53 protein-coding genes, 1 tRNA gene and 1 riboswitch (2 of these 55 cut by a window edge) are annotated in these 55983 nt (G+C 64.5%); of the genes, 33 read left to right on the top strand and 21 right to left on the bottom strand.

All coding sequences use genetic code 11. The annotated features are described in order from the left end of the window. Together cysD and cysC are read left to right on the top strand one after the other, a co-directional pair. A protein-coding gene (gene cysD, locus A3AS_RS0143080) for a sulfate adenylyltransferase subunit CysD (protein WP_026202955.1) crosses the window boundary here: on the top strand, positions 1 to 694 show its 3' portion. It extends 269 nt beyond the left edge of the window; the window shows 694 of its 963 coding nt (coding positions 270–963); its start codon lies off the left edge, out of view; its stop codon occupies positions 692 to 694. After that, complete coding sequence (gene cysC, locus A3AS_RS0143075) at positions 694 to 2589, top strand: adenylyl-sulfate kinase (RefSeq protein WP_018323593.1); 1896 nt, start codon at positions 694 to 696, stop codon at positions 2587 to 2589. Before cysD ends, cysC begins: the two co-directional genes overlap by 1 nt. Positions 2590 to 2654: 65 nt before the next feature. On the opposite strand, the gene A3AS_RS0143070 is transcribed toward cysC, so the two are convergent. Next, entirely contained in the window at positions 2655 to 2864 is a 210-nt protein-coding gene (locus A3AS_RS0143070) for a DUF1674 domain-containing protein (RefSeq protein ID WP_018323592.1), read from the bottom strand. Between the two features lie 189 nt (positions 2865 to 3053). Between A3AS_RS0143070 and A3AS_RS0143065 the strand changes: the two genes are divergently transcribed. The 3 genes from A3AS_RS0143065 (at position 3054) to purH (ending at position 8034) form a co-directional block, all read left to right on the top strand. Beyond that, on the top strand, positions 3054 to 4400 hold the full coding sequence (locus tag A3AS_RS0143065; protein WP_018323591.1) for an RsmB/NOP family class I SAM-dependent RNA methyltransferase: 1347 nt from the start codon (positions 3054 to 3056) through the stop codon (positions 4398 to 4400). A gap of 157 nt (positions 4401 to 4557) precedes the next feature. Further along, complete coding sequence (locus tag A3AS_RS0143060; protein WP_026202954.1) at positions 4558 to 6276, top strand: heparinase II/III family protein; 1719 nt, start codon at positions 4558 to 4560, stop codon at positions 6274 to 6276. Between the two features lie 58 nt (positions 6277 to 6334). Beyond that, positions 6335 to 6416, top strand: a riboswitch (ZMP/ZTP riboswitch). 25 nt (positions 6417 to 6441) lie between these two features. Continuing rightward, positions 6442 to 8034: a bifunctional phosphoribosylaminoimidazolecarboxamide formyltransferase/IMP cyclohydrolase gene (gene purH, locus A3AS_RS0143055; protein WP_018323589.1), complete on the top strand. Its 1593-nt coding sequence runs from the start codon at positions 6442 to 6444 to the stop codon at positions 8032 to 8034. A 115-nt stretch (positions 8035 to 8149) separates the two neighbouring features. Here purH and A3AS_RS0143050 read toward each other — a convergent pair whose 3' ends face one another. Then, on the bottom strand, positions 8150 to 9535 hold the full coding sequence (locus tag A3AS_RS0143050) for an MFS transporter (protein WP_018323588.1): 1386 nt from the start codon (positions 9533 to 9535) through the stop codon (positions 8150 to 8152). A gap of 100 nt (positions 9536 to 9635) precedes the next feature. On the opposite strand from A3AS_RS0143050, the gene ggt reads away from it, so the two are divergent. Continuing rightward, complete coding sequence (gene ggt / locus A3AS_RS0143045) at positions 9636 to 11387, top strand: gamma-glutamyltransferase (RefSeq protein WP_018323587.1); 1752 nt, start codon at positions 9636 to 9638, stop codon at positions 11385 to 11387. 136 nt (positions 11388 to 11523) lie between these two features. Here the strand turns inward: ggt and A3AS_RS0143040 are convergent, their stop codons facing one another. Continuing rightward, the gene (locus A3AS_RS0143040; protein ID WP_018323586.1) at positions 11524 to 12189 is read right to left on the bottom strand and encodes a glutathione S-transferase family protein; all 666 of its coding nucleotides are present in this window, start codon (positions 12187 to 12189) and stop codon (positions 11524 to 11526) included. 180 nt (positions 12190 to 12369) lie between these two features. On the opposite strand from A3AS_RS0143040, the gene A3AS_RS0143035 reads away from it, so the two are divergent. The 4 genes from A3AS_RS0143035 (at position 12370) to panE (ending at position 16143) form a co-directional block, all read left to right on the top strand. Beyond that, positions 12370 to 12951, top strand: coding sequence for a DUF2239 family protein (locus tag A3AS_RS0143035; protein ID WP_049815147.1), 582 nt, complete (start codon positions 12370 to 12372; stop codon positions 12949 to 12951). Positions 12952 to 13035: 84 nt separating this feature from the next. After that, on the top strand, positions 13036 to 14385 hold the full coding sequence (locus A3AS_RS0143030) for an MATE family efflux transporter (protein WP_026202952.1): 1350 nt from the start codon (positions 13036 to 13038) through the stop codon (positions 14383 to 14385). 103 nt (positions 14386 to 14488) lie between these two features. After that, the gene (locus A3AS_RS0143025; RefSeq protein ID WP_026202951.1) at positions 14489 to 15097 is read left to right on the top strand and encodes a 2-hydroxychromene-2-carboxylate isomerase; all 609 of its coding nucleotides are present in this window, start codon (positions 14489 to 14491) and stop codon (positions 15095 to 15097) included. Positions 15098 to 15219: 122 nt separating this feature from the next. Next, the gene (gene panE, locus A3AS_RS0143020) at positions 15220 to 16143 is read left to right on the top strand and encodes a 2-dehydropantoate 2-reductase (protein ID WP_026202950.1); all 924 of its coding nucleotides are present in this window, start codon (positions 15220 to 15222) and stop codon (positions 16141 to 16143) included. A 189-nt stretch (positions 16144 to 16332) separates the two neighbouring features. On the opposite strand, the gene A3AS_RS0143015 is transcribed toward panE, so the two are convergent. The 3 genes from A3AS_RS0143015 to A3AS_RS0143005 form a co-directional block, all read right to left on the bottom strand. Then, positions 16333 to 16926 (bottom strand): cytochrome c, encoded by a 594-nt coding sequence (locus tag A3AS_RS0143015; protein ID WP_018323582.1) that lies wholly within the window; start codon positions 16924 to 16926, stop codon positions 16333 to 16335. Positions 16927 to 17133: 207 nt separating this feature from the next. Beyond that, positions 17134 to 18414 carry a sorbosone dehydrogenase family protein gene (locus A3AS_RS0143010; RefSeq protein WP_018323581.1) on the bottom strand — a complete coding sequence of 427 codons (1281 nt, stop codon included), beginning with the start codon at positions 18412 to 18414 and terminating at the stop codon, positions 17134 to 17136. Between the two features lie 374 nt (positions 18415 to 18788). Next, positions 18789 to 19775, bottom strand: a complete 987-nt coding sequence (locus A3AS_RS0143005; protein ID WP_018323580.1) for an NAD(P)-dependent oxidoreductase — start codon at positions 19773 to 19775, stop codon at positions 18789 to 18791. 166 nt (positions 19776 to 19941) lie between these two features. Here A3AS_RS0143005 and A3AS_RS0143000 point away from each other — a divergent pair, with 166 nt between their 5' ends. Next, positions 19942 to 20202: a hypothetical protein gene (locus A3AS_RS0143000; RefSeq protein ID WP_018323579.1), complete on the top strand. Its 261-nt coding sequence runs from the start codon at positions 19942 to 19944 to the stop codon at positions 20200 to 20202. 15 nt (positions 20203 to 20217) lie between these two features. Here the strand turns inward: A3AS_RS0143000 and A3AS_RS49760 are convergent, their stop codons facing one another. Continuing rightward, a complete protein-coding gene (locus A3AS_RS49760) occupies positions 20218 to 20382 on the bottom strand; it encodes a hypothetical protein (protein WP_018323578.1) in 165 nt (54 codons plus the stop codon). On the opposite strand from A3AS_RS49760, the gene A3AS_RS49755 reads away from it, so the two are divergent. Beyond that, on the top strand, positions 20320 to 20469 hold the full coding sequence (locus A3AS_RS49755; RefSeq protein ID WP_371260755.1) for a hypothetical protein: 150 nt from the start codon (positions 20320 to 20322) through the stop codon (positions 20467 to 20469). The genes A3AS_RS49760 and A3AS_RS49755 overlap by 63 nt on opposite strands. Positions 20470 to 20690: 221 nt before the next feature. Beyond that, positions 20691 to 20855 carry a hypothetical protein gene (locus A3AS_RS49750; RefSeq protein WP_018323576.1) on the top strand — a complete coding sequence of 55 codons (165 nt, stop codon included), beginning with the start codon at positions 20691 to 20693 and terminating at the stop codon, positions 20853 to 20855. Positions 20856 to 20996: 141 nt separating this feature from the next. On the opposite strand, the gene A3AS_RS0142980 is transcribed toward A3AS_RS49750, so the two are convergent. Further along, positions 20997 to 21071: transfer RNA gene (locus tag A3AS_RS0142980), tRNA-Gly, on the bottom strand. A gap of 272 nt (positions 21072 to 21343) precedes the next feature. Here A3AS_RS0142980 and trxA point away from each other — a divergent pair. Both trxA and A3AS_RS0142970 read left to right on the top strand, forming a co-directional pair. Continuing rightward, positions 21344 to 22267, top strand: coding sequence for a thioredoxin (gene trxA, locus A3AS_RS0142975; protein WP_018323575.1), 924 nt, complete (start codon positions 21344 to 21346; stop codon positions 22265 to 22267). Between the two features lie 35 nt (positions 22268 to 22302). After that, positions 22303 to 22980 carry an LON peptidase substrate-binding domain-containing protein gene (locus tag A3AS_RS0142970; RefSeq protein WP_018323574.1) on the top strand — a complete coding sequence of 226 codons (678 nt, stop codon included), beginning with the start codon at positions 22303 to 22305 and terminating at the stop codon, positions 22978 to 22980. A 12-nt stretch (positions 22981 to 22992) separates the two neighbouring features. Here A3AS_RS0142970 and A3AS_RS0142965 read toward each other — a convergent pair whose 3' ends face one another. The 4 genes from A3AS_RS0142965 to A3AS_RS0142950 form a co-directional block, all read right to left on the bottom strand. Next, positions 22993 to 25497, bottom strand: a complete 2505-nt coding sequence (locus A3AS_RS0142965; RefSeq protein WP_018323573.1) for an EAL domain-containing protein — start codon at positions 25495 to 25497, stop codon at positions 22993 to 22995. A 199-nt stretch (positions 25498 to 25696) separates the two neighbouring features. Further along, positions 25697 to 26290, bottom strand: a complete 594-nt coding sequence (locus tag A3AS_RS0142960; RefSeq protein ID WP_018323572.1) for a cytochrome b/b6 domain-containing protein — start codon at positions 26288 to 26290, stop codon at positions 25697 to 25699. 60 nt (positions 26291 to 26350) lie between these two features. Next, a complete protein-coding gene (locus A3AS_RS0142955; protein ID WP_018323571.1) occupies positions 26351 to 26629 on the bottom strand; it encodes a PepSY domain-containing protein in 279 nt (92 codons plus the stop codon). Between the two features lie 382 nt (positions 26630 to 27011). After that, positions 27012 to 27362, bottom strand: a complete 351-nt coding sequence (locus tag A3AS_RS0142950) for a hypothetical protein (protein ID WP_026202949.1) — start codon at positions 27360 to 27362, stop codon at positions 27012 to 27014. A gap of 93 nt (positions 27363 to 27455) precedes the next feature. On the opposite strand from A3AS_RS0142950, the gene A3AS_RS0142945 reads away from it, so the two are divergent. Both A3AS_RS0142945 and A3AS_RS0142940 read left to right on the top strand, forming a co-directional pair. Continuing rightward, positions 27456 to 27986 carry a TetR/AcrR family transcriptional regulator gene (locus A3AS_RS0142945; RefSeq protein WP_026202948.1) on the top strand — a complete coding sequence of 177 codons (531 nt, stop codon included), beginning with the start codon at positions 27456 to 27458 and terminating at the stop codon, positions 27984 to 27986. Positions 27987 to 28044: 58 nt separating this feature from the next. After that, on the top strand, positions 28045 to 28242 hold the full coding sequence (locus A3AS_RS0142940) for a Trm112 family protein (RefSeq protein WP_007598651.1): 198 nt from the start codon (positions 28045 to 28047) through the stop codon (positions 28240 to 28242). A gap of 229 nt (positions 28243 to 28471) precedes the next feature. On the opposite strand, the gene A3AS_RS0142935 is transcribed toward A3AS_RS0142940, so the two are convergent. Continuing rightward, the gene (locus tag A3AS_RS0142935; RefSeq protein ID WP_018323568.1) at positions 28472 to 29692 is read right to left on the bottom strand and encodes a ubiquinone biosynthesis hydroxylase; all 1221 of its coding nucleotides are present in this window, start codon (positions 29690 to 29692) and stop codon (positions 28472 to 28474) included. A gap of 137 nt (positions 29693 to 29829) precedes the next feature. Between A3AS_RS0142935 and tesB the strand changes: the two genes are divergently transcribed. Then, positions 29830 to 30693, top strand: a complete 864-nt coding sequence (tesB, locus tag A3AS_RS0142930; RefSeq protein ID WP_018323567.1) for an acyl-CoA thioesterase II — start codon at positions 29830 to 29832, stop codon at positions 30691 to 30693. Here tesB and A3AS_RS0142925 read toward each other — a convergent pair. Both A3AS_RS0142925 and A3AS_RS0142920 read right to left on the bottom strand, forming a co-directional pair. After that, the gene (locus A3AS_RS0142925) at positions 30690 to 31541 is read right to left on the bottom strand and encodes a DUF4339 domain-containing protein (protein WP_018323566.1); all 852 of its coding nucleotides are present in this window, start codon (positions 31539 to 31541) and stop codon (positions 30690 to 30692) included. The two genes, tesB and A3AS_RS0142925, sit on opposite strands and share 4 nt — an antisense overlap. Before the next feature lie 32 nt (positions 31542 to 31573). Further along, the gene (locus A3AS_RS0142920; protein ID WP_018323565.1) at positions 31574 to 32473 is read right to left on the bottom strand and encodes a DUF4339 domain-containing protein; all 900 of its coding nucleotides are present in this window, start codon (positions 32471 to 32473) and stop codon (positions 31574 to 31576) included. 236 nt (positions 32474 to 32709) lie between these two features. Here A3AS_RS0142920 and A3AS_RS0142915 point away from each other — a divergent pair, with 236 nt between their 5' ends. The 9 genes from A3AS_RS0142915 (at position 32710) to xth (ending at position 43126) form a co-directional block, all read left to right on the top strand. Further along, a complete protein-coding gene (locus tag A3AS_RS0142915) occupies positions 32710 to 33048 on the top strand; it encodes a P-II family nitrogen regulator (RefSeq protein ID WP_018323564.1) in 339 nt (112 codons plus the stop codon). A 129-nt stretch (positions 33049 to 33177) separates the two neighbouring features. Then, positions 33178 to 34479 (top strand): ammonium transporter, encoded by a 1302-nt coding sequence (locus A3AS_RS0142910; RefSeq protein WP_018323563.1) that lies wholly within the window; start codon positions 33178 to 33180, stop codon positions 34477 to 34479. Between the two features lie 310 nt (positions 34480 to 34789). Continuing rightward, positions 34790 to 35128, top strand: coding sequence for a P-II family nitrogen regulator (locus A3AS_RS0142905; protein ID WP_008142813.1), 339 nt, complete (start codon positions 34790 to 34792; stop codon positions 35126 to 35128). A 38-nt stretch (positions 35129 to 35166) separates the two neighbouring features. After that, the gene (locus A3AS_RS0142900) at positions 35167 to 36615 is read left to right on the top strand and encodes an ammonium transporter (RefSeq protein WP_018323562.1); all 1449 of its coding nucleotides are present in this window, start codon (positions 35167 to 35169) and stop codon (positions 36613 to 36615) included. Positions 36616 to 36834: 219 nt separating this feature from the next. Next, the gene (locus A3AS_RS0142895) at positions 36835 to 37239 is read left to right on the top strand and encodes a GFA family protein (RefSeq protein WP_018323561.1); all 405 of its coding nucleotides are present in this window, start codon (positions 36835 to 36837) and stop codon (positions 37237 to 37239) included. A gap of 309 nt (positions 37240 to 37548) precedes the next feature. Continuing rightward, positions 37549 to 38763, top strand: a complete 1215-nt coding sequence (locus A3AS_RS0142890; RefSeq protein WP_018323560.1) for an aminotransferase class I/II-fold pyridoxal phosphate-dependent enzyme — start codon at positions 37549 to 37551, stop codon at positions 38761 to 38763. Positions 38764 to 38772: 9 nt separating this feature from the next. Next, positions 38773 to 41250: a DNA translocase FtsK gene (locus tag A3AS_RS0142885; protein ID WP_018323559.1), complete on the top strand. Its 2478-nt coding sequence runs from the start codon at positions 38773 to 38775 to the stop codon at positions 41248 to 41250. A gap of 151 nt (positions 41251 to 41401) precedes the next feature. Then, complete coding sequence (locus A3AS_RS0142880) at positions 41402 to 42157, top strand: outer membrane lipoprotein carrier protein LolA (protein ID WP_026202947.1); 756 nt, start codon at positions 41402 to 41404, stop codon at positions 42155 to 42157. A gap of 153 nt (positions 42158 to 42310) precedes the next feature. Continuing rightward, positions 42311 to 43126, top strand: coding sequence for an exodeoxyribonuclease III (gene xth, locus A3AS_RS0142875; protein WP_018323557.1), 816 nt, complete (start codon positions 42311 to 42313; stop codon positions 43124 to 43126). 95 nt (positions 43127 to 43221) lie between these two features. Here xth and A3AS_RS0142870 read toward each other — a convergent pair whose 3' ends face one another. Then, positions 43222 to 43665 carry a cyclic nucleotide-binding domain-containing protein gene (locus A3AS_RS0142870; RefSeq protein WP_018323556.1) on the bottom strand — a complete coding sequence of 148 codons (444 nt, stop codon included), beginning with the start codon at positions 43663 to 43665 and terminating at the stop codon, positions 43222 to 43224. A gap of 58 nt (positions 43666 to 43723) precedes the next feature. Further along, positions 43724 to 44410, bottom strand: coding sequence for a response regulator transcription factor (locus A3AS_RS0142865; protein WP_007598630.1), 687 nt, complete (start codon positions 44408 to 44410; stop codon positions 43724 to 43726). A gap of 179 nt (positions 44411 to 44589) precedes the next feature. Between A3AS_RS0142865 and A3AS_RS0142860 the strand changes: the two genes are divergently transcribed. Both A3AS_RS0142860 and A3AS_RS0142855 read left to right on the top strand, forming a co-directional pair. Continuing rightward, positions 44590 to 45183, top strand: coding sequence for a L,D-transpeptidase family protein (locus A3AS_RS0142860; protein WP_018323555.1), 594 nt, complete (start codon positions 44590 to 44592; stop codon positions 45181 to 45183). Positions 45184 to 45189: 6 nt separating this feature from the next. Beyond that, the gene (locus A3AS_RS0142855) at positions 45190 to 45975 is read left to right on the top strand and encodes a 2-keto-4-pentenoate hydratase (RefSeq protein ID WP_018323554.1); all 786 of its coding nucleotides are present in this window, start codon (positions 45190 to 45192) and stop codon (positions 45973 to 45975) included. A gap of 162 nt (positions 45976 to 46137) precedes the next feature. On the opposite strand, the gene A3AS_RS0142850 is transcribed toward A3AS_RS0142855, so the two are convergent. Next, complete coding sequence (locus A3AS_RS0142850) at positions 46138 to 46827, bottom strand: YggS family pyridoxal phosphate-dependent enzyme (RefSeq protein WP_018323553.1); 690 nt, start codon at positions 46825 to 46827, stop codon at positions 46138 to 46140. Between the two features lie 108 nt (positions 46828 to 46935). On the opposite strand from A3AS_RS0142850, the gene A3AS_RS0142845 reads away from it, so the two are divergent. Beyond that, the gene (locus A3AS_RS0142845; RefSeq protein ID WP_018323552.1) at positions 46936 to 48639 is read left to right on the top strand and encodes a diguanylate cyclase domain-containing protein; all 1704 of its coding nucleotides are present in this window, start codon (positions 46936 to 46938) and stop codon (positions 48637 to 48639) included. Here A3AS_RS0142845 and A3AS_RS0142840 read toward each other — a convergent pair. After that, a complete protein-coding gene (locus A3AS_RS0142840) occupies positions 48636 to 49682 on the bottom strand; it encodes a GGDEF domain-containing protein (RefSeq protein ID WP_018323551.1) in 1047 nt (348 codons plus the stop codon). The two genes, A3AS_RS0142845 and A3AS_RS0142840, sit on opposite strands and share 4 nt — an antisense overlap. A 191-nt stretch (positions 49683 to 49873) precedes the next feature. Here A3AS_RS0142840 and leuS point away from each other — a divergent pair, with 191 nt between their 5' ends. The 3 genes from leuS (at position 49874) to holA (ending at position 54174) form a co-directional block, all read left to right on the top strand. After that, positions 49874 to 52498 carry a leucine--tRNA ligase gene (leuS, locus tag A3AS_RS0142835; protein WP_018323550.1) on the top strand — a complete coding sequence of 875 codons (2625 nt, stop codon included), beginning with the start codon at positions 49874 to 49876 and terminating at the stop codon, positions 52496 to 52498. Further along, a complete protein-coding gene (gene lptE, locus A3AS_RS0142830; protein WP_018323549.1) occupies positions 52485 to 53036 on the top strand; it encodes an LPS assembly lipoprotein LptE in 552 nt (183 codons plus the stop codon). The genes leuS and lptE overlap by 14 nt, the downstream gene beginning before the upstream one ends. 109 nt (positions 53037 to 53145) lie before the next feature. Further along, positions 53146 to 54174, top strand: a complete 1029-nt coding sequence (gene holA / locus A3AS_RS0142825) for a DNA polymerase III subunit delta (RefSeq protein WP_018323548.1) — start codon at positions 53146 to 53148, stop codon at positions 54172 to 54174. Positions 54175 to 54324: 150 nt separating this feature from the next. Here holA and A3AS_RS0142820 read toward each other — a convergent pair whose 3' ends face one another. Together A3AS_RS0142820 and A3AS_RS0142815 are read right to left on the bottom strand one after the other, a co-directional pair. Next, the gene (locus A3AS_RS0142820) at positions 54325 to 55212 is read right to left on the bottom strand and encodes a ParB/RepB/Spo0J family partition protein (protein WP_026202946.1); all 888 of its coding nucleotides are present in this window, start codon (positions 55210 to 55212) and stop codon (positions 54325 to 54327) included. Positions 55213 to 55370: 158 nt separating this feature from the next. Continuing rightward, positions 55371 to 55983 carry the 3' portion of a ParA family protein gene (locus A3AS_RS0142815; RefSeq protein WP_018323546.1) on the bottom strand. It continues 266 nt past the right edge of the window, so 613 of the gene's 879 nt are visible here — the last part of the coding sequence; the start codon falls outside the window, past its right edge — the gene reads right to left on this strand; its stop codon occupies positions 55371 to 55373.

Genomic DNA, 55983 nt, shown 5'->3' with positions numbered 1-55983 from the left:
GATCGCGTTTCGCGACCGCCGCGCGCGCGAACTCGGCATCGACCTGATCGTCCATACCAACAATGACGGCTTGAGCCAGGGCATCGACCCCTTCACCCACGGCTCAGCCCGCTACACCGACGTCATGAAGACGCAGGCGTTGCGGCAGGCGCTGGACCTCCACGGCTTCGACGCCGCGATCGGAGGCGCGCGGCGCGACGAGGAGAAATCGCGCGCCAAGGAGCGCGTGTTCTCGCACCGGAGCGCGGCACATCGCTGGGATCCGAAGAACCAGCGGCCCGAGCTGTGGAGCCTGTACAACACGATGCTGGCGCCCGGCGAGAGTATGCGGGTGTTTCCGCTTTCGAACTGGACCGAGCTCGACGTCTGGGACTACATCCTGCTCGAGGACATCCCGATCGTTCCGCTCTATCTGGCGGCTTCGCGCCCGGTGGTCGAGCGCGACGGCGCGCTGATCATGGTGGACGACGAACGGATGCCGCTGCTTGCAGGCGAAGAGCCGCGATGGCGCTCCGTCAGGTTTCGCACCCTCGGCTGCTATCCGCTCAGCGGCGCCACGGTCTCGACCGCGGCAACGCTCCCCGACATCGTGCGCGAGATGATGGCCTCGCGCACCTCCGAGCGGCAGGGACGCATGATCGACCGGGACAGTGCCGCATCGATGGAGCGCAAGAAAGCGGAAGGCTACTTCTGATGTCCTATCACGAGGCCCCCACGATCGCCGCCTCCGGTGCGCCGCGACTCGAACAGGATGATCGTCCGACGCTGCGCTTCGTCACTTGCGGCAGCGTCGACGACGGCAAGAGCACGCTGGTCGGCCGGCTGCTCTACGATTCCAAGACGCTGCTCGACGACCAGATCGACGCGCTGGCGTCCGAGAGCCGGACGGTCGGCACCACCGGTGGCGATTTCGATTTCGCGCTGCTGGTCGACGGCTTGCAGGCCGAGCGCGAGCAGGGCATCACGATCGACGTCGCCTACCGCTTCTTCGCCACCAGGCTGCGCCGCTTCATCGTCGCCGACACGCCGGGGCATGCGCAGTACACGCGCAACATGGCGACCGGCGCCTCCAACGCCGATCTTGCCGTGGTGCTGGTCGATGCCCGCAAGGGCGTGATCACGCAGACGCGGCGCCACAGCCACATCCTGTCGCTGCTGGGTATCCGTCACGTCGTGCTCGCCGTGAACAAGATGGACCTGATCGGATTCGACGGGGGTCGCTTTGCGGCCATCACTGCCGAATACCTGACCATGGCCGGACAGCTCGGAATCCCGCAGGTCCAGTGCATTCCGGTCGTCGCACGCGACGGCGACAACATCGTCACGGCCAGCGCGCGGACGCCCTGGTACACCGGGCCGACGGCGACGGCCTATCTGGAATCGGTCGACGTTTCCGGCGATGTCTCGCAGCGGCCGTTCCGGTTGCCGGTGCAATGGGTCAACCGGCCGCATGCGGAGTTTCGCGGCTTCTGCGGCCGGATCGCCAGCGGAACGATCGCGACCGGCGAGACCATCACCGTGCAGCCCTCGGGCCGTCAGACGCGCATCGCGCGCATTCTCACGCCCGGCGGCGAGCGCGATCGGGCTGCGGCGGGCGAATCGATGACGCTCACATTGACCGACGAGATCGACGTCAGTCGCGGCGACGTGCTGACGGCGGGACCCGCGCCACAGGTCTCCGATCAATTGGCGGCGCATCTGGTCTGGTTCGACGACGAGGCCATGGTCGCGGGCCGTCGCTATTTGCTCAAATGCGGCGCGGCCTCGACCGGCGCGGTGATCACGACGCTCAAGCACCGCATCGCCATCGACACCATGGCGCATGAAAGCGCCGCCACGCTCGACGCCAACCAGATCGGCTACGCCCATCTCAGCCTCGACCGTCCCTTGGTGTTCGAGGCCTATCGCGACGACCGCGACATGGGCAGCTTCATTCTCGTCGATCCGATCAGCCATCGCACCGCCGCCGCGGGAATGATCGATCTCTCGCTCCGCCGCGCCACCAACATTCATTGGCAGCGGCTTGCCGTCGACAAATCCGTGCGGGCGCGGCTGAAGCAGCAGCGGCCCTGCGTGCTCTGGTTCACAGGGCTGAGCGGTGCCGGCAAATCGACAATCGCCGATCTCGTCGATCGCAGGCTTGCCGAACTCGGACGCCACGCCGTACTGCTCGACGGCGACAATCTCCGTCACGGCATCAACCGCGACCTCGGCTTCTCCACCACGGACAGGGCGGAGAACGTCCGACGCACCGCGGAGATCGCAGCGCTGTTCGTCGACGCCGGCATGATCGCGCTGGTCGCGCTGATCTCACCGTTCCGCAGCGAGCGCGAGCTGGCGCGCGGGCGGGTCGAGACAGGCGAGTTCATCGAGATCCATGTCGCGACCCCGCTCGCCGAATGTGAGCATCGCGATCCCAAGGGGCTCTATCGCAAGGCACGGGCGGGAGAGCTGCCGTCGTTCACCGGCATCGATCATCCCTACGAGACGCCGCAGGCGCCGGAGATCACCATCGACACGTCAGAAATGTCGACTGACGCGGCCTGCGAGCGCATCATCCGCTATCTCAGGGAGAATCATTACCTTTAGTGGCAAGACCTTTAGTGCCAAGACCTTTAGCAGCAAGGGCGGACAGCCTTCGGACCGGCGATCGCTCAGAAGTCGGAGGCGATGCCCTTGCGCTCCCAGTCGCCGTAGCGGGTCGGCTCCGGTCCCTTGGGCCCCTGCAATTCCTTCGGCGCCGCCCTGCCGTACTCCTTGGCCTGCACGGCCGCGGCCTGCCGGCGCGCCTCGGCTTCGGCCAGCGCGCGCTTGGCTGCCGGCGTGAGCTGCTTGCGGTCGGAAACGGGAGGCTGGTCATTCATCGCCAGGCTTTCTAGCGCAGGACGAGCCGCAACGCGATGTCCAATAACGCATTCCTGAAATCGGCCCGGCAGGGCTGAAAAAGCCGGAAGCGATTCTTACATTTGGCATATTCGCGTGCCAGAGATTGGGTTCTCAAGGCATGCGCCCATTGCGGCGGAACTGCCGCTCGCTCAGAACCTTGCTTCCGCATGCCATCTCAACGTTTCGCCCCTCCGTCCGAAGTGCCCGGTCTCGCGGCGCGACGGATTGCCGCCGACATCGTCGACGGCGTGCTGCACAAGCACCGCACGCTCGACGACCAACTCGACGGCAGCAGCGCCCATCCCGGACTGAAGACGCTGGCCGACCGCGACCGCGCGCTGATGCGGCGCCTGGTCGCCACGGTGCTGCGCCGGCTCGGCACGCTCGGTCATGTACTGTCCCGCCTGCTCGACAAGGGCATCCCCTCCGATGCGCCGCGCGCGCAAAGCGCGCTCCTGATCGGCGCGGCGCAGATCCTCTGGATGGACGTGCCGGATCACGCGGCCGTCGACCTCTCCGTTCGCCTGGTGCAATCCGACCGGCGCGCCGCGCGCTATGCCGGCCTCGTCAATGCCGTGCTGCGCCGCTGCGCGCGCGAGGGCACGGCGCTGGTCGAGGAGGTCGCCGCGCAATCGCTGGATCTGCCGCCATGGCTGCTCGCGCGCTGGAGCGCGCATTATGGCGAAGCAACCGCAAGGGAGATGGCGCTGGCGCTCGGCCACGAGCCGTCGCTCGATCTCACGGTGAAATCCGATGCCGCGCAATGGGCGAGCCGCCTGCACGGCGAGACGCTGCCGACCGGGACGGTGCGGATGCTGCTGCACGGCTCGGTGACCATGCTGCCCGGCTTTGCCGAGGGACAATGGTGGGTGCAGGACGCCGCGGCCGCGCTGCCGGCCCTGCTGTTCGGCGACGTCAAGGGCAAGTCCATTGCCGATCTCTGCGCCGCCCCCGGCGGCAAGACCGCGCAACTGGTGCATGCCGGCGCGCATGTCACGGCGATTGACCGCTCGCCAGCCCGGGTGACGCGGCTGCGTGAAAACCTGGCGCGGCTGTCGCTCCAGGCCGAGACCGTCGTCGCTGACGCCGTGGAATGGGCCGGCCCTGCCGAAGGCTTCGACGGTATTTTGATCGATGCGCCCTGCACCTCGACCGGCACGATCCGCCGTCATCCCGATGTGGCGTGGCTGCGGCAGGAATCCGATGTCACCGCCATGACGGTGCTGCAGCAGCGGCTGCTGCGAAGATCGGTATCGTTGCTCAAGCCGGGCGGCACGCTGGTCTACTGCACCTGCTCGCTGGAACCCGAAGAGGGCGAGCAGGCCGTGGCGACGCTGCTGGCAAGCGAGCCCGCGCTTCGCCGCGTCCCGATCGAGGCGTCGGAAGTCGCGGGCCTGGACGAAATCATCACAGGGGACGGCGATCTGCGCACCCTGCCCAGCCATCTGCCGAACGCCGATCCCAAGCTCGGCGGGCTCGACGGGTTTTTCGCGACCCGGCTCGTTAAATCCTGATTTTGCACCGGATTTTGCGGCCGCGACGCTGATTCGCACACGTTCAAGGTGGTGTCAGACGTCCGATTTTGGGATTAATAGGGATTCGTCGGAATCCTCTCCCCCTTCAAGGCAAAGCGTGTCGGTCGCTCAACGCAGACGTATCTCGACGCTGGTCATGAACCGCTTCGCGCGGAACATGCTCGCGCGCGCGAGCGGCGGTTCCGTTGCGCTGTCGCGGGTCTGGCCCGGCCGCACCGACCGGCTGATCATCGCGCCGCATGATCTGCGCACCGCGGATGCGACGCGCGCCGCTGAAATCTATGCCGGCCGCTTCGTCTTCGCCGGCAAGATCGTCAATTGCCACGGCCGTTCGATCTTCGAGCTCGAGCCGCCGTCGGAAGATTGGGAAGTCGCGCTGCTCGGCTTCGGCTGGCTGCGCCATTTGCGCGCCGCCGACACCGCGCTGACACGGGCGAATGCGCGCGCGCTGATCGAGGACTGGATCGCCAACCCCGCCAACAAGCGCCGGCCGGTCGCGCGACGTGCCGACGTGCTGGCCCGGCGCGTGATCTCGCTGCTTTCGCAAGCGCCGCTGGTGCTCAACGAGACCGACAACAAGTTCTACCGCCGTTACCTGCGCGCCCTCGCGCGCGAGATCCGCTTCCTGCGCTACACCATGGTCAACATTCCCGACGGGGTGCCGAAGCTCCAGGTGCTGATGGCGCTGTGCTATGCGGCCTTGTGCCTTGCCAACCAGGCCGGCCAAATCCGCAGCGCATCGAAGAAGCTGTCGGACGAATTGCAGCGGCAGATCCTGCCCGACGGCGGACACATCTCGCGCAATCCGGGGGCGCTGATTGAACTCCTGATCGACCTGCTGCCGCTGCGGCAGACGTTTGCTGCGCGCAACATCGCGCCGCCACCGGCGCTGCTCAACGCGATCGACCGCATGATGCCGATGCTGCGCTTCTTCCGCCACGGCGACGGAAATTTCGCGCTGTTCAACGGCATGAGCGCGACATCGTCCGACCTGCTCGCAACGCTGCTCGCCTATGACGACACCCACGGCGCGCCGATGGCAAACATGCCGCATACCGGCTTTCAGCGCCTCGATGCCGGCCAGACCACTGTGATCATCGACACCGGCCCGCCGCCGCCAGCCGGCGTCAGCCACGACGCCCACGCCGGCTGCCTGTCGTTCGAACTATCCTCCGGCATCAGCCGCATCGTCACCAATTGCGGCATGCCGACCACGGGCCGCGACAATTGGCGGCCGTTCGCCCGCGGCACCGCGGCGCATTCGACGCTGACCTATCACGATACTTCGTCGTGCCAGTTCGTCGAGATGTCGGCGATGAAGCGGCTCCTGCACGGCTCGCCGGTCACGAGCGGGCCCGTCGAGGTCGAGAGCTATCGGGAGATCGTTCAGAACGGCACGCTGCTGACGACGTCGCATGACGGCTATCTCTCCAAATTCGGCGCAATCCACCGCCGCGTGCTGATGATCGCCAATGATGGCGCGCGCATCGACGGCGAGGACACGCTGTCGCCGCCGCAGGGCGGACGCTTCAAGGGCGCCGACGCTGACTTTACGCTGCGCTTCCATCTGCATCCGGCAGTGAAGGCGAGCCGGCTGTCGGATGCGCGCGGCGTCATGCTGGTGCTGCCGAACCGCGACGTCTGGACCTTCGAGGCGCTCGACGACAAGGTCGACCTCGAGGACAGCGTGTTCCTGGCCGGCAATGACGGGCCGCGCCGCACTGCCCAGATCGTGATCCGGCAGGACGCGCGGCAGGCGCCTTCGATCCGCTGGAGCTTTGTCCGCTCCACGGCATCGCCGACCGTCACCAATGCCCGCCGCAACGCCCGGCGCGAACCGGAACTTCCGCTGTAAACGCGCGGATTCGGCCCCATCTGATCGTTGTGAAGCACGCCGAAAACTGCTATCGAGCCCTCGCTCGCGCGACTGGCGACCTTGGATGGAGCACCATCGGGAAGCGCGACACATATCTGCCGCGCGCCTGGGCATAGACACTTCTTAAGACAGAGGATCTTGCTCATGACTGACCATCCCCGCCGCGTCACCCGCGCGCTTCTTTCCGTCTCCGACAAAACCGGCCTGATCGAATTCGCAAAGGCGCTCGCCGCCCATGATGTCGAGCTGGTCTCGACCGGCGGCACGGCAAAAGCGATCGCCGCGGCCGGCCTCAAGGTGAAGGATGTCTCCGACCTCACCGGCTTCCCCGAGATGATGGACGGCCGCGTCAAGACCTTGCATCCGAAGGTGCATGGCGGCCTGCTCGCGATCCGGGACAACAAGGAGCATGCGGATGCGATGAAGGCACACGGCATCGCGCCGATTGATCTTCTCGTCGTCAATCTCTATCCGTTCGAGGCGACCGTCGACAAAGGCGCCGCCTTCGAGGATTGCATCGAGAATATCGACATCGGCGGCCCCGCGATGATCCGCGCCGCCGCCAAGAACCATGATGACGTCGCCGTTGTCGTCGAGGCAGATGACTACAAGGCCGTGCTCGACGAGCTCGCCGCCAACAAGGGCGCGACCACGCTGAAACTGCGGCGGCGGCTTGCCGCGAAGGCCTATGCGCGCACCGGCGCTTACGATGCCGCGATCTCGAACTGGTTCAATCGCCAGCTCGAGATTGACGCGCCCGACTTCCGTGCCTTCGGCGGCAAGTTGATTCAATCGCTGCGCTACGGCGAGAACCCGCACCAGACCGCGGCGTTCTACGCGACCCCCGACAAGCGCCCGGGCGTCTCCACCGCACGGCAGCTCCAGGGCAAGGAGCTCTCCTACAACAACATCAACGACACTGACGCCGCCTATGAATGCATCGGTGAGTTCGACGCCAGGCGCACCGCCGCCTGCGTCATCGTCAAGCACGCCAACCCCTGCGGCGTCGCGGAGGGATCGAACCTCGTCGACGCCTATCGCAAGGCGCTGGCCTGCGATTCCACCTCGGCCTTCGGCGGCATCATCGCGATGAATCGCCCCCTGGACGCAGATACGGCCCGCGAGATCACAAAAATCTTCACCGAGGTGATCATCGCGCCCGACGCCACCGAGGAAGCGATCGCCATCATCGGTGGCAAGAAGAACCTCCGCCTCCTGCTCGCCGGCAGCCTGCCCGATCCGCGCGCGCCTGGCATCACCGCCAAGACGGTCGCCGGTGGCCTGCTGGTGCAGAGCCGCGACAACGCCGTCGTCGACGACATGACGTTCAAGATCGTGACCAAGCGTGCGCCGACCGACGCTGAAATGCGTGACCTCAAGTTTGCGTTCCGGGTCGCAAAACACGTCAAGTCCAACACCATCATCTACGCCAAGGATCTCGCCACCGTCGGCATCGGCGCCGGCCAGATGAGCCGGGTGGATTCGGCCCGCATCGCCGCGCGCAAAGCCCAGGATGCGGCGAGCGAGCTGAAGCTCGCCGAGCCGCTCACCAAGGGCTCGGTGGTGGCGTCGGATGCGTTCTTCCCCTTCGCCGACGGCATGCTCGCCTGCATCGAGGCCGGCGCCACCGCGGTGGTGCAGCCCGGCGGCTCGATGCGCGACGACGAGGTGATCAAGGCCGCCGACGAGCACGGCATCGCCATGGTGTTCACGGGCACGCGGCATTTCCGGCACTGAGCCTTTCACCACAAGCGTAGCCCGGATGGAGCGAAGCGAAATCCGGGTCAGCGCCTCTACGGAAACAGGTTTCCCGGATTGCGCTGCGCTTCATCCGGGCTACGAAGGCCCGCGGCTAATCCCGCACCCGCATCAACAGCCCCAGCCCCGCGACGAAGAACACCACCAGCACGGCCATGCCGGCCTTCTGGCTTGCGGTCACCGCCGTGACCATGCCGATCAGCAACGGTCCGATGAAGGACGTCACCTTTCCGGTCAGCGCGAACAGGCCGAAATACTGCGCGATGCGGTCCTTCGGAGCGAGGTGAATCAGCAGCGTGCGTGAGGCCGCCTGGAGAGGGCCACCGGCCGCACCGATGAGGCAGCCCAGCACGAGATAGGCGCGCTCGGCCGCGCTCGAGAACAAGGGAGCGTCTGCTTGCGGCGGCGCGACCTTGATGAACAACACACTGTCCTTGTCGACCAGGAGAATCGCCGCCACGGACAGCAGCAGCACGAGCAGGCTGCCGGCGATGACGCGCTTCGGCCCGAGACGATCATCCAGCTTGCCGCCGAACCATGCGCCAAATGCGCCGGCAATCGCGAGCATGATGCCGAAGGTGCCGATCTGGATGGTGTGCCAGCCGAAGGTGCCCGCGGCGTAGATGCCGCCAAAGGCGAACAGCGACACGAGACCATCCGTATAGATCATATTGGCGAGCAGAAATGCCGCCAGCGATCTCTGTTGCGGCAAGCCTCTGATCGATTGCCTCAGCTCCCACAGCCCCTCGCGCAACGCCTCGCGCACCGGGCGCTTCGCCGGATAATCCGGCGTGAACAGGAACAGCGGTGTCACGAAGACGATGAACCACAGCCCGGTCAGCGGCCCCACAATGCGATCGCCCTGATGGCTGACCGGATCGAGCCCGAACAGCGGCGTAAAGCCCAGCAATGTGCGGCCGGTCTGCGGGTTGGCCGCGAGGAAGCCGAGCACGATGATCAGGCTGACAATCCCACCGACATAGCCGGTGGCCCAGCCGGTGCCGGAGAGCCGTCCGATCCGCTCCGGCGGCACCAGCGTCGGCATCATCGCATTGTTGAAGAGGGTGGCGAATTCCGCGCCGACGCTGGCGAGCGCGACTGCGGTGAGCAGGGGCGGAATGATGGAGGGATCGCCGGGCTTGCCGATCCACAGCGTGCAGGATGCCGCCACCAGCAGCGCACCGAACCCCGCGATCCACGGCTTCCGGCGGCCCGAGGCGTCCGCGATGGCCCCCAGCACCGGCGACATCAACGCGATCGCAAGGCCCGCGGCCGCCATCGCAAATCCCCACAGCGATTGGCCGGTGGCGGGGTTCGGCGCAATGCTGGTGGCGAAATAGGGCGCGAACACGAAGGTCGTGATCAGCGTGAAATACGGCTGCGCGGCCCAGTCGAAGAAAATCCAGCTGACGACGGCGGCGCGCGGCGGATAGGTCCGCGCCACGCCGGCCATGCGCACATCCGGGGCGATCGTCGTCATCGCGCAGTCCTCATCACGAACAGTTTTGCCTCTCCTGGGGCAAACCGTATAGCATTGCAGCGAGGCATGTGAACTGGTTCGAAGCCACGGCGGAAGCTTGATGATGTCGTCATATTCGACAAGGCGGACATTTTTCGCCTTCATAGCCGCCCTGGCGTTTGGTCTGTCACCGGCAGCCGCCCAGGATGCGCGACGGGCCTATGTCCCAGCCGCGCCTGACACGGTACGCGCCGTCGCCGCCGAGCACGGCATGGTCGTCGCGCAGGAGAAGATATCCGCACAGATCGGTGCCGATATCCTGCGGAGCGGTGGCAATGCGGTCGATGCGGCGGTCGCGACCGGCTTTGCGATGGCCGTGACCTATCCGCGTGCCGGCAATATCGGCGGCGGCGGCTTCATGGTGATCCATTCCGCGGACCGCAACGAAGACATCACGATCGATTACCGCGAGACGGCGCCGGCGGCGACCACGCCGCAAATCTTCCTCGGCGCCGACGGCAAGCCCGATGTTGCGAAGTCACGGGATTCCGCCCTCGGCGTCGGCGTGCCCGGCACGGTTGCCGGTCTTTCCCTCGCGCTGGAAAAATACGGCTCCGGCCAGTTCACGCTGGCGCAATTGCTCGCGCCCGCCATCGCGCTGGCCCGCGACGGCTTCGTCGTCGGTGACGACATGGCCGACACGATGCCGGCCTGGCACCGGCGGCTGGCTCGCTGGCCGTCTTCGGCCAAAATCTTCTCGCGGCCCGACGGCACGCCGATCGGTGAAGGCGACAGGCTGGTGCAGGGCGATCTCGCTGAAACGCTGTCGGCCGTCGCCGCACTGGGGCCACGCGGCTTCTATGAGGGACCGGTCGCGGAAAAGCTCGCCAAGGCCGTGACGGACGCCGGCGGCATCATGACGCCAGCCGATTTGAAGGCCTATCAGGCCGTGACCCGCACGCCGGTGCGCGGCACCTATCGCGGCTATGACATCGTGTCGATGCCGCTGCCTTCGTCGGGCGGTGTCGTGCTGGCGGAGACGCTCAACATCCTCGAGGGCTTTCAGCTCGCCGATCTGAAGCAGGGATCGCCGGCATCGCTGCATCTTCTGATCGAGGCGATGAAGCGCGCCTACGCCGACCGCGCGCGCTATCTCGGCGATCCCGCCTTCGTCAACGCACCGATCGAGACGCTCGTCGCGAAGGACTACGCCGCCAAGCTGCGCGCCGGCATCTCCGCCGAGCGCGCCACGCCGTCAAAGGAGCTCGTTTCCGCGGCTCCCTCGCCGCGCGAGGGCAGCAACACCACGCATTTCTCCGTCGTCGATGGACGCGGCAATGCCGTCAGCAACACCTATACGCTGAACTTCAGCTACGGCGTGGGCCTCGTTGCCGACGGCACCGGCGTCCTGCTCAACAACGAGCTCGACGATTTCACCGCCGCAATCGGCGCCTCCAATGCCTACGGTCTCGTCGGCTTCGAGGCCAATCTGCCGGGCCCCGGCAAGCGGCCGCTGTCCTCGATGTCACCGACCATCGTGCTCAGGGACGGCAAGCCGGTGCTGGTGACGGGCTCGCCCGGCGGCAGTCGCATCATTTCAAGCGTGCTGCAGGTCATCGTCAACGTGCTCGACTACAAGATGGATGTTGCGGCCGCCGTCGCAGCGCCACGGCTGCATCACCAATGGTTGCCCGATGAAGTGCGTGTCGAGCGCGGCTTTCCCAGCGATGTTCTGGATAAGCTGAAGGCGATGGGCCACGTCATCGTCGAGCCGATGGGGCAGACGTCGGTCAATTCGATTGTCGTGACACCCAACGGACCGCTCGGCGCGCCCGATCCGCGCACGCGGGGCGCAGAAGCTGCGGGGCAGTAACAACGTCATCTGCATGGCAACGGGAGCGCGGATCCGCTAGCTCTCGCTGTCACGCGTGCTATCGCGACATGAACACGCCGGAGCACCGGACGTACTGGGCCTACGCGGCGGGCTAGGCGCTCGACGGCATGACTAACTACCGTCCCACCTGGTATGGCCCGCCCTTTTCAAGCGCGCGCGCATAGGCCGGGCGCGCGTGGATGCGCTCGAGAAACGCCATCGCCTTGGGATGGCCCTGCTCGAGCCCGCCGCGCGCTTGCGCCGCTTCCAGCGGAAAGCTCATCTGGATGTCGGCTGCGGTGAATTCGTTGCCGGCAAACCATTCGCTCTTGCCGAGCTCGCCTTCCCAGTAATCCATGTGCTGCTTGAGCTGCGGGTTGACCAGCGTGGTGAGCGCCTGGTTCGAGACCTTGCGCACCAGCGGACGAAGCAGCGCAGGCGCGCGCTTCGGCATCAGCGTGAACAGCAGCTTCAGCAGCAGCGGCTGCATCGCAGATCCCTCGGCATAATGCAGCCAATAGGTGAAGCGCAGCCGCTCCGGCGTGTTCGGCGGCGGAATCAGCCGGCCGTTGCCATAGGTCGCGATGAGATATTCGATGATCGCGCCGGACTCGGCGATGGTGTTGCCGTTGTCGGTGATGACGGGCGACTTGCCGAGCGGATGAATGGCGCGCAGCTCCATCGGCGCGCGCATGTCCGGCTGGCGCTGATAGCGCACGATCTCGTAGGGCACGCCCAACTCTTCGAGCAGCCACAGCACGCGCTGCGAGCGGGAATTGTTGAGGTGGTGAACGGTCAGCATTGGCGAGGTCCCCGGGGCTAGGCGTGGTGGCTAGGCGTGGTCGGTCGGCGGCGCCGTTCGTGCCAGCCCGAGATCACAATGTCGAGCCATCAGGACGGATATTTTCACCCGGGTATATTGACGTCGATAATTTACCCGGGTATTAAATGGTCCAACGTCGTCAAAATAGCAATGATTCCAATGCAGAAGATTTTCACCGCCTTCCAGGGGCAGCGCCGCCTGGTGTCCGGGCCGGCAGGCGAGGTCGCACTGGTCGTCAAGCGGGTGGCGACGCGGCCGGACGAGCCCATCATCATCTTCGAGGACGGCACGGGTCGATCGATCGACTTCGATCTGCGTGGCGGGGATCGCGAGGTCCTGGCGCGGTTGGCGAAGCTTGTGCCGCCGCCGGTCGAGGAGAGCACGCCGCCGAGCGAGCCGCGCGGGCGCGGGCGGCCGAAGCTCGGCGTGGTCGCGCGCGAGGTGACGTTGCTGCCGCGACACTGGGAGTGGCTCGGCACGCAGCCGGGCGGCGCCTCGGTCGCGCTGCGCAAGCTCGTCGATGAGGCCAGGCGCGCGAGCGGCGACAAGGACCGCGAACGGCAGGCGCGCGATGCGGCCTATCACTTCATGTCGACCATGGCGGGCAACCTGCCGCAGTTCGAGGAAGCCTCGCGCGCGCTGTTTGCCGATGACCGGCGACGCTTCACCGGGTTGATCGCAGACTGGCCTGTCGATATCCGCGACCACATCGTCAAGCTCGCCTACAGCGACCGCGCTTAAGGCGCTCTGTCTCGCGTTCCCATCGACGGCCGAGCCGCGCATTGCGCGGCAACGGCTTCGCACGCCCTGATGAAAGGCCAATCCATGTCTGCCCCCAAGCCGCTCTGGACGACATTCCTCCGCTTCCTCGCACCCTTGATGCTGAGCAACGCGCTGCAATCGCTGTTCGGCACCGTCAGCAACGTCTATCTCGGCCAGATGATCGGCATTGATGCGCTCGCAGCTGCCTCGGCGTTCTTCCCGGTGATGTTCTTCCTGTTCGCCTTCGTCATGGGGCTGAGCACCGGCGCGACCGTGCTGATCGGCCAGGCCTTTGGCGCGGGCGAGCACGGCCGGATCAAGAGTGTCGTCGGCACGACGCTCGCGATCGGCCTTCTGCTTTCAATCTCAGTGGCGCTGATCGGCGGGCTCCTCAGCCGTCAGCTGATGATGGCGCTCGCCACGCCCGCGGACATTCTCGACCAGGCCAGCGCGTATGCGCAGATCATGCTGCTGACGATGCCGCTCGGCTTCGTCTTCCTGCTGATGACGGCGATGATCCGCGGGGTCGGCGATGCGCTGACGCCGCTGCTGGCGCTGGCGTTGTCGACCGCGATCGGCCTGATCCTGACACCGTTGTTGATCCGTGGGTCGTTCGGACTGCCGGCGGCCGGCATCACCAGCCCGGCGTGGGCGGCGGCGATATCGAACGCGCTCACGCTGATCGTGCTGGCGTTCTATCTGCTGCGAAAGAAACACGCGCTCGCGCCGGACGCGGCGCTGCTGCGTCACCTGCGGCTCAACCGCGCCATGCTCGGAAAGATTCTCGGCATCGGATTGCCGAGCGCTATCGGCATGGTGGTGATGGCGATCGCAGAGCTGGTCTTGCTCGGCCTCGTCAACGGGTTTGGATCGGACGCCACTGCGGCCTATGGCGCCGTCAACCAGGTGATGGGCTACACCCAGTTCACGGCGATGTCGATTTCGATCGCGGTCTCGATCCTCGGTGCACAGGCTGTCGGCAGCGGTGACAGAGCCCGGCTCGACGGCATCGTGCGGACCGGGCTCGCGTTCAACCTCGTTCTGACCGGCGGGCTCGTGGCGCTGATCTATCTCGCGCCGCGCGCGATCCTCGGCATCTTCATCACCGATGCCGCCGTGGTCGATCTGGCAAAAGGCCTGCTCGACATCGCCCTGTGGAGCTCGGTGCCGTTTGGCCTCGCCACAGTGTTCTCAGGTGCCATGCGCGCGGCCGGCGTCGCATTGACGCCCATGCTGCTCTCGATCTTCGCGATCCTCGCGATCGAGCTGCCGGCCGCAGTGATCCTGAGCCACACGATCGGCCTTGCGGGCGTGTGGGCCGCCTATCCCATCGTGTTCTGCGCCATGTTCGTTTTGCAGATGGGCTATTACCTCCTGGTCTGGCGCAAGCGGGCGATCCGGCGGCTGGTCTGATTCCCAAAGTATTATGCTCATCATTAAACGGTAGACCCGCAGGGCACGCTGCGTCACAATGCGGGAAAAGCCAGATCAAAAAAGTTAGGTCACGGAGAACGATTTGCCCCGCACAGCCCCGCAGTTCCTGTTCGATTTCGGCAGCCCGAATGCCTATCTCAGCCACCTCGCGATCCCCGCGATCGAGCAGCGCATCGGCGTCAAGTTCGAATACGTCCCGATTCTGCTCGGAGGCATCTTCAAGTCGACCAACAACAAGTCCCCCGCCGAGACGCTCGCGGGCATCAAGAACAAGCGTGAATTCCAGCAGGTCGAGACCGAGCGCTTCATCAAGCGCTTCCATGTCCAGCCCTATGTCTGGAATCCGCATTTCCCCGTCAACACGCTGAATCTGATGCGCACGGCGATCGCCGCGCAGCTCGAAGGCGTGTTCGAAAGATACGTCGAGGCGGCCTTCCACCACATGTGGCGCGAGCCGAAGAAAATGGACGATCCCGAGATTGCGGCGAAGGCGCTGGCGTCCTCCGGCCTCGATGCCCAGAAGCTGTTTGCCCGTGCCGGAGAGCCCGAGGTGAAGGGCAGGCTGATCAAGAACACCGAGGAAGCGGTCGCCCGGGGCGCGTTCGGCTCGCCGACCTTCTTCGTCGGCAACGAGATGTTCTTCGGCAAGGAGCAGCTGCGCGAGGTCGAAGAGATGGTGCTCGGGACCTAGCCGCTCATTCTCCGGCGACAGAATGTGATCGCCGCAACATTCTGGACTGCTTCGCTTCGCTCGCAATGACGATTATAAGTGGCCGCCAACAGCAATAATCAAGAGCAACAATGGAGTATCCCATGCGTATCCTCGTGGTCGGCGCCGGCGCCATTGGCGGCTATTTTGGCGGCAGGCTGTTGCAGGCCGGCCGCGACGTCACCTTCCTGGTCCGGCCGCGCCGCGCCGGTGAGCTCGCAAGCGCCGGCCTCGTCATCAAGAGCCCGAATGGCGACGTGACCTTGAAGAATCCGCCGACCGTGCAGGCCGACGCGCTCAAGGACAAGTTCGACGTCGTGCTCTTGAGCTGCAAGGCGTTCGATCTCGACGACGCCATCAAATCGTTTGCGCCAGCGGTCGGACCTGACACGGCGATCACCCCGATGCTCAACGGCATGAAGCATCTCGATATCCTCGATGCCAAATTCGGCAAGGAGCGCGTGCTCGGCGGCCTCTGCGCCATCGCGGCGACCCTGAACGAGAAGCGCGAGGTGGTGCAGCTCCAACCGATGCAGTCGCTGAACTACGGCGAGCGCGACGGAAAGCTGTCAGATCGCGTCAAGGCGATCGACGAGGCCTTCAAGAGCGGCATCACCGGCGCCGCCGCCAGCCAGAACATCATGCAGGACATGTGGGAGAAGTGGGTGTTCCTGTCCTCGCTTGCGGCCTCCACCAGCCTGATGCGCACCTCTGTCGGCAACATCCTCGCCGCGCCCGGCGGTCGCGATTTCCTGCTCGGCATGCTGGACGAGACCACAGCCATCGCCACCGCGTCGGGCTATACGCCGGGCGGGCCGTTCTTCGAGCGGGTGAAGGGCAACCTCACCGCCGAGGGCTCGCCGATGACGGCCTCGATGTTCCGCGACATCAAGGCGGGGCTGCCGGTCGAAGCCGATCACGTCATCGGAGATCTCATCGCGCGCGCCGATGCCGCCAAGGTGCCGGTGCCCAAGCTGCGCATCGCCTACACGCATTTGAAGGCCTATGAGAAGCAGCGGGCGGGGTAGGTCGCAGGCACACACTCCGCTGTCGTCCCGGGGCGCGCTAAGCGCGAACCCGGGCCCCACCACACGGAGCAGCGTGACGCGACCCTCCCACTCCGACTCTTCGCAAAAACAGCATCCTGTGGGTATGGGTCCCGGCTCTGCGCTTCGCTTGTCCGGGACGACAGCGGAGCTTGTGGCAACGGCTCCGCACTATTTCAAATGCGCCAGATAGTGCGAGACGGCGGTGATTTCCTCGTCGCTCATGTGATAGGCGACATCGGCCATCGCGGCGACGCCGCCGCCGACGCGCTGGCCAGCTTTGTAGTCGCGCAACGCCTTGACCAGATATTCCTCGCGCTGGCCAGCCAGTCGCGCCACTCCCTTGGTCCCGGCGAAGCTGTCCGTATGGCATGAGGCGCAGCGACGGCCGGCGGAAACTTGCGCGCCTTTCTTCGACAGGTCCGGATCGCTGTCCTCCGGTCCCTTCGGCGGCGTCAGCTGCGAGAAATAGGCGCCGAGATTGCGGATGTCCTCATTGGTGATCTCCTCGACGATCGGCTGCATCTGATCGTTCTTGCGCGAGCCCGCGCGGAAGAACACGAGCTGCCACTGGATGAACTGATCAGGCTGGCCGGCCAGCGAGGGGATGTTCTCGGTCTGCGAAATGCCGTTCTCGCCGTGACAGCCGGAGCAGACCGCAGCCTTCTCCTTGATCGCAGCGTTGTCCGCAGCCAGAGCCGGGACGAATGCGAGCGCTGCAAGCGAAAGCGCGCCGATGGCGGACGAAGAAAACTGGCGGCGCATCGTGGGAATTCCGATCTATCTAGCTCATTCCAGGGCGTGCGAAGCACGAGCTAAAATGCGCAATTGCGCAGCTGAGACTCCATAACCCCGATTCGTGGTTATGGGTTCCGGACTTGCGCTGGCGCGCAATCCGGAACGACAGCGTGGCTTTGAAATGAAAGAGACTGCGGCACCTTCCGGCCACCGCAGCCTCGTATCGTACCCGCGCTACTTCTTGCTGTAGCTGATGCGGTAGATCGCGCCGGCCCAGTCGTCCGCGACGAGGATCGAACCATCCTTGTCGAGCAGGATGTCATTGGGACGGCCGAGATAGCCCTGGTCACCCTCGAGCCAGCCGGAGGCGAAGATCTCCTGCTTGGGATTCTTGCCGTCGGGCCCGACGATTACGCGCACGATGCGCGCGCCCTGGTACTTGTGACGATTCCAGGAGCCGTGCTCGGCGATCAGGATGTTGTTCTTGTAATCGGCGGGGAATTGATTGCCGGTGTAGAACTTCATGCCGAGCGGAGCAACATGCGCGCCGAGATTCAGCACCGGCGGCGTGAACTCGGAGCATTTGTGGCCCATGGCGAACTTGTCGTCCGGCAGGTTGCCCTGGTGGCAATAGGGATAGCCGAAATGCTCGCCGATCCGGTTGATCATGTTCAGCTTGTCCGAGGGCAGATCATCGCTGATCCAGTCGCGGGCATTCTCGGTGAACCAGAGCTTGCCGGTGCGCGGATCGACGTCGCCGCCGACCGAGTTGCGGACGCCCAGCGCCCAGATTTCGGCGTTGCCGGTCTTGGGATCGACACGCCGGATCTGCGACACGCTGGTCGGTGGGATGCCGACGTTGAAGGGAGGTCCGAACGGCAGGAAGAACCAGCCTTCCTTGTCGACCGCGATGTATTTCCAGCCATGCGCGGCATAGGACGGCATGTCGTCATAGACGACCTTGCCGTCGCCGAGCTTGTCGAGATTGGCCTCCGCATTGTCGTAGCGGATCAGCTTGTCGACGGCGATGACGTAGAGCGCACCGTCCTTGAAGGCGAGACCGGTGGGCATGTTCAGGCCCTTAAGGACGGTCTTGACCTCCTTCTTCCCGTTGTTGTCCTTGATGGCATAGACGTTGCCGAGGCCGAACGAGCCCACGAACAGCGTGCCCTTGTCACCCCAGGCCATCTGCCGCGCGGCCAGCACGCCGGAGGCGTAGACCTCGATCTTGAAGCCTGCCGGCAGCTTGATCTTCTTGACGATGTTGGCGAGCTCGGCATCGGACGCGCCGGTCGGCGGTCCCGAGGGCGGCGCGAGGCCCTTCTGCGCCTCGGTCTCGTCGCCAAGGAACCAGTCATCGGGCGGATGGGTCCAGAACTCCTTGGTGCCGGATTCGTATTTCTTCAGCGCCCGGTTCTTGTCCTGCTGCTGCGCATTGCCAGCGCTGGTCCCCGCGAGAAAGGCAACCGCTGCAAGCGCCAGAACGGATTGAAAGACGGATCGATGGAATTTCATCGCGTCACTCCCCTAAGGCAGCCGTCAGGGCTGCGCATTATTTTATTTTGCTAGTCGAGAGGCGAAGTTTTAAGTCCGTCGGCACGACAGACGCAAAAAGGTTAGCACATCTGCGACCGGTGAGAAGCGCGCCGCGTGCGCCGCCGTTGCGCTCCGGAAAAATTGAGACGGAATGTCAACGGACGAACGCCGCGACACCGCTCTCGCTGCAGCGCGGAATCAATTGGCGCGCTGATCGTTCGCAGCCGGCGGGAGGGGGTGGACCTACAAAAACGCGAAAACAACCCCATGCACAGTAGAACGGCTCAAGCGGCTTGCTCCCGGCGAGACCAGACAGACATCTGACGGGTCGAGCAAAACAGCAAATCCGGCGCCTAAGAGGCGACCGGGTAGGGTCCGTCGTCGAACACCGCGTCATGATAGCCCTTCGAGCCGATCTCACGCGCGAGCGGGCTACGGAAATCGCGCTCCGTGCGCAGGCTGTGCAACACATGCGCGAAGTCGAATTCCGGCCGCCAGCCCAGCTCGCGCCGCGCGCGTTCGTTGACATAGACACGGTCGATCTCGGGGAGGAGGTTCCAGCCTCGCGCCGCGTAAAGCTGCGCGCAATCCGGGTAGAGCTCGCGCACGACACCGGCCGCATCGCGCGCAAGCGCGGCGAGATGGCGCAGCTCGAACGGGCTGGTGGCGGAGACGATGTAGCGGGCGAAGCCGATCTTCGGGGCACGTTCGGCGGCGAGCAGATGTGCACTCACGGCGTCCGCGATATCCAGCCGGCGATAGAGCAGCTCGTTGGCCTGCGCGTTCTCCAGCATGTAAGCCGAGCGCCTCGCCGGATCGTCATCGTCTTCCGGAAAGAAGCGCGAGGTCCGCAAGACGACGACCGGCAGGGCGCGCTCGCGATAGAACAGCTCGCACAGGGTCTCCGCCATCAGTTTTGTGGTGCCGTAGATGTTCTTCGGCACCGGCGGCAGATCCTCGGTGACCCACACGGCGGCCTGCCCGGCCCCGGAGCGGAGCTGCGAGCCGAACGCGCTGGTGGTGCTGGTGAAGACGAAGCTGCGCACGCCCGCGCTCGCTGCCGCCTCGAGCAGGTTAAGCGTGCCGGTGACGTTGCTGTCGACAAAATCCTGCTTGCCGTGGGTTGCCAGATGCGGCTTGTGCAGCGTCGCGCTGTGGATGACGGCGGTGACGCCGTCCATCTGGCTGCGCACGAAGCCGGGATCGACGATTGAGCCGACCGCGTCGGTGAAGGGCGAGGGCTTCAGGTCGATCCCGCGCGCTGGGGAACCGCGCCCGCGCAGGGTGCGGAGGATGGCTTCGCCGAGATGGCCGGCACTGCCGGTGACCAGAATTGTCATGTGATCCCAACTGCCCCTATCTGAACGGCGGAAGGACGTTCCGCTGAGGAATTCTGGCGAGGCGCGCTGCCAGCCACCCCTGCGGACGGAACAAAGAGGAAACCAATCGATTGCCAAGCCCGTTCAGTCGATCCTATATTGACCAGGCAATCAGATAGTGACGCAGATGAATATCCCCGTCCTGGTTATGGCAACCGTGAATGCGCCGTATCGCAAGAGGCTGAGCGTGCAGGAGCTTGTTCATTGCCTGCTGGACCACTCTTCCGCGAAGGCCGCCTGCGGTCCGATGTCATCGTTTTTTGGGGATGTCCACCCCGACTTGCAAGTCGCCTTCGCTGAGATGCATGGCATCAGCCACGAGCAATTGGTTGCCGCGGCGAAGGCGTTTGCAGAGTTTTCGGGACAAACCTATCCGCTTGCGGCGTAGCCGGTGAGCGCTCAATCAGATTGGGCGCAACTGTTTCGCATTGCCGTCGCGATGATTCGGCAGGTGAACGCCGAACAAGAAATCATCGATCGTTGGACGTTCGGCGGCGGCACGGCGATGATGCTGCAAATCGATCATCGGATAAGCCACGATGTCGATATCTTTCTCCCGGATCCTCAAGTTCTTCCATCCTGGATCCACAGAAGCATGACTTCGATTTCGAGGTCAGACCTACTGACTACAGGGGAGACGGCGCACGCCTCCTGAAGCTTGGCTTCGAATTTGGCGAGATCGATTTCATCGTCGCACCGTCGCTGACATCTCACCGACAACGCGAGCAACAGTTGAAGGCGAAGCGGTGCTGCTGGAGACGATCCCAGAGATCATTGCAAAGAAAATCCATTACCGGGGCAAGAGCATTGCCCCGCGCGACATAATTTGACATCGCAGCTGGCAGCGAAAAACACGCGGAATCGGTTATCAGGGAGTTGGCCGGCTATCGCGACAGCGTCTCAAATACGCTGGCCACAATCGAAAACCTGAAGCCTGATTTCGTGAGTGCGGCGATCAATCAACTCTCGATCAAAGATCCATATAGGCTGACCGCGGATGTAGCGCTGGAAAGGACCAAAGAGCTGCTGCGCGCTGTATAGCTGGGGTCGGCCACCCTGAATTTTGGATTGGCGCCCATCCAGCCTTGGGACCTGGAGCAGCCCTCACAGCCTGGGACAAAACAGTGCGTCGACTCGCCCCGACGGGAATAGCCCATTCCTTTCGGATGCTTTGGGAAAAATTGGAGCGGGCGAAGGGGCTCGAACCCTCGACCCCGACCTTGGCAAGGTCGTGCTCTACCACTGAGCTACACCCGCATCCTGTGTCGGTCGCGTGACGCGCCGGCAACGGCTGTCGTATGCCAAAAGCGGGAGGGGAATGCAACAGCTACCGGCGATCTAGATTCGGTTCTTGGGGCCCCATATGGAGCCTGAATGCGGCCAAATGGCCCGAAACTGCCCCGGAACTGGCGAATCGGCCTCGGTGGATTGAAATTCGGCCGTCCCGGCCCAATTTAGGAGCCGACAGCGAAGCATATGAAATGGCAACGTGCTAAAGACCCGCCATTCCGGACATAGAGGGGATACCCGTGACGATCATCGACCAGGGTAACGGAGCGGCGGGCCCGGCTGCGGCCGATCTGATCAAGGACACGACCACCCAGACCTTCGTGAAGGACGTCATTGAGGAATCGAAGCGCCAGCCGGTGCTGATCGATTTCTGGGCGGAGTGGTGCGGACCCTGCAAGCAGCTTACCCCTCTGCTCGAAAAGGCGGTCAAGGCGGCCAAGGGCAAGGTCAAGCTGGTCAAGATGAACATCGACCAGCACCCGGCGATCCCGGGCCAGATGGGCATCCAGTCGATCCCGGCCGTGATCGCCTTCGTCAACGGCCAGCCCGCCGACGGCTTCATGGGCGCGGTGCCCGAGAGCCAGCTCAACGCTTTCATCGAAAAGCTGACCAAGGGCGTGACCGCGCCGGGCGAGCCCAATATCGCCGAGATCCTGCAGGAGGCTGAAGCCGTGCTCGCCGAGGGCGACCCGGCCGCAGCAGCGCAGATCTACGCCGAGGTGCTCCAGCATGATGCCACCAACATCGCGGCGCTCGCGGGCCTCGCAAAATGCTATGCCGTCTCCGGCGCGATGGAGCAGGCCAAGCAGACGCTCGCCATGGTGCCGGAATCCAAGCGCAGCGACCCCGCGGTGAAGGCCGTGCAGACCGCGATCGATCTCGCCGAGCAGGCGCAATCGCTCGGACCGGTCGCCGAGCTGGAACAGAAAGTCGCCGCAAACCCGCTCGATCATCAGGCCCGATTCGACCTCGCGACCGCGCTGAACGCGCAAGGCAATCGTGCGGCCGCTACCGAGCAGCTGCTCGCGATCGTCAAGCGCGACCGCAAATGGAACGACGACGGCGCCCGCAAGCAGCTGGTGCAGTTCTTCGAGGCCTGGGGCGGCACGGATGATGCAACCGTCGAGGGGCGCAAGCGCTTGTCGACGATCCTGTTTTCGTAGGCGCGGTTGACCAAGTCAGCGGGGACCGGGACCAGATGCCGATCAACATCGAATATCGCGGACCCGCCGACCTCCCGGAGATCATTCCGGTGTTTCCGCTGCCGGGCGCGCTGCTGCTGCCCCGCGGCCAGATGCCGCTCAATATCTTCGAGCCGCGCTACCTGTCGATGGTCGATGATTCCTTCCGCGACGGCCATCGCCTGATCGGCATGATCCAGCCTGATGTCGCGCACTCGCCGAAAAATTCCGACAAGCCAACGTTGTTCCGCGTCGGCTGCGTCGGCCGCATCACCCAGCTCGCCGAATCCGGCGATGGCCGCTACATCCTCGAGCTCACCGGCGTCTCGCGCTTCAAGGTGGTCGAGGAGCTCGAGGTGCTCACCGCCTACCGGCAATGCAAGGTGGATTTCTTCGCCTTCGTCGACGACTTCACCGCGCGCATGGGCGAGGACGAGGTCGACCGCGAGGCGCTGCTGGCCGTGCTGGCGGACTTCCTGAAGGCCAACAATCTCAAGGTTGACTGGGAAGGCGTCGAAAGCGCGCCCAACGAAGCACTCGTCAACGCGCTGGCGATGATGTCGCCCTATGGCCCCGCGGAGAAGCAGGCCATGCTGGAAGCGCCCGACTTGAAGACTCGCGCCGAGATTCTGATCGCGGTGACGGAGATGGACCTCGCCAAGAAGCGCACCAGCGGCGATCCTCCGCTGCAGTGAGGATGCGGGTGCTCACGCAGCGCAGACGGCTGCCTGGGTACCTCGCCTCAGCATTTTCGCAATGTTGGATGCAGGCATCGGCCGACCGAAATAGTAGCCTTGCGTTTCGACGCACCCCTCTTCACGGAGGACGTCCAGCTGCTCCTTCGTTTCGACGCCTTCGGCGGTGGTCGTCTTGCCGAGGCTGACTGCGAAGCGAACGACTGCTCGCGCGAGATGGTGCGCGTCCGCCCTTGCGCTGGACAGTTCGTTGACGAAGCTGCGGTCGACCTTGATCTTGTCGAACGGAAATCTTTGCAGAAAGCTCAGCGACGAATAGCCGGTGCCGAAGTCGTCCAGGGCGATTCGCACGCCGAGCTCGCGCAGTTGACCAAGTGCTGCGAATACGGCTTCGCTGTCATGCATGATCACCGTCTCGGTGACCTCGAGCTCGAGCCGGTGTGGCGCAATTCCCGAACTCGCCAGTGCATCGACAATGACCGGAACAAGCTCCTTGCTCCTGAATTGAGCGGGAGACAGATTGATCGCGATCCTGAGATGGGCAGGCCATTTGGCGGCTTCCGCACACGCCGTCCTCAAGATCCATTCTCCCAGCGGCACGATCAAGCCGGCCTCCTCGGCGAGCGGAATGAATTCGCCGGGCAAGACCAGACCACGCCTCGGGTGATGCCAGCGCAGCAGGGCTTCGAAGCCGCGGATCTCGCCGGTCGCGGTATTGACGAATGGCTGGTAGTGCAGCTCGAATTCGCGGCCAGCAAGCGCATCCCGCATGTCGCGCTCCAGGTTGCGTCGCGCATGCATGAGCTGGTCGAGTTCCGGCTCGAAGAAGCGGAATGCGCCACGTCCACCGCTCTTGGCCGAGTAGAGGGCGAGATCCGCGCTCTTCATCAGCACGTCGGAATCACTGCCATCGCGCGGCGCGATGGCAATGCCGATGCTGGTGCCCACCGTGACCCGGTGATCGCCGAGATCAAAGGGTTCACAAAGCGCCTTTCTGATGTTCTCGGCGAGGGTGGCGGCCTCGACGGCCGGGTTGGTCACGTAGTCGATCACCGCGAACTCGTCGCCACCCAGTCGCGCGATCAGCGCGGTTTCCGTGGTGCACTCGCGCAGACGCGCAGAAACGGCGCGTAGCAGGGAATCGCCTGCCGGATGTCCAAGCGTATCGTTGACTTCCTTGAAGCGATCGAGGTCGAGCATGAGCACGGCCAGATCGACGCCGCCGCCACGCGTAACCGCAATGGCGTGCTCCATCCGCTCCCTGAGCAGCACGCGATTTGGCAGATCGGTCAACGCATCGTGTTGCGCCATATGAGCGATCCTCGCCTCGGACCGGCGTTGCTCGGTGACATCAAGATGCGTGGCCACCCACCCGCCGCCGGCCATTGGCTGTCGCGTCACGCAGATCAACCGGCCATCCGCGAACTCGTCGATTCTGCTCGAGACTGCATCGAACGGCAACGCTGCCAATTTCGACAGGAACTGCTCGGCTGCGCCCTCGCTGGTGTCGCTCTTGAGAATGCCGGTCACGACGCGATGCCTGATGATGTCGGCGTGCGGGGTCCCCGTTGTCAGCAGTTCCGGCGGCAACCGATAGAGCCGGGCATAGCGCTCGTTGCAGACCACAAGTCGCTTCTCCGCATCGAACATGCAGAGAGCCTCGACCATGTTGTTGATGGCCGTATCCAGCCTGAGCTTCTGGTCCTGCAGTTCGTTCTGCGAGCCTTCGAGCTGCTGCCGGGCGACCGAAAGCTGGTTGATGATCTCCTCGAACCTGGCGGTCCGGGTCGCCAGGCGACGATCGGCCAGCACGCCGATCAGGCTCATTCCCAGCACGGACAGCGCCACGCCGGCGATAGCAAGCGCGAGGAAGGCCGGAGAAAGCGAAAGGCTATCCGTCATCGCTCGCGTTGGATCTGGCGTGATCTGCACCGCCCCCATGGCGGTGAAGTGATGCGATACGATGGCGAGTGTCAGCAGGACTGCCGCCGCAAGCGTGCCCCGGTAGCCCTGGTACCTGAGCGCGACAGCTAGCGCGGCGCAGCCGAGACACATGCCTAGAATGATCGAGACGAACACGAGGTCCATCGACCAGGCGACTCGACCCGGCACTTCAAGTGCCCACATCCCGAGATAGTGCATGCTGGCAATGCCGCCGCCGATGATGACGCCCCCTGCCATCGCGCGCCACAGGCCGGAGGTGCCGACTGCAACGCCGAAGCCGACCGAGGTCAGGAGCATTGCCGCAGCGAGAGAAAACGCGGTCGGCACGATGCCGTAGCCCGTTGGAACGCCCGGCTCGTAGGCGAGCATCGCGACGAAATGCGTTGCCCAGATGCCGTATCCGATGGCCGCGCCGGCAATCGTGATCCAGATCCAGCGCCTTCTTGCGCGCGTCGCGATCGCACGATGAAAGATGCTGACCGCGACAATACTTGCAGCGAAGCAGACCAGACCAGCGAGTACAACGAGCCGCCAATCGTGCTCGACCGCAAGGCAGGAGAAAACGCGGAACATTCAGCAGCGCTCCATCGTCGATTGTTATCGATGGTGGATCGGCTAGACGCCATTCACGTTAATTTTGTGCCGTGCATGATTGCATGCTTACCGGCATGTTAACGGTACTCGTACAACTTGATCCGACGAACGGCCTGAGGCCATGCGGCGACCGTGCCCGAGCGGGGTGCAGGACGCGTGCAACGATCGGCAACGATATTTAGGAATGGCCGCGGATGCGCTTGCGCCCGGTGATCATCGCGCGGACCAGGCTCTCGCGTTGGAGTAGCCCCATCAGCACCACACCGAGCACGTGCAGCACGACCAGGACGATGACCGCGTCCGATGAATAATGGTGGGTGTCCTCGACCCACCAGACGCCGAAGAAGGTGGTGGTGACCGACATCGCGCCCGTAATCGTCGAGACGGCGAGCGAGGCCAGCAGCGCGACCAGCATCAGGGTGCCGGCGGGATTGAGCCCGATATAGCGGCCGGTGATGCCGCGGCGCAGATTCCAGAGATAGCTTGGCGCCGCCCGAAGCCTCACTCTGATCATGCGGAAGCGCGAATAGCGACTTCCCCAAAACCCCCAGGCCAGGCGAAAGGCGAGAAGTCCGAGCACCGCATAGCCGATGATGCGGTGAGTCCGGTCGTAAACGGTCGGCGTGAACCACGCGGCCAGAACGCTCGCCGCGAGAGCCCAGTGCCAGAGGCGCAGCGGGAGGTCCCAGACCGCGACCGTCCGCGAAGCGGTTCGATCCGCGGGGGTCCGGTCGGACACCCCGCGCGCTTTTGGCATCGCTTCTTCGATCAAGCGAAGACCATCCTCAAGCCTTGCTTTGCGCGGATCAATTCGCGCAGTTTACTTCGCGGTTTACTTGGCGATCGTGTGCTTCAGGCTGAGATCTTCGGGGCTGTAGAACAGCTCGTAAAGCTTGCCTTCCTTGACGCCGTAGACCTCATAGCAGGAGCCTTCGATCTTGGAGCGCCGCACCTCGTAGCCGAGCGCCTTGGCCTTGGCTTCGGCCTCGCTGGCCGGCTTCCATGACGCCTTGTCGAGCTTGGTGCAGTCCTTGAATCCGTCGGCCATGGCCGCCGACCCCATGCCCATTCCAACCGTCAGTGCAATGGCAACAACACGAATGACCTTCACGAACGTCTCCTCCTCTGTCGTGCGCGCTACGCGAGCCGCGAAGCCGGACTGAAGGAAGCAAAGGTGATGGTGAAGTCAATCCGGTACGGGGCCAATTGGATTTAGAGTTGTTCTAACGACCGCCAAAAGATCAGCGCTGTCCGCAGGCAGCCCTCCTTCGCAGGGGCGCTGCGGCCTTACGCCTCACGGCCGGGATGAACCGACTTTGTCAATTGCGCTAGGCCGCACTTCGCATTCCCGGCCTCCGGTGACGAGTGTCAGTGGATGCCTTTATCCCCCTCGATCCTGTGCAGCGATTAAGGCGGCGGATGTGTTGGCGCCTTGAGGGCCCTGCAGATCGAAGCCCAGGGTCGCAGTCATGCGTGGCTTGTCGTTTCGGCGCTCAGTAGCCGGCGACCGTCATCGCCACGACGGCGCTGAGCGCCATCCAGCCGAAATGCCGGCCGCGCGTGGCCCAGGCATTGGCGAAGGCGGCGAAACCGAGCACGCAGGCGAGCGTGATGACGATCCAGTGCCGCGCGGGCTCGGACGCCATCCAGGGAGTCGCGAGCAGCAAGACGCCGCCGCCGATCCACGCCACGGTCGAGGTCTGCCAGACCAGGCGGATCAGGGTGCGGAGCCGTTCAGGCTCGATGCGGGCATGGGCGAAGACCTTGGTCTCGCCGAGGACGCGATGAATGAGGGCTACGGCGATGGTGGCGAGGCCGGCGGATTGCAGCAAGAGATCACGCATCATCATCTCTCCATACAGTTATGTATGGAGGGATAGGCGCTGGCCTGCGGCCTGTCAATACACTAGTGTATGGTTCGCCTCCGGGAACCCGAGATGACCGAACAGCTCTCCGCCGACGACTGGATCAAGGAAGGTCTCAAGGCGCTCGCCAAAAGCGGCTTCACCGCGCTCAAGGCCGATCCGCTGGCAAAATCCATGGGCGTGTCGCGCGGCAGCTTCTATTGGCATTTCGCCGATCTCGGCGCGTTCCAGGCCGCCGTGCTGAAGCGCTGGCGCGAGATCGCGGCCGACCAGATCATCGCCGATGTCGAAGCCGCCGGCGACGAACCGCTCAAGGCGCTGCTGCGAAGGTCGTTCGGCGCGCGGCTCGAGCTCGAGCGCGCGGTACGCAATTGGGCGGCCTTCGATGCGGCCGCGCAAGGGGCCGTGCGCGCAATCGACCGCCGCCGGCTCGACTATATCGAGGGGCTGCTGGAAAAACGCGGACTCAAGGCGGCGCAGGCGCAGGCCCGGGCGCAGATCCTGTACTGGACCTTTCTCGGCTTTGCCCTGTCGGGCCCGCCGGTGCTGGCAGCACGGCTCCAGGCCCTGCTCGACGAGGTCTTGACGATGATCGCAGCCTGAGCCCGCGATGGGCGGACGCGAATTTCTGTGCTAGAGGCAAGCGATGCCGGAGACCCCAATGAACGCGCCTACCGAACGTCCCGAAGCCAGCGTCGATCCCAAATTGCTGGAGATTCTGGTCTGCCCGCTGACCAAGGGCCCGCTGGAGTTCGATTCCGCGAAGCAGGAGCTGATCTCGCGCAGCGCCAAGCTGGCTTATCCGATCCGTGACGGCATCCCGATCATGCTGCCGGAAGAGGCAAGAAAGATCGATTGAGGTCGTGACGACTGCCCCGGATTACGCTTCGCTCCATCCGGGCTACGAAGTTGGTGTGCGATAGCCGCGCAACATCCTCGGTGTCATCCTGGCGGAAGCCAGGACCCATAACCACCGAATTGCGTTGTTGTACGCGCTGGTAACTCCGAGTCCTCGCAACACTCTTGCTGCGGAGTATGGGTCCCGGCCTTCGCCGGGACGACGACGGGGTGTGTGGCGCCAGCGAAACCTACAACGCCTCGCCCTTCAGCAGCCGCGGCACCTCGCCCGTCAATCCCGCGGCCTGGCGGATGAAGAGGTTCTTCAGCGGCGGGGCGCGGTCGACGAGGCCGAGGCCGATGTCGCGGACGGTGCGCAGCAGCGTCGACTGGTTGGAGAACAGGAAGTTCAGCGAGTTGGTCGCAACGCCCATCGCCATGGTGTCGAAGCGGCGCCAGCGCTGGTAACGCTCGAGCACGTCGGCGGCGCCGAGATCCATGCCGAGCCGCGCGGCATCGACCACGACTTCGGCCAGCGCCGCGACATCCTTCAGCCCCATGTTGAGGCCCTGGCCCGCAATGGGATGGATGACATGCGCGGCATCGCCGACCAGCGCGAGGCGGGTGGCGATGAAGGAGCGCGCGACGAAATAGGACAGCGGAAACGCGCGCGGCTTGTCGAGCGCCTTCACCTCGCCGAGATGCAGGCCGAAACGCTGCTCGAGCTCGGCGTGAAACTCTTCGTCGCTGAGAGCAATGATGCGCGCGGCCTCAGCTCGCCGCTCGGTCCACACCAGCGACGAGCGTTTTCCCGAGAGCGGCAGGATCGCGAATGGGCCTGCCGGCAGAAAATGCTCTTCGGCGCGGCCCTGGTGATCACGCTCATGGCCGACCGTGACGACGATGCCGGATTGGTCATACTCCCAGCCATGGGTGGCGATGCCGGCGCGCTCGCGCAGCTTTGACCTCGCACCATCGGCGGCAACCAGCAGGCTGGCCGCGATGACGCTGCCGTCCCCGAGCGTCACGTCGATGCCCTCGGCGCGCGCATCGTAGGATGCGACCGTGGTGGCGCGCAGATCGATGCCCTCGGCCTCGGCACGCACCACCAGCGCATCAATCAGGCGGCGGTTCTCGACCATGTGCGCGAAGGGCTCGCCCGGCGCGACATCGCCGGCAAAATTGAGGAAGACCGGACGAGTGGCATCTTCGAGTTTCGAGTCTGTGACGACCATGTCGAGGATCGGCTGCGCCTCGCTCCTGACGTCGTCCCAGGCGCCGATCGCCTCGAACAGGCGACGGCAGGCGGCCACGATCGCGGTGGCGCGGGGGTCGCGGCTCGGCCGGGTGGCGAGCGCGGGGTCGGCGACGATGACGGGAATCTCGGGCCCGAGCCCCTGTCGCAGCGCCAGGGCCAGCGCAAGCCCTGCAAACGCGCCGCCACCAATGACAATGCTACCCTGTACCGACATACCCAAATTCCCGGTCAAATCCTGGTCTTGCTAGCAGACTTGAGGTGGGCGAAACAGTGCGGTGAAACAAGGGCGGAACGGCCCATTGTGTCATTCCGGACCATCCGCCCCGGAACGACGGCGAGAAAGCTCACTCCATGTCCAAAAGCCTGATCGACCTCATTTCGATCCTCGACCTCGAGCAGCTCGAGGTGAATCTGTTCCGGGGCAACAGCCCGAAGACCAGCTGGCAGCGGGTGTTCGGCGGCCAGGTGATCGGGCAGGCGATGGTCGCGGCCTGCCGCACGGTCGAGGGCCGGCTGCCGCATTCGCTGCACTGCTATTTCGTCCTGCCGGGCGATCCGCAGATCCCGATCATCTACCAGGTCGAACGCCTGCGCGACGGCAAGAGCTATTCGACCCGCCGCGTCACGGCGATCCAGCACGGCAACGCGATCTTCTCGATCATGGTGTCGTTCCACGCCGAAGAGGAGAGTGCGTTCGACCATCAGGACAAGATGCCCGACGTGCCACCGCCGGAGAAGCTCACGGCGGAGGAGGTGGCGAAGCAGCCGATGTTCAAGGAGATGCCGGAGTTCATCCGCCGCTATTATGAATCCGATCGTCCGATCGAGCTGCGTCCGGTCGAGCTCGGCCGTTATTTCGGCCAGAAGATCGACGACGGCCGCATCCACGTCTGGATCAAGACCGCCGCGAAGCTGCCCGACGATCCAGCGCTGCACATGTGCGCGCTCGCCTACGCCTCGGACTTCTCGCTGCTGGATGCAATCATGGCACGCTATGGCCGCACGCTGTTCGACAAGCGCATGATGCCGGCCAGCCTCGATCACGCGATGTGGTTTCACCGCCCGTTCCGCGCCGACGAATGGCTGCTCTACGCGCAGGATTCGCCGAGTGCGCGCGGCGGCCGCGGCCTGACCCGCGGCTCGATCTTCAAGCCGGACGGTACGCTGGTCGCCTCTGTCGCGCAGGAAGGCTCCGTGCGCGAACGGAAGTCCTAGGCATTGGCGGCAGTGCTGCGCTCAATGAGCACGAATTGCGCCATGGTCCAGGTGAAGTACCAGCGCAGCAGCCACGGAATCGGAATGATCAGCAGGCAGCCGAAACCGAATGCGAGGGTTCGCCACAATAGCTGAAGGCCCGTGCTGACGAATATCATCTCGCGCCGCGTTCCCACGATGTTTCGGCAAATCCACCGCATCCATGCGGCCATGACCCAGGCCCAGCCGATGATCGTGAACATGGCGAGAAACATCAGGAGCTGCCAGCCGATGAAGGCCCAGGGGCTGCCGTCGAACGTCATCGGAATCGGCTGACCGTTCGAACTGAGATTGGCGACCACCCAGCGCATGACCATCCAGGACAAGAAGGCCTGGAGTGGAATCGTCGCAAGCTGAAAGAGGTCGTGGACGAGACCCGCATAGCCCGCCAGCGCAACCGCGATGAAGACGTACCAGATATCGCCGACCTGGCCGGTGAAGCTGATGTTCGGCCGCTGCGGAACGTGAACGCGAGGGAAGAGCCAGCGGTAGTAGCCGGTGGCGGTCCAGGGCGCCGGCACCACGACGGCGTTGCCGATCACCAGCAGGATGCACCATCCCAGAAACGACCACAGCGGCAGGTCCACCGACAGCCGGCCTTTCGCGTCGCCGCTCGAAGCCACCGCCGGCGATCCACCGGGCACGAGACCGGGGACCGCGCCGGCCTTCTGCCAGCCCGTCATCCCTTCGCTCCAGACCAGCGTATCTGATCGCACGATTCCCCGAGCGATCAGATCGCGGAACTGCGGCTCCGGAAACGGACCCTTCTGCTGGCCTTCAGATGCGTGAAACCAGATTCGATTGGACATCCTGGCTGCTCGCTACCGAAAGCCAGCAGCCATCACATGGCCGCCTGCGACCCGCGCGGCGCAAGAACGGTCTCCGACGCGAACCAGTTCATGATCCAGCGATACACCCACGGAATCGGGATGATCAGACTGCACAGGATCGCGGCGACGATGCCGCGCCACAGGATGCCGAGACCACTGCCCTTGAACACGATTTCGCGCCGCGTGCCTTCGATGCTGCGGCAGAACCAGCGCATCTGGGCTGCGGCAACCCAGGCCCAACCGATGATGGTGATGATGGAGATCCCGAACAGCAGGCTCCAGCCGATATAGGCCCAGATCGAACCCGTGAAGCTCAAGCCCAGCGGCTGTCCGTTGGAGGCGAGGTTCGCGACCATCCATTTGATCAGGAGCCAGTAGAGCACGATCTGGACGATGAAGAGCAGATTGCTCAGCAGCTGGCTGCCGACGAAAGCTAGCGCGATGGCGAGAACGATGAAGCCGAAATACCACGGCACCAGCGTCATCGCACTGCCGGTGAAGCTGAGGTTCGGCCGCCCCGGGACCTTGACGCAGGACACGATCCATTGCGTGTACCAGACGAACGCCCACGGCGCCGGAATGACGAAGATCATTCCGATCATCAAGACGATGCTGCGCCAGGTGAACTCGAGGACGCCGAAATCGACCGCCAGCGATCCCGCCACTCCGCCTCCGCCGCCGGCATAACCACCGGAGCCCATCATCGGCGGGCCGCCCGCGGGGATCATTGGCGGCGCGCCGCCGCCCCCGACCAGGCCGGGGATTTCGGCGGCCTTTTGCCAGCCGGCCATGCCCTCGGTCCACACCAGCGTATCCGGGCGCACGACGCCCTGGGCGACGAGATCGCGGAATTGCCCTTCCGGAAAGGGCCCCTGCTGCTTGCCCTCGGATGCGTAGAACCAACTCGCCATGAAGCGTCCCCTCAAAATACTTATGTACCGCTTGGCAGGCGCGGGTTCACCGCATCCATGCCAAAAATGCATTGTGAAGGATGAACGGATGCCCTGTACAGAGGCGGCCGTTCATAAGCTCAAACGTTTTTCCGCTTCAGTCTGCAACTTTTTTGTGCCATTTGCCCGGAAAGATGCCAGATTGACGCTGCGCCGGGGACATACGGCGCGGCGCATCCCGGGGAATAGGCCTGACCATGAAACTCGTCGTCGCGATCATCAAACCTTTCAAGCTCGATGAGGTCCGCCAGGCCCTGACGGCGATCGGCGTCCACGGCATGACCGTGACCGAGGTGAAGGGTTATGGCCGGCAAAAGGGCCACACCGAAATCTATCGCGGCGCCGAATATGTCGTGAACTTCCTGCCGAAGCTGCGCATCGAGATCGCGGTCGCCTCCGACGTCGCCGACAAGGCGGTCGCCGTGATCACCTCGACCGCGCGCACCGGGCAGATCGGCGACGGCAAGATCTTCGTCACGCCGATCGACCACGCGCTGCGCATCCGCACCGGCGAGACCGACAGCGACGCGCTCTAGATTTTGTTTTGACGCGTTTTCTTCACGCGAACCGATATCCACTTCGCTTGAAAACGCTTTGATCTTCTTCGATCGCACCGGGCAACGACGCCACAATGTGCGACGCCAATTGATGCCGGGGGGAACGACATGGCGGGATATTTGCGCCGCGCAGCTGCCATGGCTGCGCCGATCGGACTTGTGTCGATCATGGCTTCGCCGGCGCGCGCCGCGGCCTCCGAGATCAACACCGCCGACACCGCCTGGATGATCGTCGCCACCGCGCTGGTGCTGATGATGACGATCCCGGGCCTGGCGCTGTTCTATTCCGGCATGGTGCGCAAGAAGAACGTGCTCGCCACCATGGCGCAGAGCCTCGCCGCCGTGACTTTGATCTCCATTCTCTGGGTCGCGTTCGGCTATTCGCTGTGCTTCGTCGGCGACGGCCCGTGGATCGGCACGCTCGACCGCTGGTTTCTCGCCGGCATGACCATGGACAGCGTCAACCCGGCCGCGAAGACCATCCCGGAAGCGCTGTTCATGCTGTACCAGATGACCTTTGCCATCATCACGGTGGCGCTGGTCGCGGGCTCGGTCGCCGACCGGATGCGGTTCTCCGCCTATCTCCTGTTCTCGGTCGCCTGGTTCATCTTCGTCTACATTCCGCTGGCGCATTGGGTGTGGGGCGGCGGCTTCCTCAACAGCTTGGGCGTGCTGGATTTCGCCGGCGGTCTCGTGGTGCATCTGTCGGCCGGCACCGGCGGCCTCGTTGCGGCAAAGGTGATGGGGCGCCGTCACGGCTACGGCACCGAAAATCTCTCGCCGTTCGATCTTTCGCTCGCGGTGATGGGCACCGGCCTGTTGTGGGTCGGCTGGTTCGGCTTCAACGGCGGCTCGGCGGGCGCGGCCAATTCACGCGCCGTAATGGCGATCATCGCGACCCATCTTGCCGCCTGCTCCGGCGCGCTGACCTGGGGCGCGATCGAGTGGTCGACGCGGCGCAAGCCGTCCGTGCTCGGCATGATTTCCGGCGCGGTGGCCGGGCTCGGCACCATCACGCCGGCCTCCGGCTTCGTCGCACCCTGGCACGGCATCGTCATCGGCATCATTGCGGGGGCGGTTTGCTATTGGGCCTGCACCTGGCTGAAGCATCGCTTCAACTATGACGATTCGCTCGACGTGTTCGGCGTCCACGGCATCGGCGGCCTGACCGGAACCCTGCTCGCCGGCGTGTTCGCAACCAGCGCCATCGGCGGCACCGCCGGCCTGCTGGAGGGCCACCCGCAGCAGCTCCTGATCCAGTTCTATGGCGTCGCCGTCACCTTCGTCTGGTCGGCTGGCCTGAGCTTCATCCTGCTCAAGCTGGTCGGCCTGTTCGTGCCCTTGCGCGTATCCCGTGAGCACGAACTCGAGGGGCTCGATATTTCGCAGCACGGCGAAGCCCTGCAGTAAGCGGCGACGCTACTCAATTACCTCTACACTGCCCGACGCATGAGCAATATTGTGTCGGCAGCCTGTCATGCTCGCATTTTGAGCAGGCATGACCACGTTTTGGGCGCGACGGAATAGCGCACTGCACTGCAATACGCGTTCATCGCGAAAACACCCGTTTTCATAGTCCGTTAGGCAATGCGCCCGATCTGGCACGGCATTTGATTCTAAGGGTCCAGGCTGTGCCCGCGTAGTGAACTTTCTCCCTCGTGGCGAACCAGTCGAGAACGCCCGGCCACGTCCGGACCGGGCCCAAGCGGGGATAGGACCCATGAAAATTGTTATGGCGATTATCAAGCCATTCAAGCTGGAAGAAGTCCGTGACGCCCTGACCGCCATCGGCGTTCACGGTCTCACGGTGACGGAAGTCAAGGGATATGGCCGCCAGAAGGGCCATACGGAAATCTATCGCGGCGCCGAATATGCCGTGAGCTTCCTGCCCAAGATCAAGATCGAGGTCGCTGTCGCCTCCGACCAGGTCGACAAGACCATCGACGCCATCACGTCCGCCGCGAAAACCGGACAGATCGGCGACGGCAAGATCTTCGTCATCAACCTCGACCACGCGGTGCGCATCCGCACCGGCGAGGCCGATGCCGCGGCCCTTTGATTTCGCGCTCAACCTTTATCCAATCAGGAGTGAATAATATGACGTTCAAGCGTCCCTATGGCGCGGGATTGGCGGCTCTCGCAGTCGGCCTGTTCGCTGCGACCGCAGCCTACGCCGAGCCAACGGTCAACAAGGGAGACAACGCCTGGATGCTGACATCGACAGTGCTGGTGCTGTTGATGACGATCCCCGGCCTCGCGCTGTTCTACGGCGGTCTCGTCCGTTCCAAGAACATGCTCTCCGTCCTGATGCAGGTGTTCTACACCGTCTGCGTCGTCACCGTGATCTGGGCCGTGTACGGCTACAGCCTCACCTTCACCGGCGGTTCCGACTTCATCGGCGGCTTCTCCAAGGCCTTCATGATGGGCGTCACCACCGATACGAAGGCCGCGACCTTCTCGGTCGACGCCAACATCTCGGAGCTCATCTATGTGTGCTTCCAGATGACCTTCGCGGCAATCACGCCCGCCCTCATCGTCGGCGCCTTCGCCGAGCGCATGAAGTTCTCGGCGATCGCCCTGTTCATCCCGCTCTGGGTCACGCTGATTTACTTCCCGATCGCGCACATGGTCTGGTACTGGCAGGGTCCGGACCTGATCCAGGATGCGGCCAAGGCGCTCGCTGCTGCCACTGATGCGGCCGCGAAGACCGCGGCGCAGGCCAAGCTCGACGAGATTAATGCCGACGCCGGCTGGATCTTCAAGAAGGGCGCGATCGACTTCGCGGGCGGCACCGTGGTGCACATCAACGCCGGCATCGCAGGCCTCGTCGGCGCTCTCCTGATCGGCAAGCGCGTCGGCTACGGCAAGGAGCTGATGGCCCCGCACTCGCTGACCATGTCGATGATCGGCGCCTCGCTGCTCTGGGTCGGCTGGTTCGGCTTCAACGCCGGCTCCAACCTCGAAGCCAATGGCGGCGCCGCCCTCGCCATGACCAACTCCTTCGTCGCCACCGCAGCCGCCGCGCTGTCGTGGATGTTCGCGGAGTGGATCATCAAGGGTCACCCGTCGGTGCTCGGCGTCATCTCCGGCGCTGTCGCGGGCCTCGTGGCGGTCACCCCTGCGGCCGGCTACTCCGGCGTTATGGGCGCGATCGTCCTCGGCCTCATCGTCGGCGTAGTCTGCCTGTTCTTCTGCACCGTCGTGAAGAACGCACTCGGCTACGATGACAGCCTCGACGTGTTCGGCGTGCACTGCGTCGGCGGCATCGTCGGCGCCATCGGCACCGGCATCCTCGTCAACCCCGCCCTCGGTGGCGCTGGCGTCATGGACTACACCGCGATCCCGCCGAAGGTCGGCGACTACGACTTCGCGGCGCAGATGATGTCCCAGATCTGGGGCGTCGGCACCACGCTGGTGTGGTCGGGCATCGGTTCGGCGATCCTCTACAAGGTCGTCGACGTGATCGTTGGGCTGCGGACCAATGTCGAGAGCGAGCGTGAAGGCCTCGACATCACCGAGCACACCGAGCGCGCCTACAACATGTAAGTCTCCTCCCGGGCGCGGTCTCCTCGGAGACCACGTCCAGAACTACGGTTCGGGCACATACCCGGCAATGCCCTGACCGTTGAGGGGCTCCAGCGCAAGCTGGAGCCCCTTTCTTTTTGGCAGGGTGCTTTTTGATTTCACAGCCAAGAAAAGGATTGCCATTCCGCACCGCCGGCGCAGAAATATCGACCACAAGAAACGATAATCGGGGAGGTCGTCATGCGCTTGGAAGGCGGATGCTATTGCGGCGAAGTGCGTTACAAAGCCGAAGGTGATCCGATGATGCAGGCCCAGTGTCATTGCCGCGAGTGCCAGTACATCTCGGGCGGCGCACCCAACACCTTCATCGCGATGCCGGTGGCCGGCTTCAGCTACACCCTGGGGCAGCCCAAGCAGTTCACGCGCAAGGATCTCGAACGCGCCGTCACGCGCGAATTCTGCGCCGAATGCGGCACCCATCTGGTGACCAAGGTTCCAGGACTGCCGGCGGTGGTCGTGAAGGTCGGCACGCTGGATGATCCGACCCAGTTCCATCCGCAGATGGCGATCTACACCTGCGACATCCAAGAATTCCATGCGATCCCGGCGGGCATGAAGATATTCGAGAAGCTGCCGGGGCGCTGAAGTTCGAATCAAACCAAGGTGACGGTGCGCTCCCGCTTGCGGGGGAGGGCGGGGTGGGGGTGCCTCCGCGGGTGAGAACCCCCAAGAGGAGAGAGCCCTCACCCGGCGCTACGCGCCGACCTCTCCCGCAAGCGGGAGAGGTTGGGGGCCTCGCATCCCGTTGTTATCCGGCCTCATTATTCCTGCTCTGGACGGACCCGCCCGCCGATGGTTAATCGCGTCTTAACCTCGCCCTATCTATGGTGAACTGAACCGCTTCCCGCCGGGGCCTTCGCGCGACCGGCTGTTCCGAGAGTGCTGGCGCCCAGAATGGTCATGACCGCTTCATCCCGTGCGCCACAGGCCAGTGGAAGCTCCGATACCGGACGCTCGCCCTTCGTCCGGCTGAACGAGCTGCTGGCGCCGCATCAACCCGGCAAGCCCTTGATTTCGCTCGCGGTCGGCGAGCCGCAGCACCACGTGCCCGATTTCGTCGGCCCGGTGCTGGCCAAGCACATCGCCGATTTCGGCCGCTACCCGATGAATCAGGGCACTGACCCGTTCCGCCAGGCCGCGAGCGCCTGGCTGTCGTCGCGCTTCAAGCTGCCGCGACCGCTCGACCCCAAGAGCGAGATGCTCGTCCTCAATGGCAGCCGCGAGGGGCTGTTCCTCGCCGCGATCGCGGCCGTCCGCTATGTCGGCCCGCGCCCCGGCAAACCGGCGATCCTGATGCCGAACCCGTTCTATCCGGTCTACGGCGCCGGCGCGGGTGCTGCAGCGTGCGAACCGGTGTACCTGCCGACCACGGTCGAGAACGGCTTCCTGCCTGACCTCGATGCCATCGACGAGGCGACGCTGGCGCGCACGGTGGCATTCTATCTGGCCTCCCCCGCCAATCCGCAGGGCTCGGTCGCCTCGCGTGACTACTTCACGCGCCTGAAGAGCCTCGCCGATCGCTACGGCTTCATGGTCCTCAGCGACGAATGCTATTCGGAGATCTATACCCGCGAAGCGCCGGGCAGTGCGCTCGAATGCGCCGGCCCCGATTTCACCCGCGTGGCTGCGTTCCAGTCACTGTCGAAGCGCTCCAACCTGCCGGGCCTGCGCGTCGGCTTTGCCGCCGGCGACAAGAAATTCATCGGCATGTTCCTGGAGCTGCGCAACATCGCGGCGCCGCAGGTGCCGGTGCCGCTACAGCATGTCGCGACCTTTGCCTATGGCGACGAGGCGCATGTCGAGGAGAACCGCCGGCTCTACCGGATCAAGTTCGATCTCGCCGACCAGATCATCGGCAACCGCTACGGCTATCGCCGGCCTGATGCCGGCTTCTGCGTCTGGCTCAACACGTCCGAGATTGGAGATGACGTGTCGGTGACGCTGAAACTCTTCAAGGAAGCAGGCGTGCGCGTGGTGCCCGGCAGCTTTTTGGCGCGGCAACAGCCCGACGGCTTCAATCCCGGTGCAGGCTATATTCGCCTGGCGCTGGTGCAAGATGGCGAGACCACGGCGCAGGCGCTGCACCGGCTGGTCGAGACTCTGGGTTAGGCGGGGCCCATGAGCATGTCGGCAATCGAACGTGTCATTCCACTGGTCGGCCATCTGCCGCCCTCGATCCGCGAGGGACTGGCGCGGCGCGTGCGCGAGCTCACCGGCTTCGGCCTGATCGCGTTGTCGGGCGTTGCCTCGGCAGCGCTGATGACCTGGTCGGTGCAGGACCCCAGCCTGAGCCACGCGACCTCGAGGCCGATCCGCAACATTCTCGGTTATGCCGGCGCGATCGGCGCCGACCTTGCGATGCAGATTCTCGGGCTCGGCGCCATCATGCTGGTCCTGACCGTCGCGGTCTGGGGCTGGCGCATGATGACCCACCGCCCGTTCGACCGCGAGGCGCTCCGGCTCGGCTCCTGGATTCTCTGCACGGTGATCGCGGCAGGCTTCGTCAGCTGCTGGCCGCATGGCGGCGCCTGGCCGCTGCCGACCGGCCTCGGCGGCGTGGTCGGCGATGCGCTCGTACGCGCGCCCGCAGTGATTTTCGGGCCGGCCGGCACGATCTATCGCATCGTGCTGGGCACGATCCTGTTCGCTGCGATGGCCGCGACATTCCTGATCGCATGCGGTCTTGGCGCCCGCGAGCACGACGACGAGCTCTCGGAGATCGAGGACGACGACAAGCCGCTCGACGAAGACGAGGAGAACGATCGGGGCTCGGTGTCGCTGGGCTGGCTGTTCCATGCGCTGATGAGCACGAAGGCGCGGCTGATCTGGCTATGCGGTGCCGCTTACCGCTCGCTGGTCTCTAGCGGTCCGAAGACCAAGGCCGTCGCGTTCAGCCGCCAGGAGCCGAATCTGGGCGGCGGCCGCGCCGCGCCCTCGATCTCGCCGCAGTCCGAGGACGAGGACTACGAGGATCAGCACGAGGAAGAGGAAGAAGACGAGGAGGAAGAGGAGGAGCCCGCCGCGCGCGCCCCGCGCAAGAAGGCTGCCCCGAAAGCCGCCGCAAAGAAATCCTCCGACAAGTTCGAGCTTCCGTCCGTCTCCGTGCTGGCCGCGCCCAAGGCCGGCGATCGCCAGCCGCTCAGCAAGGCCGAGCTGGAAGCCAATTCGCGTTCCCTTGAAGGCGTGCTCCAGGACTTTGGCGTGCGCGGCGAGATCGTCAAAGCCAATCCGGGCCCCGTGGTCACGCTGTACGAGCTCGAGCCGGCGCCCGGCATCAAATCGTCGCGCGTGATCGGGCTTGCCGACGACATCGCCCGCTCGATGAGCGCGCTGTCGGCGCGCGTCGCCGTCGTGCCCGGCCGTAACGCCATCGGCATCGAGCTGCCGAACGCGCATCGCGAAAAGGTCTATCTGCGCGAGCTGCTGATCGCCAAGGAAGCCACCGAGACGGTGGCGAAGCTGCCGCTCTGCCTCGGCAAGACCATCGGCGGCGATCCTGTGATCATCGACCTCGCGCGCACGCCGCACATGCTGATCGCCGGCACCACCGGCTCCGGCAAATCGGTCGCCATCAACACCATGATCCTCAGCCTGGTCTACCGGCTGCGTCCGGACCAGTGCCGCCTGATCATGGTCGATCCGAAGATGCTCGAACTCTCCGTCTATGACGGCATTCCCCATCTGCTCACGCCCGTCGTGACCGATCCGAAGAAGGCGGTGGTCGCGCTGAAATGGGCCGTGCGCGAGATGGAGGAGCGCTACAAGAACATGGCCAAGCTCGGTGTGCGCAACATCGACGGCTATAACACGCGTCTGCTCGAATTGAAGGCCAAGGGCGAAGAGCCGACGCGCACGGTGCACACCGGCTTCGACAAGGAAACCGGCAAGGCGATCTACGAGGAAGAGAAGCTCTCGCTCGATCCGCTGCCCTACATCGTCATCATCGTCGACGAAATGGCCGACCTGATGATGGTCGCCGGCAAGGACATCGAAGGCGCGGTGCAGCGCCTCGCGCAGATGGCGCGCGCCGCGGGCCTGCACGTGATCCTCGCGACGCAGCGTCCGTCGGTCGACGTCATCACCGGCACCATCAAGGCGAACTTCCCGACCCGCATCGCCTTCCAGGTGACGTCCAAGATCGACAGCCGCACCATTCTGGGCGAGATGGGCGCCGAGCAGCTGCTCGGCCAGGGCGACATGCTCTACATGGCGGGCGGCGGCCGCATCAGCCGCGTGCACGGACCTTTCGCCTCCGACGACGAAGTCGAGAAGGTGGTGCGTCACCTCAAGACGCAGGGCCAGCCGGAATATCTCGAAGCCGTCACGGCCGAAGAGCCCACCGAGGACGAGGACGGTGCGGTGTTCGACGCCACCGGCATGGGTGGCGATGGCGGCGGCGACCTCTTCCAGCAGGCCGTTGCGATCGTCAAGCGCGACCGCAAGGCCTCGACCAGCTACATCCAGCGCCGCCTGCAGATCGGCTATAACCGCGCCGCATCCTTGATGGAGCGCATGGAACTGGAAGGCATCGTCGGACCCGCCAACCACGCCGGCAAGCGCGAGATTCTGGTCGAGGAAGAAGACAGCCATATGTGAGGCAGCCGCCTCCAGACATCATTTCACGCGAAATCGTTATCTGCTTTTGCCCGAAATCACGCTAAAAGACGCCCAGCCACGTTAGGACGACGCGTTGATCAGACATCCGGACATTCGATTCGCTGCCACCATCGCTGCGCGAAGCGCGCGCGTGGCCGGCGTGCTTCTCGTCACCGCTGCGATGGTGACGGCGTCCTCGTTCGCGCAGAACGTTCCAGTGCCGAAACCCGCGCCGAAGGGCCGCGACGGCGGAACGTCCGCCGGCGGGCCCGCTGTCACCGGCGCGACTCAGGCGCCGCCGAATCCGGTGATCCCGGATCCGCGCCGCAACGTGCCTAGCAGCATCTTCCAGACCTTCGATGCCAACCAGAAGGCGCAGGCGGCCAAGGTCAGTGCCTATCTGTCGTCGCTGTCGACGCTGGTCGGGAATTTTGTCCAGGTCGGCCCCGACGGCAGCAAGACGCAAGGCGATTTCTACATCCAGAAACCGGGCAAGGTGCGCTTCGAATATGACGCGCCGAGCCCGATCGACATTGTCGCCGACGGATCCTCGCTGGTGGTGCGCGACCGCAAGCTCGCGACCCAGGACGTCTATCCGCTGTCGCAGACGCCGCTGCGTTTCCTGCTGTCGGATCGCATCGACCTGATGAAGGACACCAATGTCGTTGGCGTCTCGGCCGACGACGTCTTCGTCAGCGTCACCATCGAGGAGAAGCAGGCGCTGGTCGGCACCAGCCGCCTCCTCTTGATGTTCGGCGCCAAGGACGGTCAGTTGAAGCAATGGACCGTCACCGATCCGCAGGGCTACGACACCACGATCGCGGTCTACAATCTGGACTCGAGCAAGAAGCTCGATCCCGGCATGTTCAAGATCGATTTCACCAATTACGGCCCGGCACCGGGATAGGTCTCGTAGGGTGGGTAAAGGCGCACTTGCGCCGTGCCCACGATCTCTCGCCTCATGGCAGGCACGTGGGCACGCTTCGCTTTGCCCACCCTACGAGAGCGCGCTGTGGACAAGCATTTTCCCCGCGCCAATCCATGCTAAGACGCATCCTCCATGCGTTTTTCCCTGACAACCTGGAACATCAATTCGGTGCGGCTGCGCATCGATCTGGTCGCGAAATTCCTCAAGAGCGCGCGGCCGGACGTGCTGTGCCTGCAGGAGACCAAGTGCATCGACGATGCCTTTCCGCTGAAGCGCTTCAAGCGGCTCGGCTATGAGCACATCGCGCTGAACGGGCAGAAGGGCTATCACGGCGTCGCCATCGTCTCGAAGATTCCGTTCGAATCGACGGACATCCGCACCTTCTGCGACAAGGTGGATTCGCGTCACATCTCCGTATCGTTCGGCGAGAAGGCCAACGTCGCAAAGCCGCTGGTCGTGCATAATTTCTACGTGCCCGCCGGCGGCGACATTCCCGATCCCGCGCTGAACGAGAAGTTCGACCACAAGCTTCGCTTCCTCGACGAGATGACGGCGTGCGAGCCGTTGCATCCGCGCGGGGAGGATCGCCACATCCTGGTCGGCGATCTCAACGTCGCCCCGCATGAGAACGACGTGTGGTCGCACAAGCAGCTTCTGAAGGTGGTCTCGCACACGCCGATCGAAACCGAGAAGCTGCAGGCCGCGCTGGCCGCCGGCGAATGGATCGACGTCGCGCGCGAGCGGATTCCGATGTCGGAAAAAGTCTACACGTGGTGGAGCTACCGCTCCGCCGACTGGACCGTCGGCGATCGCGGCCGCAGGCTCGACCACATCTGGGTCTCGCGCGCGTTGAAGGATGCGGTCAGCGATTTCAGGATTCTTCGCGATGCGCGGAGCTGGGAGCGGCCGTCGGACCACGTGCCTGTCACGGTGACGCTGGAGGTGTGACCTCCCGTAGCCCGGATGGAGCGCAGCGAAATCCGGGACAGTTTTTCCGCACGCCAGAATCCCGGATTGCGCTGCGCTTCATCCGGGCTACGACGTCAGCTCGTCAGCTTCGCACCCGCCATCAGGATGTCACTGGCGATCTGGCTGGAGCGGACCGCGAATTCATCGCGCAGCCGAACCGCTGCGGCGGGGTCGCTTTCGAGCACGCGCTGAAACAGGCTGCGTGCGACGCGGATGACGGAGGAATGCTCCAGCGCGATCGCGCTCGACGGCCGCTTCATCGGCACCACCAGCGCAAGCTCGCCGATCAGCGCGCCGGGACCTGCGATCATCTCGGCGCCGGCGCCGTCATCGACCCGGAAGGCACCGCGCTGGACCACGAAGCCGGCATCGGCGTCATCGCCGAGATTGAACAGGGTATCGCCGCGGACGAAGTTACGCTGCTCGGAGCCGATCGCCAGCATGCGCAACGAGGCGTCTCCCAACAGGCGCAATGTCGGGACACGCTCGAGAAGCGCTACGTCGTCGTCGATTGACATTCAGATCCGAGGCTCAAAGGCATGCGATCTAAAACGATTCGCACGCCCTTCGAGCGTATCACGGCACCAGCTTGTAGCCACCGGCTTCCGTGACCAGGATTTCCGGGTTGGCGGCATCCTTCTCGATCTTCTGGCGGAGGCGATAGATGTGGGTTTCCAGCGTGTGGGTGGTGACGCCGGAATTATAGCCCCAGACCTCCTGGAGCAGGGTCTCGCGCGAGACCGGCATCTGGCCGGCGCGGTAGAGGAAGCGGAGGATCGCGGTCTCCTTCTCCGTCAGCCGCACCTTGCGCGCATTGGCGGCGGTGAGCATCTTGGAGCCGGGCCGGAAGGAGTAGGGGCCGACCGAGAACACCGCGTCCTCGCTGGCCTCGTGCTGGCGCAGCTGGGCGCGGATGCGGGCCAGCAGAACGGCGAAACGAAAGGGCTTTGCCACATAGTCGTTGGCACCGGATTCAAGCCCCAAAATCGTATCGGAATCGGTGTCGTGCCCGGTCAGCATGATGATCGGAGCCTTGAAGCCGCCCTTGCGCAAGGAGCGGACCACTTCGCGGCCGTCGGTGTCGGGCAGGCCGACGTCCATCAGGACGAGATCGGGGGCATTGGCCTTGGCCGCGCTCGCGCCTTTGGCGCCGGTATCGACCGCGGAAGCTTCGAATTCTTCGTGTAGCGATAATTGCTCCACCAACGTGTCGCGCAGATCGGTATCGTCATCCACGATCAGGATCTTGCGGGCATTGGCCATAGGGGGTCATCCTTTTGGGGTCCGGCTCGGCGCGCATCCTTGCTGCACCCAGCCGTGAGGGGAAGTTTAGGGGTCGCCGTTATTATTGTTGTTCGTGTTGAAGTAGTGGGCTGTTACCGATTCACAAGCCAGAAGCACTCTAACTCAGAATAGCAGGCCGGTTTGATGAATGTCCTGTAATGAATTCGACATTGCACGTTCACATGAAAAATAAAGCAGCTTCAGTCAGTTACACCAAGAATCGAAGCGCCGGACCGCTCTCTGTGATCCGCGTTAAGCCTGCGGCCGGGAATCCGCGCCGAGGCTGGCTGACGGCGGGATCGCTGACCATACCGGTTGCGCTGGGGCGGGGCGGCATCCTGGCCAACAAGCGCGAGGGCGACGGCGGCACCCCCAGGGGCAGCTTCCGTCCCAGGCGCTTGTGGTGGCGGGGCGACCGGCACAGCCGTCCGCAAAGCTTCCTGCCGGTCCGGATCATCACCGCAGAAGACGCCTGGTGCGAGGACCCCAGGGATCGCCATTACAACCAGGGAATCCGGCTCGACGAGGGGCAGGGCGGTGACCGGCTCAAGCGGGCCGACCATCTCTATGACTTCATCATCGAAATCGACCACAACACGCGACCGCGGGTCGCCGGCCGCGGCAGCGCGGTATTCTTGCACCTGGCCCGCGACAATTTCGGCCCGACCGCGGGCTGCGTCTCCATGACGAAATCTGCGATGCTGCAATTGCTGCGGCGATTGGGGCCACGAACAACAATCATCATCGGGTGAGGATGCATGCTCGACAGGGATCATATCGCGGCCGCCTCGCGCACCCTCGTTCAACATTGGCGCGACGGCACCAAGCTTGAGGTGCTGGAGCCGCAGCTGCGGCCGCAGAGCCGCACGGAGGGCTACGCCATCCAGGCCGGGCTCGAAACATTGTCGCGCGGGACATTGCTCGGCTGGAAGATCGCGGCCACGAGCGTATCAGGACAGAAGCACATCAACGTCACGGGACCGCTGGCCGGTCGCATCATGAGCGACACCGTGATCGCCGATGGCGGGACTGCGTCGATGAAGGGCAACGAGATGCGCGTCGGCGAACCTGAATTCGCCTTCCGCATGGGCCGCGATCTGCCGCCGCGTGCAACGCCCTACAGCGTCGATGAGGTGCTCGCCGCCGTCGACACCTTCCATCCTGCGATCGAGATTCCCGATTCGCGGTTTGCCGATTTCGCCAGTGCGGGCGAGGCGCAGCTGATCGCCGACAATGCCTGCGCGCATCTGTTCGTGCTGGGCGCGGCGACGACTGCGAACTGGCGTGGGATGGATCTCGTCGAGGAGCGGCCAAAGATTATGCTGCGCGGCGAGCGCTATGTCGGCCACGGCAAGAACGTGCTCGGCGATCCCCGCGTAGCGCTCGCCTGGCTCGCCAATGAGCTGCGCGGGCTTGGACTGACCTTGCGGGCAGGGGAGGTGGTGACCACAGGCACGTGCCATCCGCCGCTGCCGATCCAGGCCGGCGATCATCTCGCGGCGGACTTTGGCGTGCTCGGGAAGGTATCGGTGGGGTTTGTGTAGGCCCGACCCACTCCGCCGTCGTCCCTGCGAACGCAGGGACCCATAACCCCAGGGAGAAGTTTGGCGAGGATTGGGAGTTACCTGAATTTCGCCGGTACGAAGACCACCTATCAATCGGAGATCACGCGGTATTGGTCCCTGCGTTCGCAGGGACGACAACAACTATCTATGCCCGAAGATCGCACTCCCCACGCGCACATGGGTGGCACCTAGCATGATGGCATTGGCGAAATCCGCGCTCATGCCCATCGAGAGATTGGTCAATCCATTACGCGCGGCGATCTTGGCGGTCAGCGCGAAATGCGCCGCCGGCGGCTCGTCGACCGGCGGGATGCACATCAATCCAGAGATCGTCAGCCCATAGGTGTCGCGGCAGCTGGCGAGGAAGGCGTCGGCCTCGCCGGGCGCGATGCCGGCCTTCTGCGGCTCCTCGCCGGTGTTGATCTGGACGAAGAGTTGCGGGTGCTTGTTCTGGGATTCGATTTCCTTGGCTAACGCCTGGCAAATGCTCGGACGGTCGACCGAATGGATCGCATCGAACAGCGCGACCGCCTCTTTCGCCTTGTTGGACTGCAACGGTCCGATCAGATGCAGCGCGATGCCCGAGTAAACAGACGTTAACGCAGGCCACTTGCCTTTGGCCTCCTGCACCCGATTCTCGCCGAATACGCGCTGTCCGGCGTCGATAACCGGGGTAATTGCATCCGCGGCGAAAGTCTTGGACACCGCGATCAGCGTCACGGAGGCGCGATCGCGCCGCGCATCCTTGCAGGCACGGGCGATTTCGGCTTCGACCGCGGCGAGCGCGTTTGGTGAATGGCCGGTTATCGGCGCGCCGTTGGCTTCTGTCATGACGTCGATTGGCTGTGATCCTGACCGAGGTAAGTCCAATTTTACCGAGTTCAAGAAAGAGTTTTTGAACCCTTCGCTTTACCTTGGCCGACGGGGTGGGTAGCGAAGATGGCAACAATCAGTCTCAACCGCAAACGAGCGAAACTCAAGCAGGTTCTCGGAATCCGGGCGCGGCTTGCATTGCTCGCGGTGATTCTGGTGGCGCCCTTGATGCTCGAGCGCATCCGTTCGCTCGAAGATACCCGCACCCGCCAGATCGCACAGGCCACGGTTGAATTCACCACCGTCGCGCGGCACAGCGCCGATGCGCAACGCGAGGTGATCTCGTCGGTCGAGACCATTCTGAAATCGGAGGCCTTCATCCGCGCCTCCGCCGGCGGCGTCAGCAAGAGCTGCGACGTGCTGCGCGCGAGCCTGCCGTCGAACCTGCCCTGGATCCGCACGCTTTTGATCGCCGGCGCAGACGGGCGCATCCAGTGCGCGACGAACAATATGTATGTCGGCCTCGACCTGAGCGACCGGCCCTACTTTCAGCAGGCCCAAACGAGCGGCCGCTTCGTGCTGAGCGATTTCATCCTGTCGCGGCCGATAGCAGCACCGACGGTGATGGCGGCTTATCCCGTATCGGCTTTCAGCGGCGTGTCCGATGCCGTCGTCCTTGCCACGGTCAATCTCGACTGGATGTCGAAGGTCATGAGCAATCTGGGCGGCCGCGCCGGCATCACGGCCGTGCTGGTGGACAGCACAGGCACCGTGCTGGCCGCGCCGGCCGATCAGCACAGCGCAGTCGGCCGTCCGCTCGACAACATGCCGCTGATGTCGGCGATCGCCGACAGGGCGCTGCGTTCCGACCAGGATGAAGGCTCACTGTCTTTCCTCGCCGCCGACGGCTCGCGCCGCGCGGTCAGCTACATCCGCATCTCCGGCACCAACGCCCGCCTGATCGCCAGCATCGACGAAGACAAGGTGTCCGCGGCGGTCAACCGCGACATCCGCACCGCCTATCTCCAGCTCGCCTTCGTCGTCGTGTTCGTCCTGCTCGGCGCGCTGATCGCCGCCGAAAAGCTCGTCATCAAGCCGATCGAGATGCTCGTCGACATGGCCAAGCGTCTCGGCGAGGGCGATCTGTCGGCGCGCGCGGCGCGCAATCGCCTGCCGGCCGAGTTCGTGCCGCTGGCCCGCGCGTTCAACGCGATGGCGGCGCAGCTGAGCCAGCGCGAGCGCGAGCTGATCGCGAGCAACGACCGGCTGACGGTGATGGCCTCGATCGACATGCTGTCGGGGCTCGCCAACCGGCGCGGCTTCCAGAGCCGGCTCGACTTCGAGTGGATGCGCGCGCAGCAATATGGCAGCGACCTCGCGCTGCTGATGATCGACGTCGACCATTTCAAGCTGTTCAACGACACCTATGGCCATCTCGAAGGCGATTCCTGCCTGACCAGGCTCGGCGAGTCGCTGTCCGGCATCGCCGCCGACACGATGGGCTTCGCGGCACGCTATGGCGGCGAGGAGTTCTGCCTGCTGCTGCCGAACACCGACGTGAACCGCGCCGTGGAAATCGGCGAGCTGGCCCGCGCGGCCGTGCTGAAGCTGTGCCTGCCGCACATCACCTCGGCCCACATGATCGTCACCGTCTCGATCGGCGTTGCCGCGACGAAGCCGAACGAAGCCTTGCGTCCCGGCGACCTGATCGAAGCCGCCGACGCCGCGCTCTACGCCGCAAAACACCGCGGCCGCAACAATGTCGTCGAGCACGGCGTGCAGGCGATCGAGACCGGCGCCGTCGAAATGATGATGGCGGCGAGCGCCTAACCCGCAGTCCCCACGCGATCGAGCTCGGTTTCCGTCACCACGCGATTGCGGCCGCTGCCCTTGGCGAGATAGAGCGCGCGGTCGCAACGCTCGATGAGATCGGTGATCGCTTCGCCGGCCCGGTACTGCGCCACGCCGATCGACACGCTGATGCTGGGCAGGACCTCGCCGGTGGAGCGGCGTGTGATCGTGCACTCGGCGAGCGCGTGCCTGATCCGCTCGGCAATCTCGGCACAGGTGGCGAGATCGGCATCCGGCAGCACCGCGATCAGCTCCTCGCCGCCATAGCGGGCCGGCAGATCCTGCTCGCGAACCTTTTCACGCAGCACCTTCGCCATCAGGCGCAGCACCTGGTCGCCGACGCCGTGGCCGAAATTGTCGTTGAAGCTCTTGAAGTGGTCGATGTCGAGCATCAGCACGCTGAGCGGCTCGCCCCACGCCGCAGTCGCCAGCGCCTTGCGCAGGAATTCGTCGAGCGCCCGCCGGTTTGCGAGGCCGGTCAGCGTGTCGGTCCGGGCGCGCTCCTCGGACCTCGATAGCGAATCGCGGATCACGTCGAGCTCGCGGGTCTTTTCCGCAAAGCCTGCCTCCAGCCGTGTCGCCCGTGTGGCGGCCCGCGCCAGCTCGTTCATGAGCTGGGCAACCAGCGCCTTCGGATCGACGCCGGCCTTGCCCTGGTCCGCCACCTCGCTGATGACCTGCATCTGCGAATGATTGTCGGCGATCGCGGTCGCCAGAAACTCCTTCGCGGCCCCCATGAGCGCCTGCAGCCGCTCGGACGTGTCGACCACCGCGGCACTCACCTGGGGCGCGACATAGGTCTTGAACAGGTCCTGATTGGTTCTGGCGTCGAACGGACGATTGTGGTCGATCAGGAGATCGATCGCGTTGCGCAGATCCTCATGGCCGTCCCCGAAATACAGGAACCAGACGGCAAAATTGGCCGGGGTCGGCGCAATCCGCTGTTCGGCCATGCTCCGCATCGCCCGTCCGGCAATGGACGCGGCATAGTCGTAATCGGGCTCGTCGAAGCTGGAATCCATCGCACTCATGCGGTCTCGTCGGGCCGCAAATTGGCATTGACCCCTTAATCACACCCCAACGCCGACCTTCGTAGTTATGCGGAGGCGCCGGCAAGGTTCCAAACCGCGGCAACCCATTGACCCCCTAAGGACTTCTATGGCCTAGTCCGCCGTCTTGAGACGGCCGAACCCACGAAAACCCCAACGATTCCATGACCTCCGAACGCTATAACGCCCGCGACGCCGAACCGCGCTGGCAACGCCTCTGGGACGAACAGGCGATCTTCGTCTCCAAGAACGACGATTCGCGGCCGAAATATTATGTGCTCGAGATGTTCCCCTACCCGTCCGGGCGCATCCATATCGGCCATGTCCGGAATTATACGCTCGGCGACGTGCTGGCCCGCTTCATGCGCGCCAAGGGGTTCAACGTGCTGCATCCGATGGGCTGGGACGCTTTCGGCCTGCCGGCCGAGAATGCCGCGATCGAGCGCAAGGTCGCGCCGAAAGCCTGGACCTACGACAACATCGCCGCGATGAAGAAGCAGCTCCGCTCGATCGGGCTGTCGCTGGACTGGTCACGCGAATTCGCGACCTGCGACCCCAGCTACTACAAGCATCAGCAGAAGATGTTCCTGGACATGCTTGGCGCCGGCCTCGCCGAGCGCGAGAAGCGCAAGCTCAACTGGGATCCGGTCGACATGACCGTGCTCGCCAACGAGCAGGTGATCGACGGGCGCGGCTGGCGCTCCGGTGCGATCGTCGAGCAGCGTGAGATGAGCCAATGGGTCTTCAAGATCACGAAGTACTCGCAGGAGCTGCTGTCCGCGCTCGACGGGCTCGATCGCTGGCCCGACAAGGTGCGGCTGATGCAGCGCAACTGGATCGGCCGCTCGGAAGGGCTGCTGGTCCGTTTCGCGCTGGATCAGGCGACAACGCCCGCCGGCGAGAGTGAGCTGAAGATCTTCACGACGCGCCCGGACACGCTGTTCGGCGCGAAATTCATGGCTATCTCGGCAGATCATCCGCTGGCACAGGCAGCCGCCGCGAAGAACCCTGAGCTTGCGGAGTTCATTGCCGACATCAAGAAGATCGGCACCGCGCAGTCGATCATCGACACCGCGGAGAAGCAGGGCTTTGACACCGGCATCCGTGCGGTGCACCCGTTCGATCCGAATTGGAAGCTGCCGGTCTATGTCGCCAATTTCGTGCTGATGGAATACGGCACCGGCGCGATCTTCGGCTGCCCGGCGCACGACCAGCGCGACCTCGACTTCGTCAACAAGTACAATCTCGGCAATACGCCGGTAGTGTGCCCCGAGGGCCAGGACCCGAAATCGTTTGTCATCACCGACACCGCCTATGACGGTGACGGTCGCATGATCAATTCGCGCTTCCTCGACGGCATGACCATCGAGCAGGCCAAGGACGAGGTCGCAAAACGTCTGGAAAGCGAGCTGCGCGGCAACGCGCCGGTCGGCGAGCGCCAGGTGAATTTCCGCCTGCGCGACTGGGGCATTTCGCGTCAGCGCTATTGGGGCTGTCCCATTCCCGTCATCCATTGCCCGAAATGCGATGTGGTGCCGGTACCGGATGCCGATTTGCCGGTGACGCTGCCTGACGATGCGACCTTCGACAAGCCGGGCAACGCGCTCGACCATCATCCGACCTGGAAGCACGTCACCTGCCCCAAATGCGGCGGCAAAGCCCAGCGCGAAACCGACACCATGGACACCTTCGTGGATTCGTCCTGGTACTTTGCGCGCTTCACCGATCCCTGGAACGAGACCGCGCCGACGACGCCCGCCGTCGCCAACCGGATGCTGCCGGTCGACCAATATATCGGCGGCGTCGAGCACGCGATCCTGCATCTGCTCTACAGCCGCTTCTTCACCCGCGCGATGAAGGCGACCGGGCACATCGCGCTGGACGAGCCGTTCGCCGGCATGTTCACGCAAGGCATGGTGGTGCACGAGACCTACCAGAAGGCCGACGGCACCTATGTGCAGCCGGCCGAGGTCAAGGTCGAGGTCGGCGGAAATGGGCGCCGCGCAACGCTATTGACGACGGGCGAAGACATCCAGATCGGCCCGATCGAGAAGATGTCGAAATCGAAGAAGAACACGGTCGATCCCGACGACATCATCGAGACCTACGGCGCCGATGTCGCCCGCTGGTTCATGCTGTCGGATTCCCCGCCCGACCGCGACGTGATCTGGAGCGACGAGCGCGTCCAGGGTGCCTCGCGCTTCGTCCAGCGGCTGTGGCGGCTGGTGAACGATTCCATCGAGCTCGGCAAAGCCGCGCCGGCGGCCCGGCCGGCCAGCTTCGGCCCCGACGCGACCGCCTTGCGCAAGGCCGCCCATGGCGCGCTCGACAAGGTCACCACCGGAATCGAGCGGCTGCACTTCAACGTCTGCCTGGCCCATATCCGCGAATTCGCCAATACCTTCTCGGAGATCCTGCAGCGCCCCGGCCAGCCAACCCCCGATTTGGCTTGGGCGATCCGCGAAGCCGGTCAGATCCTGGTCCAGCTGTTCTCCCCGATGATGCCGCACCTTGCCGAAGAGTGCTGGCAGGCTCTGGGCCAGAGCGGGCTGGTTTCCGAGGCCAATTGGCCGCAAATCGAACGCGATTTGCTGGTTGAAGACAGCGTGACCCTCGTGGTCCAGGTCAACGGCAAGAAGCGGGGTGACGTCACAGTTGCAACAGCGGCCCAGAATCCGGAAATCGAGGCTGCCGTTTTGGCTCTCGATGCGGTAAAACTGGCCCTGGACGGCAAGCCCGTCCGCAAGGTGATCATCGTCCCCAAGAGGATCGTAAATGTTGTCGGCTAGGATCCGCATCGCAGCCCGCTTGCTGGCGGTCGCCGCATTGGCGGCGCTGACGGCTGGTTGCTTCCAGCCGATGTATGCCGAGCGTGGCGACGGCACCCCCGGTTTGCGCGAGAAGCTGATGGGGGTCGAGCTCCCGCCGATCGCCAAGCCCAATGCCTCCCGCGAGGCCCGTGTCGGTGTCGAAGTCCGCAATGCTCTCGCCTTCAAGCTCTACGGCACCGCGACCGGAATGCCGCCGACCCATCGGCTGGACATCCGCTTCACCTCCAGCCGTTCTTCGCTGATCGTCAGCGCCACGACGGGATTGCCGACCAGCGAAAACCTCGGCATCGACGCCCAGTACAATCTGATCGAGGTCGCGACCGGCAAGTCGGTGATGACCGGCACCACGTTCTCGCGCGTGTCCTATGACATGCCCGGGTCCTATCAGCGCTTCTCCCGCACCCGCGCCGTCCGCGACGCGGAGGATCGTGCCGCCAACGAGATCGCCGAGAACATCACGACCCGGCTAGCCTCGTTCTTCACCGCTGGCACGTAGTGCATTCCCGTCATTCCGGGGCGCCCGCAGGGCGAACCCGGAATCCAGAGATTATAGATCGAGATTCCGGGTTCGCGCTTCGCGCGCCCCGGAATGACAGTTGGGCCCGATGGTCGCGCTGCGTGGAAAAGAGATCGACGCCTTCCTCGCCCGCCCCGATGCGGGCCGCCCGATCATCCTGCTCTACGGTCCCGATGCCGGCCTGGTGCGCGAGCGCGCCGATGCGCTGATCGCATCGGCCGTCGATGATCCCAACGATCCGTTCTCGCTGGTCAAGCTCGACGGCGACGAGCTCTCCGCCGAGCCCTCGCGCCTTGTCGACGAAGCCCTGACGGTGCCGCTGTTCGGCGGCCGACGCGCCATCCGCATCCGCGCCGGCTCGCGCAGCTTTGCCAGCGGCATCGATACGCTGGCCGAGATGAGCGTGAAGGATTGCCGCATCGTGATCGAGGCCGGCGAGCTGCGCCCGGATTCGCCGCTGCGAAAAGCCTGCGAGAAGGCCAAGGCCGCCGTGGCGATCGGCTGCTATCCCGACACGGAGCGCGACCTCGCCAAGCTGATGGATGACGAATTGCGCATCGCAAATTTGCGCATCGCGCAGGATGCCCGTGCGGCGCTGATGTCGTTCCTCGGCGGCGACCGCCAGGCCTCGCGCAACGAGCTGCGCAAGCTGACGCTCTACGCGCACGGCAAGGGCGAGGTCACGCTGGATGACGTGATGGCCGTGGTCGCCGACGCCTCCGAGCTGAAGCTCGACCCGATCGTCGACGGCGCCTTTGCCGGACGGCCCGACATCGTCGAGACCGAATTCGCAAAAGCCATGATCGCCGGCACCTATCCCGGCGTGATCATTTCCGCCGCGCAGCGCCAGGCTGCGTGGCTGCACAAATCCGCGCTCGCGATCGCCGAGGGTCAGCCTGCCTCCGCCGTGCTCGACGGCGGCTATCCGCGCCTGCATTTCTCACGTAAGCCCGCGGTCGAAACGGCGCTGCGAAATTTCAGCGTGGCGCGGCTCGCCGCCATTATCGAGCAGCTCGCAACCGCGGCGCTCGACACCCGCAAGCAGTCCACGCTAGCCGCCGCCATCGCCCAGCGGACATTGATGGCCATTGCTGCGAATGCAAAGCGGCGGGGCTGAGCCACGCTGTCATCCCCGCAAACGCGGGGATCCATAATCACAGGAAGTGGTTTGGCGAAGACTTGCAGTCCGGTACTGCGCCCCCGGCCCGATCGCTAAATCACGCGGTATGGGTCCCCGCGTTCGCGGGGACGACAGCGAGGGCGACGCCTACAGCGCGCCCTTGGCCAGCCGCTTCATCACCTCGTCGAGCTGATCGAGGTTGCGGTAGTTGATCTGGACCGAGCCGCCGGGGTCGCGGTGATTGACGGTGACCTTGAGACCGAGCGCATCGCTGACGCGCTTTTCGAGATCGATCGTATCAGGGTCTTTCTCCTTGCCCCCGCTGGCGCGCGCCTTCTGCGGCTTGCGCTCCGGCACGCCCTCTTCATGCGCGAGCGCCTCGGCCTGGCGGACGTTGAGTCCTTCCTCGACGATGCGCTTGGCGGCGGCGAGCGGATCCGGCACGCCGATCAGCGCGCGGGCGTGACCGGCCGTCAGCTCGCCGGTTGCGATGAAGGCCTGCACCTCCGCCGGCAGCTTCGTCAGCCGCATCATGTTGGCGACGTGGCTGCGGCTCTTGCCGACGACTTTTGCGATGTCGTCCTGGCTGCGTTTGAACTCGTTGGCGAGCGCGTGGTAGCCCTGCGCCTCTTCCATCGGGTTGAGGTCCTCGCGCTGCACGTTCTCGACGATCGCGAACTCCAGCGCGTCGCTGTCGCTGATGTCGACCGGAACGATCGGCACCTCGTGCAGGCCGGCCATCTGCGAGGCGCGCCAGCGCCGCTCGCCGGCGATGATCTCGAAGCGGTCCTGTGCGCCCTTCACCGGACGCACCACGATCGGCTGGATCACGCCGTGCTGCCTGATCGACTCGCTGAGCTCCTTCAGCTCGGTGTCCGAAAAGGTGCGGCGCGGATTGCGCGGATTGGCCTTGATGAACTCGATCGGCACCTTGCGCTGCGCGCGCGGCCGATCGACATGCTGGGCCTCGCCGCCGACATCACCGATCAGACTTGCAAGACCCCGGCCCAGTCGCGAACGCGCTTCGTCGGCCATCGCCAGCTCCCTTGGATTCACGCTACAGCACTCCAGAACTGAATTTCGAAACTTGTAGGACGTAGGGCGGATTAGCGTAGCGACATCCGCCGCCGGCTTGTTCGAGGCGAGATAGACGGCGGGTTACGCTGCGCTAACCCGCCCTACGGATCTCTCCGTCAATGCGTGACGCGCAGCTCGCGCTCGCGCTGAATCACTTCGGTGGCAAGCCGCAAATACGCTTCGCTGCCGACGCATTTGAGATCGTAGACCAGCACCGGCTTGCCGTAGGACGGCGCCTCCGAGATGCGCACGTTGCGCGGGATCATGGTCTTGTAAACCTTCTCGCCCATGAATTGCCGGACGTCGGCGACGACCTGGTTGGAGAGGTTGTTGCGCGAGTCGAACATGGTCAGCACGATGCCGTGGATCGACAGGTTCGGATTGAGCGTCGAGCGCACCTGCTCCACCGTCTGCAAGAGTTGCGACAGACCTTCGAGCGCGAAGAACTCGCACTGCAGCGGCACCAGGATCGCGTCGGAGGCCGCCATCGCGTTCACCGTGAGCAGGTTGAGCGAGGGCGGGCAGTCGATCAGCACATAGGTGTAGTCGGCATCCGGCGAGACGTTGTTGTTGAGCGCGCCGATCGCGTCACGCAGCTTGAACGCGCGGCCGGGCGTGGTGCCGAGCTCGAGCTCGAGGCCGGAGAGATCCATGGTCGAGGGCGCGATGTGGAGCCGCGGCACCGCGGTCGAGACGACGGCCTCGCGCAGCGGGGCTTCACCGATCAGC

The sequence above is a fragment of the Bradyrhizobium sp. WSM2793 genome (genome assembly GCF_000379585.1).
GTDB lineage: Bacteria > Pseudomonadota > Alphaproteobacteria > Rhizobiales > Xanthobacteraceae > Bradyrhizobium.
The sequence above is the reverse complement of the archived record's forward strand: the minus strand, read 5'-3'. Positions and strand labels throughout refer to the sequence as shown.

What these genes read in the sequence shown, in the direction of transcription:
- A3AS_RS0143005 (WP_018323580.1), bottom strand. Translation starts at nt 19,775, where the DNA reads ATGACAATTCTGGTCACCGGCAGTGCCGGCCATCTCGGCGAAGCCATC.
- A3AS_RS0142965 (WP_018323573.1), bottom strand. Translation starts at nt 25,497, where the DNA reads ATGTTCCGCGTTTTCTCCTGCCTTGCGGTCGAGCACGATTGGCGGCTC.
- A3AS_RS0142845 (WP_018323552.1), top strand. Translation starts at nt 46,936, where the DNA reads ATGGCAACAATCAGTCTCAACCGCAAACGAGCGAAACTCAAGCAGGTT.
- A3AS_RS0142885 (WP_018323559.1), top strand. Translation starts at nt 38,773, where the DNA reads ATGAGCATGTCGGCAATCGAACGTGTCATTCCACTGGTCGGCCATCTG.
- A3AS_RS0142910 (WP_018323563.1), top strand. Translation starts at nt 33,178, where the DNA reads ATGGCGGGATATTTGCGCCGCGCAGCTGCCATGGCTGCGCCGATCGGA.
- A3AS_RS0143060 (WP_026202954.1), top strand. Translation starts at nt 4,558, where the DNA reads ATGAACCGCTTCGCGCGGAACATGCTCGCGCGCGCGAGCGGCGGTTCC.
- A3AS_RS0143040 (WP_018323586.1), bottom strand. Translation starts at nt 12,189, where the DNA reads ATGCTGACCGTTCACCACCTCAACAATTCCCGCTCGCAGCGCGTGCTG.
- A3AS_RS0143015 (WP_018323582.1), bottom strand. Translation starts at nt 16,926, where the DNA reads ATGCGCCGCCAGTTTTCTTCGTCCGCCATCGGCGCGCTTTCGCTTGCA.
- A3AS_RS0142945 (WP_026202948.1), top strand. Translation starts at nt 27,456, where the DNA reads ATGACCGAACAGCTCTCCGCCGACGACTGGATCAAGGAAGGTCTCAAG.
- A3AS_RS0142870 (WP_018323556.1), bottom strand. Translation starts at nt 43,665, where the DNA reads ATGTCAATCGACGACGACGTAGCGCTTCTCGAGCGTGTCCCGACATTG.
- A3AS_RS0143050 (WP_018323588.1), bottom strand. Translation starts at nt 9,535, where the DNA reads ATGACGACGATCGCCCCGGATGTGCGCATGGCCGGCGTGGCGCGGACC.
- A3AS_RS0142915 (WP_018323564.1), top strand. Translation starts at nt 32,710, where the DNA reads ATGAAACTCGTCGTCGCGATCATCAAACCTTTCAAGCTCGATGAGGTC.
- purH (WP_018323589.1), top strand. Translation starts at nt 6,442, where the DNA reads ATGACTGACCATCCCCGCCGCGTCACCCGCGCGCTTCTTTCCGTCTCC.
- A3AS_RS0142850 (WP_018323553.1), bottom strand. Translation starts at nt 46,827, where the DNA reads ATGACAGAAGCCAACGGCGCGCCGATAACCGGCCATTCACCAAACGCG.
- cysC (WP_018323593.1), top strand. Translation starts at nt 694, where the DNA reads ATGTCCTATCACGAGGCCCCCACGATCGCCGCCTCCGGTGCGCCGCGA.
- A3AS_RS0143010 (WP_018323581.1), bottom strand. Translation starts at nt 18,414, where the DNA reads ATGAAATTCCATCGATCCGTCTTTCAATCCGTTCTGGCGCTTGCAGCG.
- A3AS_RS0142890 (WP_018323560.1), top strand. Translation starts at nt 37,549, where the DNA reads ATGGTCATGACCGCTTCATCCCGTGCGCCACAGGCCAGTGGAAGCTCC.
- A3AS_RS0142920 (WP_018323565.1), bottom strand. Translation starts at nt 32,473, where the DNA reads ATGGCGAGTTGGTTCTACGCATCCGAGGGCAAGCAGCAGGGGCCCTTT.
- A3AS_RS0143070 (WP_018323592.1), bottom strand. Translation starts at nt 2,864, where the DNA reads ATGAATGACCAGCCTCCCGTTTCCGACCGCAAGCAGCTCACGCCGGCA.
- leuS (WP_018323550.1), top strand. Translation starts at nt 49,874, where the DNA reads ATGACCTCCGAACGCTATAACGCCCGCGACGCCGAACCGCGCTGGCAA.
- A3AS_RS0142860 (WP_018323555.1), top strand. Translation starts at nt 44,590, where the DNA reads ATGAATTCGACATTGCACGTTCACATGAAAAATAAAGCAGCTTCAGTC.
- A3AS_RS49755 (WP_371260755.1), top strand. Translation starts at nt 20,320, where the DNA reads ATGATGCTGCAAATCGATCATCGGATAAGCCACGATGTCGATATCTTT.
- tesB (WP_018323567.1), top strand. Translation starts at nt 29,830, where the DNA reads ATGTCCAAAAGCCTGATCGACCTCATTTCGATCCTCGACCTCGAGCAG.
- A3AS_RS0142820 (WP_026202946.1), bottom strand. Translation starts at nt 55,212, where the DNA reads ATGGCCGACGAAGCGCGTTCGCGACTGGGCCGGGGTCTTGCAAGTCTG.
- A3AS_RS0143030 (WP_026202952.1), top strand. Translation starts at nt 13,036, where the DNA reads ATGTCTGCCCCCAAGCCGCTCTGGACGACATTCCTCCGCTTCCTCGCA.
- A3AS_RS0142900 (WP_018323562.1), top strand. Translation starts at nt 35,167, where the DNA reads ATGACGTTCAAGCGTCCCTATGGCGCGGGATTGGCGGCTCTCGCAGTC.
- A3AS_RS0142940 (WP_007598651.1), top strand. Translation starts at nt 28,045, where the DNA reads ATGAACGCGCCTACCGAACGTCCCGAAGCCAGCGTCGATCCCAAATTG.
- xth (WP_018323557.1), top strand. Translation starts at nt 42,311, where the DNA reads ATGCGTTTTTCCCTGACAACCTGGAACATCAATTCGGTGCGGCTGCGC.
- A3AS_RS0142925 (WP_018323566.1), bottom strand. Translation starts at nt 31,541, where the DNA reads ATGTCCAATCGAATCTGGTTTCACGCATCTGAAGGCCAGCAGAAGGGT.
- A3AS_RS0142865 (WP_007598630.1), bottom strand. Translation starts at nt 44,410, where the DNA reads ATGGCCAATGCCCGCAAGATCCTGATCGTGGATGACGATACCGATCTG.
- holA (WP_018323548.1), top strand. Translation starts at nt 53,146, where the DNA reads ATGGTCGCGCTGCGTGGAAAAGAGATCGACGCCTTCCTCGCCCGCCCC.
- panE (WP_026202950.1), top strand. Translation starts at nt 15,220, where the DNA reads ATGCGTATCCTCGTGGTCGGCGCCGGCGCCATTGGCGGCTATTTTGGC.
- A3AS_RS0143065 (WP_018323591.1), top strand. Translation starts at nt 3,054, where the DNA reads ATGCCATCTCAACGTTTCGCCCCTCCGTCCGAAGTGCCCGGTCTCGCG.
- A3AS_RS0142970 (WP_018323574.1), top strand. Translation starts at nt 22,303, where the DNA reads ATGCCGATCAACATCGAATATCGCGGACCCGCCGACCTCCCGGAGATC.
- A3AS_RS0142840 (WP_018323551.1), bottom strand. Translation starts at nt 49,682, where the DNA reads ATGGATTCCAGCTTCGACGAGCCCGATTACGACTATGCCGCGTCCATT.
- A3AS_RS0143000 (WP_018323579.1), top strand. Translation starts at nt 19,942, where the DNA reads ATGAATATCCCCGTCCTGGTTATGGCAACCGTGAATGCGCCGTATCGC.
- A3AS_RS0142855 (WP_018323554.1), top strand. Translation starts at nt 45,190, where the DNA reads ATGCTCGACAGGGATCATATCGCGGCCGCCTCGCGCACCCTCGTTCAA.
- ggt (WP_018323587.1), top strand. Translation starts at nt 9,636, where the DNA reads ATGATGTCGTCATATTCGACAAGGCGGACATTTTTCGCCTTCATAGCC.
- A3AS_RS0142905 (WP_008142813.1), top strand. Translation starts at nt 34,790, where the DNA reads ATGAAAATTGTTATGGCGATTATCAAGCCATTCAAGCTGGAAGAAGTC.
- A3AS_RS0142895 (WP_018323561.1), top strand. Translation starts at nt 36,835, where the DNA reads ATGCGCTTGGAAGGCGGATGCTATTGCGGCGAAGTGCGTTACAAAGCC.
- A3AS_RS0143035 (WP_049815147.1), top strand. Translation starts at nt 12,370, where the DNA reads ATGCAGAAGATTTTCACCGCCTTCCAGGGGCAGCGCCGCCTGGTGTCC.
- A3AS_RS0142935 (WP_018323568.1), bottom strand. Translation starts at nt 29,692, where the DNA reads ATGTCGGTACAGGGTAGCATTGTCATTGGTGGCGGCGCGTTTGCAGGG.
- lptE (WP_018323549.1), top strand. Translation starts at nt 52,485, where the DNA reads ATGTTGTCGGCTAGGATCCGCATCGCAGCCCGCTTGCTGGCGGTCGCC.
- A3AS_RS0142950 (WP_026202949.1), bottom strand. Translation starts at nt 27,362, where the DNA reads ATGCGTGATCTCTTGCTGCAATCCGCCGGCCTCGCCACCATCGCCGTA.